The sequence below is a fragment of the Siphonobacter sp. SORGH_AS_1065 genome (genome assembly GCF_030818595.1).
Classification (GTDB): domain Bacteria; phylum Bacteroidota; class Bacteroidia; order Cytophagales; family Spirosomataceae; genus Siphonobacter.
The window spans coordinates 115,343-173,013 of the sequence record NZ_JAUTAM010000007.1 but is presented as its reverse complement, the minus strand read 5'-3'; the positions used below and the strand labels follow the sequence as shown (position 1 = coordinate 173,013).

Sequence of the window (57,671 nt, the reverse complement as noted above, 5' to 3'; positions counted from 1 at the left end):
CATAGATTCCAATCTTCTTTAACCAGGCAAATTCTTTAGCTCTGGATTCCGGCGTAGTCAGTCGATCTCTAGGACCGGAGGTAACCTCATTGTGAGCTCCCCCAGAATTATACCAAAGCAAAGGTTTGATCCCCTTCGATTTAGCATAATTTACGGCATCTTCGAGCGTTCCTCCGTTCGTCATTTCGTCCCATTCCCAGTCCATCAGGGTATAAGGCCAGCCCATTCGGGCCGCTAAGTCAATGTACTCACAAAGCTTTTTGTAGTCTTTCGTTCCGTGATTATAAGCCCAGTAGACCCAGGACGAAACTCCTGGCTTAATCCAGTCGGTCTTCGTGAGCTGGGAGGGCTTACTTACATCTTCAACCAAGGTAGATTCAACAAGGTCCGCTAGTTGTCCGATGATAGCTACCCTCCAGGGAGAACTCCAGGGTAACGTTAGCGTAGGGTTGACCTGCCCGGTATTAAATCCATCTGTCGCGGCTGGATATTCCAGGTGATAACTGGATTTGCTCAGCATATTACTGAGTTTAGTGGCACAGTAGTTACGATCTACATTTGCTTCGGTTAGTAAGGCCCAGCAGGGCTCTTGATTTCCCGTTTTGAACAAAGCCGGATAGCCCCATTCTCCAGTTAGGGTAGAGTCTTTTTGATCGGGGTAAAAACCTTCATAGCTGGTAACAAATTTCTGTAACCAACGTTCGGCCTTGTCTTCCACTTCAAAAGCCGTTGCTTCGCGTTTCATGACCAGTGGTCCCTGTCCTTTCTCGGGAAACTCGTATTTAAAAGCAATGCCGTTGTTATAGGCTCGGGCCACTACGTTCAACTTACTGCCTTTGGTATTCACGAAAGCAAAGGTGATTTCCTGAGCTTTATTCTCCCGTTTCGAGCTTTTCCCGTGAAGAGCGGTGTACTGTTCTTTGATAGGTACAGGCTTACTACTGCTCTTTAAAGAAAGGTTGTCGGTAAATGATTGATCTTCCCTTTCGAGTCTAAGCTTGATTTGAGAAAATACGGGGGTTTTAGCTTTCCCATGATAATAAACGGACAAGAACCAGCTGCCTGGTTTTTCTTTGGACTGAGATAAGCTCAGTTCTATTTTTTTATTAGGCGAATACAATTGCTGAGCGTTCACACGGACAGCTACCGCTAACAGGAAGAGAAGAAGAGAATGACGAATTCTATTCATACCTCATTTAAGTTTTGGGGTAGGTAGAATCAGGCTTCATTCTGATTCTACCTAGAAGGGACAGGTTAAGCAAGTAATACGTATATAAATACGCGTACTATAATTTTATCTTCTGAATGCTCTACTTTTCAATCGTGTAATGGAAATAGTCAATATCTACTGATCCTTTTTCGGCTTCGTTGTTAAACGAGTAGAGACCGATTCTATCCCCCCGATAGTAACCCCAGGCTAAAGTATAGGGCTCGCCCAAAGAGGTATACTTTTTACCATCCAGACTATACGAAAAAGTAGACTTTCCATCCAATCCCCAGACCGATCGCAGCCAGATTGAATACCCGGTAAGGGTATCGCCCTTCATGACTGTCCCATTCTTTCGATATTCAATCCAGCGGGTCGAGCCTTCCTGAGCAATGCCAATGGCAGCTTGTTGCTGGGAAAAGTGGCATAATCCGCTTCGCTGCCCGCTAGCCATGCGAGTGATATCCAGCTTCACGATGACTTCATTGCTACGCGTTCTAAAACAACGTTGCGTCAGGGTATTGCCCGCTGTTAATAATTCATTGTTTTTCAGGGGCTTGAAAGCTTCGAGTCGGAGCCAGCCCTTACGTTCACGGAGCGAATACTTTTCGTTTCTGGGCTGATAATTCCATTCCCATTGCTGGACTATTACGGGCGTATTAAACTCATCGCTTCGGGCCAGAGAATAGCCGCCAGCATTAGCGGAAGGAATTTTACCCTCCCAGGTCATGGTTCCAATCGAATCCCCGAGTACCGTGCCAATGATCGGCCAGTCATTGATCCAGGTAACGGGTAGTAAGCTTACGATTCTTCCTGACCAGTCGCCCGTGCCGTGGTGAGTCAGAAAGTACCATTTCCCATCCTTCCCTGGTATAATTCCTCCCTGATTGGGTTCCATGGCTTCCTGACTCGTCAGAGCGAGTTGCTTTTCTTCGGCATACGGGCCCGTGATCGTTCTGGATCGCTTGGCCATCACATACCGTCCTTTATCGGGCTTGTGTTCACTGAAGATGAGGTAATACCAATCCTTGACCTTGAGTAACTTACTGGCTTCTCTTCCTGACCCGGCATTTACTAGAATGGCCGATTGTCGGTCAATGGACTTGCCGTCGGCAGACATGTTGAAAAGATACGTTTTGTAGCCATCGGCAAAGTGAGTACCGATGAAATAGCCTTTGCCCTGTTCGTCCCAGATTACCGAACAATCATCCCAGCCGGGTTGCTTGAGTAGGGGCGTTAGCGGTTCCCAGGGGCCTTCCGCTTTGGCCGCTGAAGTCATGAAATACCCTTCGTCAGGCGTTCCGAAATACAGGTAAAAGCGATTATTATGATGTCTCAAAGATCCCGCCCAAATGCCTTTGCCGTACCGATTCATTTTCTGCCAGGATAATTCATCGGAGATCTGGGTAAGATCCGAAACGGCATGACCACAGATTTTCCAATTCACCAGGTCTTTTGACTCCAGGATAATCATACCGGGAGAGAACTGGAAGGTGGAAGAGATGGCGTAATAGGTTTCTCCTACCCGAATGCAATCAAGATCGCTGTAATCGCTGGGAATGATGGGATTCCGGTAGGTTCCATTTTTCTGGTCTCCCCAGTGCTCCCAGGCTCCCCATTGCGGTTGATTCTGGGCCATACCTGCGAAGGTAACCCACGTGAAGCTTGTGATCGTGAAAAAGAGTTTTCTAAGTACGTCGTTCACTGCATTAGCTATTTTAAATGAATCATTGCTTTAATAACCTTATTGTTCGGATCTAAGAAGTCTTCGAAGCAGTCTCGCACCTGATCAAAATCTACCCGATGAGTAATGTAAGTGGCCGGAGAGACTAAGCCTTTTCGCATGCAATCCATGACGTGCATAAAATCGGCTCTGGTGGCGTTTCTACTGCTCATCAATGTAGCTTCTCTTTTATGAAATTCGGGATGATTAAAAGTAATATTTTCCTTTTGTAAGCCTACTAATACATACCTGCCTCCATGAGCTAAGTACGTAAAGCCCGAGTTAATGGCATTCAGATTACCTGTTGCATCAATCACAACTGTAGGCATACCTCTATTCGTAATGAGTTCCAGTTTCTCCAGAGGGTTTTCTCGCCGTGGGTTTATGGTATAATCTACGCCTAGGGTTTTACTACAGAAGGTAAGCCTATCGTCGTTGATGTCCATTGCAATGACTTTTGCCCCTGCAATCCTGGCAAATTCCATGGCTCCTAATCCAATGGGACCCGCACCGATGATCAGGACAAATTCATCTTTAACGACGTTAGCCCGACGAATACCATGTGCCCCGATAGCCAGCGGCTCGACTAAAGCAAGCTCATCATAGCTAAGCCCTTCTGCTTTAATTAAAGCGTAAGAAGGAACCAGAAGTTGTTCCGTCATGCCCCCATCAATATGCACGCCACTGACCCGAATATGTTTACAGCAATTGGGTTTACCGCTTCGGCACGCAATACAAAGGCCACAATAAAAGTATGGAATAAAGGTTACTGCGTCACCGGGTTTAAAATCAGGGTTATCCGTCAGTACTACCTCGGCTGAAAGCTCGTGCCCCAGGGTACGAGGGTAGTTGAAAAAGGGCTGATTCCCTTGATAAGCATGCAAATCAGTACCACAAATTCCAATGCGTTTGATCGCAAGCAGGGAGAAGCCCGGTTTAATGGAAGGCGTTGTTGTGGATTGATATTCAAAGTGCCCCGGTGAAACACAAACGAGTGTTTTCATAGTGATTGATACTAGAAAGGATTAAAAAGCTATGATGAATAGCTAGAGGTAATGTATTGTTGGTGTTCAAGCGTAGTCCAAGATTTCACTGGAACTGCTTGGGTAACCATTTAAGTAAGAAGCCTAATCAAAAAGTGAGGGCTAGTGAGAAAAAGAAACGAGCGTTGGGCCCGTATCCTTTTTAGTAGGGGCCGATTTATACCCATACAACCCGTAAATGACTATAACTATAAAGCTTAGCAATGGTACAAAATATCCCACCTGGATACTGCCGGTTATATCGCTTAGGTAACCAAACAACCTGGGTAATAGAGCTCCTCCGACAATGGACATAATAATGAGACTACTACCATATTCTGTATCTGCTCCCAAATTCTTGATACCCAACGCAAAGATGGTTGGAAACATGATTGACATGAAGAAGCAAATCAGTACTATCGCGTATACGGTAATGAGGCCATGGGCCATGATGGCAATCAGACACAGGAAAACATTTATTCCCGCATAAAGGGTTAAAAGTCGATTCGGAGCTACAAATCGCATAAAGAAAGTACCCAGGAATCTGCCGATTAGCAAGGCAATTCCACAAACTCCCAAATAATCGGCTGCTTGAATTTCGGGAAGTGAAGCTACTTGCGTAGCGTATAGAATAAACAAACTGAATATACAAACTTGAGCACCTACATAGAAAAACTGAGCAACAACAGCCCATGTTAAATGACGGTGTTTGAACGCATGGAAAATAGACTGACTTTTCTGATGATGGGAAGTTTTGTAATTGATTTTAGGAAGTTTTATTAATTTAAAAATGATGGCAATAATCAATAAAATCATTCCTAAAATCAGGTAGGGAAGCTTCACTGAGGAAGCTTCCGAGGCTAAGGCTTGCATTCGTAATGATTCAGACATGGCCGAAAGTTCGGTGTCTGAATAGCTTCTCGTTAAGATAACCCTGGCTCCGATGACAGGAGCCAGAGCCGTAGCTAAACCATTGAATGACTGAGCTAAATTGAGTCGTTGCGTACTAGTTTCCGGAGTTCCCAATGCACTAGCGTAGGGGTTAGCTGATGTTTCCAAAAAAGTTAATCCACAGGCAATGACAAATAGAGCGACTAGAAAGAAAGAATAGGATTGCAGATTTGCCGCAGGAATGAATAGGAAACAGCCTACTGAAAATAAAAGTAAACCCAGGATGATGCAATTTTGGTAGCCCCATTTTTTGATAGCTAATCCTGCTGGAAGGGCCATCAGAAAGTAAGCGATAAAAACAGAAGAATCAACCAATGTCGATTGAGTCGTAGTTAGGGCAAAGGATCGCTTTAAATGGGGGATCAGAATGGGGTCTAAATTGTGAGCAAAACCCCATAAGAAAAAAAGAAAGGCAATAAGAAAGAAGGCAAAGCCTGTTTTTTGATGATTGGTAGATGAACTCATGCGTTGTTAAGTTGAGAGAAATATATCATGCACCATACTCGAAAGCATTGGCTGGTGAGAAGTTGACTTATTGAAAACATGAGCCTATGCTTTTCGTACTATTTACCTCTTCTATTGCGAACTGACATCAAAACATAATAAAGCTAATACTTTAGTATTCAGTCCTGTATAATACATAGTATGCAAGGAATAGCTTGAGAAATTATCCTGAATTTTGGAGGCTTCGCCTTCGGAGGAGATCATTAAGCATGAGGATTTAGAAAATAGGTCGTGCCCTATTTTAGTAACGTTTATAGATATACGTTACTAAAAATAGAACGATTGTATACATTGGTGACCGAGAGGTTAAGCAGGATTTAAGGTAAAGATGCGATCCATTTGTACCCATTTTTCATCTGTAGCCGACCAACTCAGGGCAAGCTGAAATTGTGATATGAGGGCTTCCCATTCCATGACTTTGGCATTGTTGCGATCCATTTGCTCTTTCACACGAAAGTCAAAATCATCCTTTGTTTCCATAATCATGAAGAGCCGATTGCTGGTGCGATAGATCTCCATGGCGGTCACGCCACTATCGAGCATGCTTTGGGTGACTTCAGGCCAGGCATTTTCGGATTTATGATAGATTTCATACTGGCGGATGAGCTCGGGATCGTCCTTCAAATCCAGAGCAAGGCAGAACTTTTTCATACGCGGGACTCGTGCAAAACATAACTAATGGAGACTTTCGACGCTACAAATGTATTGTATAACAAAATATCTAAATTGTATAAAAGGGCTTTTGATTTTAACAAATCGGGTTTTATAAATACGTATGAAATAATTTAATAAGAATATTTTCTTAGGGATCATCTCTATAAAACGGCTATTTATAGGTAAAACAGCCTGAATCGCTACTTTTTCGTTACTATACACAAATCTTACACGGTTGAACAAAACGTATAATTGTAAAAAGGGGATGAGTTATTTATCTTTTCAACGAGGGGTCAGGCCAAAGAGCTCACCTGAATATACCCCCAAACCCTTATCTGTTAAAAGCTGTCTAAAATTCATAATCGAAGACATTAGGGCGAATCAGGGGTTCTGAACGCTTGAGTGATGACGGCAGGTGGAACCTGCCTTAGGGTAGGAACGAGAAGGTATCTCGCACCAGTGGAGGTTCTTCGGTTAGTTCTGGAAGACAGATGGGGTTCCTTCGCAGTCGCTCGGCTAGAGCCGAGTGACGCTGTAGTCTGATAGGCCTCTGGCCGATGGTGGCAAGCCTGTTTTGGTCTGGGAAAAGTTGTTCCCTAACCCGCTAGGGGTTCTCATTCTACCGGCCAGAGCCGAGCGACGGGGGAGCCAATTTTTCCTGCCTGTCATCTCGAACGAAGAGAGAGACCTTCTCAGAAATGGGGCGGGGCTGGTTCAATCAAGTTACCGCATGACCCAATAAGCTTGAAAAAGGCCAGAAGATTCTTCGCTTCGCTCTGAATGACAGATGCTGATGATCAATATCCTTAAGGTATGAAATGACTTTACATACCAACCGTACCCTTGCGTTGTCCCCGCAGTGTGCCGGATGAAATCCGGGTCCATCCAGACCGGGGAAGCTCCAATGGTGCTCTCGAACAGAAAACGGTTCTTACAGGCTATTCCATAATCAATTTGAAACCTACACCCCTGATGCTTTCGATGTGAATGGACGGGTCTTCCGATAGGTATTTCCTCAGTCTGCTAATGAATACATCCATACTTCTGCCATTAAAAAAATCGGCATTTTGCCAGAGCTGATCAAGAATATCGTTTCGTTTGACCAGTCGATTGGGATGGGTAGCCAGATAGTGAAGTAACTGAGCCTCCTTCTCCGTAAGTATGCGGTGACTCTGCGAAGAGGCAAGCGAAAGATTACTTATGTCAAAATGGTATTGTCCAATCTGCAAAACCTGATTTGCGGGCTCTTCCTTACCCTTGGTTCGCTTTAAAATATTCCGAATTCGCTGGATCAGTTCATCCGCATCAAAAGGTTTAACGATGTAGTCATCCGCTCCCAGGCGTAAGCCTTTCAAGACATCTTCTTTGGCTTTCCGGGCCGTCACAAAAAGAAAGGGGAGATGAGGATGAAGCGATCTTAATTTCTCTGCGAGGGTAAATCCGTCCTCTTCCGGCATCATTACATCTATAATCAGAATATCGTAAGCCGTAGTCAGGAGTTCTTGCCTGGCTTCTATGCCATTGAATACCCGCAATGCCGTAAATCCATTCAACTCCAGATACTGCCTCAACAGATTACCCAGATCAATGTCGTCCTCTACGATTAGTACCCGGATGCTCATAACGCTACTAGTAATTCGAATGTGGAACCGCCAGGCCCCGTGTTTTTCAAAGTTAAGACGGCCCCAATGCTTGCGGCTGACTGCCTGGCCAAGTATAAACCAAGGCCTAAACCTCTGACGGTAGGACGATTTGCTTCTGGAACCCGGTAAAATTTATCAAATATATGCTCACAAAAAGCGGGTGCAATGCCCTCACCCTGGTCCGTTACCTGGATGCAGTAATGTTGGTTCGTAGCAAACCCCTTTAGGCTGATGGGCTTACTGGCTGCACTGTACTTAGCTGCATTGTCGATCAGAACGTTCAAGATACTGAGGATAACAGCCGTATTGGTTTTTACGTTTTGATAGAGGGGAGCAATGGCTACTTCCAGTCGGTGGTTCGCTACCTGCAAGTCCTGGCCATATTCCCTCAGGTAACCCGCAATGTCAACGTCCGAAAGTTTAATTTCCTCCTCGGTCTGGATGGTACTTTCCAATACATGGTCTACTAACTGCTGAATTTTTTGGTATTGCCGGTCCAGCGTTCCTAACAGCTCGTTCATGATGGCCGGATTAGCCTGTACGTCTGCCCGCAGCACACTTTTCATGATCAGGTTCACTGAGCTCAGCGGTGTTTGTAATTCATGGGTAATGTTATTCGCAAAATCTGTTTTCATTTCTGCTATCTTCTTCTGCCTGATCAAGGCCCGAAATACCATATAAAACAGGATAATCACGGCGAGAATCAAGCCTGATGCCATCAAGAATATACCGGCCATACGCCTGATCACCTCTGTTTCCCACCCTGAAATATCAATATAGCTGGATTGTTTGATGAGCAGACGGAAGTTCAGGCGGTTTGTGGATTTTCCGTTTCGATCCGATTTATCATTGGTTCGTGTCACCGTAATGTCCCGATTGAGCAAAACGGCATCGGCAGCAGGAATCACTTTCCCGATGATAGTTATGGGCTGATCGGACACCCGTAACAGTGTATCCGCTTTACCATTGTTTTCAAGGATGATCTCATCATATTGCAGTTGGTAGCTGATCTTGCCCAATGCAGGCTTCCTTCTTAATTGTACCGCCAAATAGTCTCCCGCCTGTTTGTTGATGCCCTGCTCAACCTGACTGATGGCCTTAAAGAGGTTTTGCTTGCTTATTTGTCCGTTTGTATACGAGACGGCTAACTGTGAAAGTTGCTGACGAATGCTGTCTTGCAAGTCCTGCATGTCCCGCTGGCTCATAATACCGGACATGGCCTGCTTTACTTCTGCATAGTAACGGTCTTTGGTGAGTCGGTACGTATTACCAACCAAATGATATTGAATAAAGCACAACGTGGTTACGGTTAATATACAGGCAGCAAGCAGTGCCCCGGTTTTGTAGTTTCTTTCCATGCTTGATCAAATATACGACCTGCCGTTAAGCCGGGTGTTACGCTTCGTTACCATTAACTCTCTATTAACTGTTCGTTAACCGTTGTTCTTTTTAAACCGCCTCACCTTTGTATCGAACAAAATTCCAAAAAGATGAAGAGAACAATCTTATCGGCGGTGCTCATTTTCTTTTCCGCTATCAGTTTTGCCCAACATACCAGATCGAGCCAAACTTCTACCGTAAGTACGTCGGTTAGTGTCAGCAACAGCGATCACAAGTATACGCTGCGGGCAGATTTTGACAACGGTGCTGAAGAACCCATCAGGAAGTTGATCAGGGATCGGTTAGGCAATCCCAGCCCGCTTTCAGCCACGGGTAGAAGTACCTGGAAGCTGGAAGAGGTCTATATCATTACCTTGCAAGACAACCGAATTTCCATGGAACTAGATAAGGGAAAGGCCACAGGGTCTTTAACTCAATCTTTTGTAAAACTCGGCAAAGACATACAGCAGGCAATCAGTCAGGCGGGGCAATAAAAAAGCAATATCGATACAATTTAACACGCTAAACGCCTAACATGAAACCCAAAATCGCTGTCTCGTTGATGGCCTGGCTCGTGGTGTCCTTATTCGTTACCGCCCGTGCACAAGATCAACTTTCATTGAAGGGGCAAGTACTCAACCCCGAGCAAAAGCCACTGGCAGGGGCTACGGTACGCCTGCGTTTGACAACAGATTCTGTATTTAATCACGTTATGAGTACTGATACCGCCGGGAAATTTCATTTTGAACCCCTGAAAAAGGGGCTCTATCAAACTCAGGTAACGATGATCGGCTATCAAATGTACCAGGCGACCCTGACACCGGATGACAAGGGCCAGCAGACTTTTTTACTTTTACAACCCGCTGAAGTAACCTTGAATGAGGTAAAGGTCACTACCCGGAAGCCACTAATTGAGCAAAGGATCGACCGGGTTATTGTTAACGTTGATGCTATGGCAAGCAACGCCGGAGGAACAGTTTTAGAAGCTCTGGAAAAAGCACCGGGTGTTGTATTGGATCAAAACGGCAGCGTCAGCCTGAAAGGGAAGTATGCCACCATATTTATCGATGACAAGCCGACGTATCTTGCCGGCGTAGAACTGGAAAATTATCTTCGCTCGCTCCCATCCTCCGCAATTGACCAAATAGAGCTGATGACTAACCCGCCAGCCAGATACGATGCTGCGGGTAATGGCGGCATTATTAATATCCGTACCAAAAAGAATAAAGTCATCGGGATCAACGGCGGCCTGAATCTGAGTTATATTCAAGGCAGGTACACCCGAACCAATAACAGTGCGAACATTAATTACCGTAGAAACAAGCTCAACGTTTTTGCCAATGCCACTTTCAGTGTCGCCAATAGTTATACCGATATGGATTTTTACCGGCATTTCATGAACACCAGTGGAGAACCCGTATCTGATTTCTTTCAGAATTCTTACACCCGTCGCACGGGTCAAAGCTACGGTACTCAACTAGGTGCTGACTACTATGTATCCGACCGGACTACGCTGGGTGTGAATTTTACCGGATTGTACAGACCCTCGGGTCAGCAGGTTCCGGTAGTCAGTCGATTCACTAATCCGCAGGGACGCCTCGATTCTACCGTGCTGGCCAATAATAATCAGAAGGCTCTTTTTAAAAATGCAGGAATTAATCTCAATTACAGGCATACGTACGGGCAAGAAGGGAGACAGTGGACCGTGGATCTGGATTATATCCGGTATACCAGCACGACCGACCAGTCGTTCGATAACTATACTTACAACCCTGATGGAGCCCTGATCAATACCTATTTGCTGAATGGCAGCTTACCTTCAGCTATCCATATTTATTCTGCCAAGACGGATTATACGCATCCCTTAAGCAATGGGCTGGAACTGTCAGCGGGTTTAAAAAGCAGTTACACCTATACTGACAACGTTGCTGATTATTTTTATACGTCCAATCAGGTTACTGCCCCTGATTACGATAAAATCAATCACTTTCGGTACCATGAGAACATTAATGCAGGGTATGTCAACGCTAGTAGGGAGTTCAAAAGATTCTCTTTCCAGACGGGCCTGCGTTTAGAGAATACATTTTCCAACGGTCATCAGTTAGGGAATGTGCAACGGCCAGATTCAACATTTAAGCGTAATTATACCAGCCTTTTTCCTACCCTGTACGTCCAGTATAAGTTGGATAGTTCCGAGATCCATCAAATAGGATTAAATTATGGAAGAAGAATTGAGCGGCCTTATTATCAGGACCTGAACCCTTTTCTCTCCCCGTTAGACAAGTTCACCTATTATACGGGCAATCCCTTTTTGAGACCAGCTTTTACGAATACGGTTGAATTGTCCCATACCTTTAAAAATCGGATTACCACGACTTTGTCCTATACCCTCAACCGTAACCAGATCAATGAAACGATAGAAATCAATAACGGAACGTACTTCAGTCGGCCCGGCAATGTGGGTCGCTCAACCGTTAAATCTATTTCTGTGGATGGTAATTTTGATCCATTCTCCTGGTTGAATCTGCATCTGTATGGCGAGGTGACGAACATCCATACCGTTAGTGACTTCTATACCGGACCGTTAAATACGAAAGGGACTTTTTATTATCTGAAACCCATCCTTACTTTCAAGATGGGTAAAGACTGGAGCCTGCAGGCCGATGGGTACTACCAGAGCCGTATCACGAACGTACAGTTTATAGCGGGCGTTCAAAAGCGGGTCAATCTATCGGTAGTCAAAAAGCTGTCACCCAGTGCGACGATTAAATTAGTCATCAATGATGCTCTGCATTCGTACGTAAACAGCGGCATTATCAATAATTTGGCGTTGACCCGAGCCTATTACCGTAATGTAGCGGACACACGCACCGCCGTATTGAGCTTCAGTTATCGGTTTGGAAAGGCAATCTCCGGTCAGCGAAAACATGAGACGAACGGTGCGGAAAGTGAACAAAACCGGGTGAAAAATTAGAAGTAAGGTTGAGCGAGTTAATTACAATCAATATCTTATTATCAGGGTTTTACTGGTTGATTGCCAGTGGTTTACGAAATTTAATCAATAAATTCAAGAGATTTGAACAGATATTCATAGCCTCGTCTAACTTAGCTTGAATTTTCATTCTTGATCGGTGAACAAGAATAAAATATCGTTTTATTCCACTAATAGCATTCTCGATTTTCACACGTTTAGACGAAATATGTTTATTAATATCTTTCTGCTCTTGTGTTAAAGGTTTATTTTTAGTTCCTTTAATTGGAATGATCATTTGTTTAGCTAAAATATGTTTATTTATTCCAATAAAACTTAGATCAACCCATACATTAATTTTCGAGAAATCATACGAGGCAAGTTCTTGTTTAAATATTGTAAAATCATGAACTTTACCAAGATGAATTTCTCCTACAAACAGAATATTTTTATATACATCCGAAATAAGTATCCATTTACTGCTATGCCTTTTTTTTACCACTATAGTTATTCTTCTGACTATCATTATTTTGCGGTCCCGATGTCTCAATTTCTGTCACATCAATAATCACATCAGAAACTGAAGGAAAAGTCTCTGTAAAGGATTTATCATCCTTAAAATGTCGAGGAATATTAATACCTAATTTCTGGTAACTTGCCTGTAATACTGGTTTAAGTAAATCAATTAAATTACTAGCTGTTTTTTCAGAACACCCAAAATAAAGGCCCCTATTCACAAGCGTTGGATATGCTTTCAGGTAATGTAAAATAAAAAAAAGAGCCTGTCGTTTGTCGGTCAAAAAGGGTCCTTTCCCTTCTTTATATGGATTTTCTTTGCGAGGAATATATAAATCTTTAAAAGCAACATAAAGTTGATCAAATTCATCTTTATTTAATCCCGTGGAAGCCCTATATTGCTTATCACTTAATAAATTAGTGTAAATGCTCATGTTTTTTATTGCAAAAAAAAATAATTAATTCGTTCAATATCAAGTAGTAAAAACTCTAATGGTGAATGGCTACAGATAGTAGGAGCTATACATACTCATCCAACAGATGGATCTCCAGGGCCTACTTCAGCCGATGCAGAATTTGTAAACTATTGCGGAGTTCCCTTATATGGTATAACTAAATCTGCTCTTTGGTCTATAGATAAAAGAAATGGAAGAAGAGATTTTGCCAATTATAATCCAGGTGTCAATTGCTGGGGAGCTATTGATCCTTATTCTAATTTATAATTATAAATGCAAAAAAATATGAAAGCATTCATTACTTTACTTTTAATAGTAATATCATCTTCCTCATCTTTCACTCAAATAACACTAGAAAGTAATTTGAAGAAACACATTGATGACTATATTGGGACGTTAGGTAATAATGATGTACTTATTTTAACTGTTGAACATTGTTCAAATAAAGAGGCTAAATTTTATTTGAGTTCGATAATAAAGATGAGTGACTTTGTTAATAATGTCCCTTCAATTTCATTTGAGTACAACAATAGAATTATACTCTATTATACAGGAGTAGAAAAATACATCAAGCCTAAAGTTGATACAGTTTTATATAAAAGATTGGCTACTATTCTCGAGAATAATTTAGATGAGAAAGGTAAAGATGCTAGGACAGATATTCCCCCCACTCTCTATGATGTTCCGGTAATAGAATTAACGGTTATGCTCGATGGTAAAATCAATAAGAAAATTAGTGAAAGAGAATTTCCTAACTGGTCTAGCTGGAGTAATCGGCATCCTGTAAAAAGATAAAATGGTATAGTGCATATCTGAATGTTATTGAAAAGACTATTCACTGGATGGTCTTTTTTCTTGATTTTTATGCTCTTTCTATGATTATAGTAATGTTACCAAATTTGCCAGTGTAAGATGCTTAAGATCTTGCTTGGGGAGGCTTACAAAGTACTATATTTATCATGTAATCTCTAATGATTATAAAGCATAATTAAGAAAAATATGGAAAAGTATAAAAGTACTTCAGCATCTTTAGGCCATTCTTGTAACTAAAACTAGTATGAACATTAGACTGATAGTATTGGCTCAATGTGTAACTCTATTGACGAGTATTGAAGCTTTCGCTCAAAAGAGTGATATCTATCCAGATTTTGAGATTAAATTGACAGAAAGCTTATCTCAAAGTAAATTAAGAAAACCAGTGTCTGCTTTTTTAGGAAAGCATGTATCTGTAACGGAAGAGATAGCCCCTAACTGTGAGACTCAATATGGCGAATTTAAATTTAGAGTGAATGAAAAAGGCACCGTAGATTCTCTTGTGGTAAGTGGAAACCTAAAACCACTCGTTGTGAAAGAGATAAGTGCAAATATTTGGGCCAGTTCCGGGAGGTGGAAATTTAATCATCTAAAAGAGGGTATAAAATCCTACTGGTTTACCTATCCGTTTTATCAGTTTATTGGCCTAGAATCTTCAGGATGCTTCATTCGGGGTAATGCTTCTCAAACTAATCTTAGGTTAAATTATGACGTATTATTGCGATTGCCTTACAATTCAAAGGGTCTCTTAAAAATGAAAGATGGCTATTTGATTGAGCCAGGATCTACAGAACCTTATGAGATAAAATAAATCTCTCTACTAAGTCTAATAAATAGATTATATTAATTATATATTACTTGATATAATTAGGTGAATTTTACGTAAATGATTACTCTATAAGCCGTTGATCATTACTCAACGGCTTTGTTTATATGCAATTACCTGATGATAGAAATTAATTGTTGATTTCTATAAACTTAGCCTTAGCGTCTAAATAAGATGTAGTCAGAAAGTTCTCGCTCCGTTGTATTATCTTAGTTAAACGATTATCAAGTGCTTTTACTGATTATTCCATCTTAATCTATTTAAAAGAGATTAGCCGAGTTAAACGCTTATTGTTATTTTTATAATACTCAGACCAACAACTTTAAGTAGAAACGTGGATTGCTTTTACGCTTTTCAAAGGTTCTCGTTTGTAAAAGCTTATAAGAATGTTATCGTTGTACTATGAAATGTATGACCACTGGAGCTCATGACTGTTCATTATTCAGATCACCAACCAAGCGAGCCGCTTCAACCTTTTGTTTTTACCTTTTGGAAGACGCAAAATACTAGTGGTACGGACAGCCATTATACCATCATTCCTGATGCAGGAATCGAGTTGATTTTTTCTATTTTTCCTGAACAACCCCAGCAAATAAAGTTGTTTGGCTTATCAACCCATCTGTTAGAGATAACCATTCCTGACCAAACGGTCTTATTCGGGGTTCGGTTTAAACTACTAGCGGCGGAATACCTGCTTCGCACCAGGCTATCTACAAATTCCAGCCATAAATTGCCCATGGATTTGGGACAATTGGAGCTACACGCTCATACACCACTGGCTAGTTTTGTTGAGTCCGTAAGTGCCTTGCTTTATCAACAACTCCATTCCCAAAGCATTGACCCAAGAAAACGAAAGCTTTTGGAGTTAGTGTATCAATTCAAGGGAGCTGTCTCGGTTCATGAGCTAGCCTTGGAAACGGGCTGGGCCGCTCGACAGATGAATCGATATTTCAAAGCCTGGTTTGGCCTTCCGCTCAAGGAATACTTGGAACAACTAGCCTTTTTCTCTTCCTTACCTGAGATTGGGCAAGGCCTTTTTTACCCACAAAGCTACTACTACGACCAATCTCATTTCATCAGGCAAACGAAGAAGCGTACGGGAAAAACGCCTAAACAACTTTATCAGCAACGAGAGGCCCGATTCGTCCAATTGGACAGTTCCGGTGACGAATCATTGCACTTAAAAAAGTAGAAGCGTTCGTCGTACGAAGTCTTTAATTAAAAGGGTGATTAGGAATTGAAAGGGTGATTAGGCAAAACTCACCTATGGGACTATTTTACTTGCTTGAGAGTAGGTGGTACGTGAGACAGTGACTAGGTGAGAGCCTAACCGTTCCAGGTTCGAACCTGGAACGGTTAGGCTAAGCTATTTCACTAAGGTGATTTGCTTGCAACTCCTGCAAATAGGCTGGTTAATCAAACGAGGTAGGAATAACACTGATTTCGATCATCAAACGGTCAAAATGAAAATAAAAACCAAACGTATTTCTTAGTTTCCTCGGCTCACTTTCAAAAGTCACTTCCTGGCCCTGAAGCTTCTCATAGACAGCCATAACTGATTCGCGGTCAGGTTGATAAAAACCGACATGAAAATTCTCTGGGTATTGGACTGCTTGCTCTTTATTTAGTTTTGAGGACCATAAGACTAAAGCAAATGCATCGGTATTGGTTAAGACCGCAATCAGGTCTTTTCGATTATCAATGCATTTGAATCCTAGATGATCTACAAACAAGCTGATTGCTTTGGGAATATCCGTGACGACGAGATTAATGTGATTGAGTTTCATGTGCGATCTATTTATAAAGGAGTAGCAAATTGGCCTCTTGCTGGTTTTATAAATTGGATAAATCGGACATTTTATCAATGGGCTTAATCACTTGCCCTTGTAAATCTTTCGGAAGGTCAGAAAGGGAGTCCCGATGTTCCAACCACTGGAATAAAAGTTAATAGAATGAGTTGATTTCGCCGCTGCATCTTCGCCTCGCATAGCAGGTGAGTGGCTTATAGGCTGCTTGTTTGGCAATCCTACCAATGGGGTAATCGATACGATCAATGCTTTAGGGTTGAGCGAATAGGCATTAACCTCAAATTATATGGATAGAAGCCTAACAACTATCTTACGGCATTTTACAAAGAAACATTTTAAAAAAGTTACTTTGGATGATATGCTCAAAATAAGGTGATGAGCAATGATGTGATAACCGATTAAAAAAGATGAGTATAAAGTGCTTCGGGGCAGGAAGGAATAGGTGACATTCAAGGCCTTCAAACGGATTGTCCCCAAAGTAGAATGCCGTATCAGCTAGTAATACTTTTTTGCAAAGCGTATCAGTCAGCCGCAAAAAGGGAACCGTATTTAAGAATAGACCGATTTCTTCCAGTTGTTTTCTAATAGTCCATACAGACAAAAAATGATTGTTCGTATAATCCTCACAGTGAGTGTTTTATCAGCAACCTGAATGCTATTTAAACCGCCATGTCATTAAAATAATATTCCATTCTTCAAAAACGAAAAATGTTAAGCCGTCTTCATTTAGGGTAGAGCTATTGATTTTTGTGAGTGAATTTTGTAAACTCGCAGTGCCAAATGGTCTTGCATTACTTGAGCTGAACTGCTCATTTATCCTTCGGTTTTCCATTCATTAGCTATGCGTTTTTGCTGCATAATTCGCTAGGCTACTAACCTGTAGTTCACCATTTTTACTAAAGACTTTTGCATAAGTAAAAATAATAAACCTATTTAAAGTAATGAAGAAAAGCTTCTTGTTTATACTGTTTACATTAACTTCTATTTTTTCACAAGCCCAATATAAAGTCGATTTTACAGAAAAGTTTAAAAAAGAAAATCAGGGAAAATATAAAATCGAAATCAATGAAGTAAAGGAACTGGTCCATATAATGATCGCAATTACCAAATCAGGTATAGAAAATGACGATATGGTGGAACAGAAAGGAAAATATTATCAAGATGTCATCACTCATTTTAAGCCTTATGAAAATGAACAGATCATCAAAATAGTTGATTCCCTTCTAGTTGCTTCTATTTATAATTATATTTTCCTTACAGGTAACGGAATTTCCTATGATTTTAAAGGAAACAAACTGATTAAAAATAAAATATTCGATTTTCCGGCGACCACTATTTCAAAGAATACAATCAAAGAAAATCCGATCACTACTTACAAAATAGCAATTGAAGACTTCGCCAATAAATCGAAGTTCAGAGAATTTTATAACAACCACAAACCCTATTATGCAGAGATTATTTCAAGCTATGAAAAAAATGCAAATCTTGGTAAACAATGGAAGTGGTTGGAGAAAAATTTTAAGACAACCCAGAACAGTTATGCCATTTTTTGCTCGCCGCTAATCAAGAGTTTGAATTATACGGGAGATTTTAAAAACAACAATTTCAAACTTATCTATATGGTTTTGCCGCCGCTTGATAAGATGGAAAAACTTTCGGAACGTGAAAATGAATTATTTAATACCAGGGTAATGTTTACCGAAATTGACCACAATTATGTTAAGGAGCCAACGCTTGCAAACCAGGAAACGATCAATCAGTATTTTAAAGGCAGAAAAGAGTGGACGAATGAAGATATAGAAGGTGTTTCGGCTTATCCGAATCCTGTAAAGGTCTTTGATGAATATATGACCTTTGGTGTTTTTGTATTGTATTGCAAAGAAAGTTATGATAATAAAGATTTCCTTTCAGCCAAAGAAAGTGTTATTAGTTTAATGAAGGAAAGAGGTTTTCCTAAAATGCAGGAGTTTACCGACAAATTGCTGAAAGTCCGTTCTGAAAATCCGGGTACAAAAATTGATGATATTTATCCTGAATTTTTAAAACAGTTTCAAAAGTAAAGAGTGGCTTTTCATCAGGTGAGCTGCCTGAATTGATAAACACCAAGATTTAGCCGATACCGCAGGCTTTGTAGTAAGCTCATCAAAGCCCCTCGATTAGTAAATGCCGGAAATTTTTTCCTATGGGTAGAGCTTTCCCATTGCTTAGATGGATCATGTTAGCCTCCAGATAATGGATAAATTTTTTGTTGATAATGAATGACTTATGAATGCGAATGAATGAGTCCTTTGGCAATTGTTCTTCAAAACTGATGAGGGTGCGGGGGGTAAGTAAAAATTTCTGAGGTCCCCAGACCTTTACATAATTCCCCAAACTTTCAAAATAAAGGATTTCATCCAAAACCACTTTCACTCGCTTCTTATCAGATTTAACGTAGATAAAGGAAGACTCTAGGGAGGGCATACCCTCATTTTTGGTCTCGCTTACGGCCATTTGCCGACGGAAGTCTAACTGCGTTTGTGCTCGATTTACCGCTTTAAGGAAACGATCAAATCGAAATGGTTTGAGTAAGTAATCACATACTTCCAGATTGAAGCTTTCCAGAGCATAGGCTTCGTGGGCAGAAGTTATAATGATCAGTGGCGGTTGTTGTAATGTTCTAATAAATTCCAGCCCATTAAGTTTGGGCATATGAATATCCAGAAAAACCAGGTCAACGGCCTGCGTATGGAGGAAAGTTAACGCTTCGGTAGCTAGGTAACATTGTCCAACGTTTTTGAGAAAGGGAATATCAGCTATGTACCTAAGAAGTACTTCATGGGCCAGGGGTTCATCGTCAACGATTAGGCAGTTTGTAGTCAGCATTTTCTAGTTCTAGCTCAGCTTTAAAAATCGTATTTTGAATTTGGAACTCAAGATGGTGAGCGTCAGGATACAACAAATTCAGTCGCTTTCGCAGATTAATTAATCCGATGCCTGTCCCAGATTTCACTTCCGAGGAAAACGAATTTTCAGAAGTAAAATATAGTTTGCCCGAATCTATTCGCAAGGTCATATGCAATAAGCCCCTCCCGCTGGCTGGTTCAATACCGTGTTTAAAGGCATTCTCGATCAATACAATGAGTAGCAGGGGTGCAATTTTAAATGCTGGATTATCGATTACAACATTAAACTGAAGATCAAATTTGTCTTTTAGCCGAATAGCCTGTAGTTGCAGGTAATCGTGTAAATATTGCACTTCATCACCAATCTCAACGTAGGGTTCTCTGGCTTTATAGATCACATACCGCATTAAGTCGGACAGTTGTAACACTACCTCAGGAGTATGCTGTGACTGCTGTAGACTTAAAGCATATAGGTTATTCAGGGTATTAAAAAAGAAATGGGGATTGAGTTGTTGCTTCAATAAGTCGAGTTCTGCCCGGGTTTTTTCTTTTTCTAGTAACACCAGCGTTGCATTTTGTTTTGACCACTGTACAGCTAATAACACGGGCAGGCTTAGCAGTAAAATCGTGATCGCCCCAAAGGCATTCTCCCATACAAATGCATTTCCGGAAAATATACCACCCAGCCGTTTACTAAAAGGCAGCATATATAACAATTGACCCATAATCGGATAAGTAATACCCACTAGGGCTAACGCACTAAGTATATACATCAACACGCCTCTTTCTTTTAAAATCTTACCCACTAAAAGTCGACTGTTGACCAGGAAAAAGAAGTAACCGCATAGGTACATCAACATCAGTTGACCGGCGTAACTGAGAAAGGTAGGGAATCGCAAAGCCACCTTCACTAGATTGAATTCAAATCCGATTAAGAGTTGTTGTTTAGTATCATACTGCGGAAGGCCCAGACTAGATACGGCCATGGCAGAAAGCATTAACGCAATGAAGGTAATAGAAATGAATACCGATTTTTCCAGACTTAACTTCTGACCCCATACCGTAGAAAGTACCCACTTGGTCATGTAATCGTTAACGAGCAGCAGAAGGTGTAGACACAAGCTGCAAACGGCTCCGGTAAACACAATTTCCCACAACTCGTTATGGGTCTCTAACAGGAGTAGACTACCGAACGCCAGTAAGAGTAGATATAGGCCAAAATATATAATTTGATTGTGACGATGTGCCTGCTGTTTTCTTTTCCAGGGAGCTATTCTCCAGGTAACTAGCAGGATAGGGAGATGCGAAATAAAGAGGATAAAGGCACTCCTAGAATAGGTCACCCAGCTGCCGCCCTCATCAAGGGCTCTGATGATTGCAATCCATTGCAACAGACCGAGATACAGGCAAAAGTCTAGTTTACTAGGATAGCCTTTGATTTTTTGAATGCTCATAGAGCTTCAAAAAAAGGCTGATTTTCCAGTGTACCAAATTAGAATGATGAAAGTGTTTTTTTTAATGACGTACGTCAACAAATGCGTTTATCCTCATTCTATGGAACTTTAAATGGAAAAGTGACGCCCTGATCATCTGTTTTTGCCGGATCATTTCCATAGGCCCATCTTGAATCGAAAATCAAACGCTAATGCAATGGAAAGGCTTGAAATCGCAGGAGTAACCAAAACGTATCCGAATGGAGTGACCGCCTTGGACAACATTTCTCTAAGCATCGGTAATGGGATGTTTGGCTTGCTGGGACCTAATGGTGCCGGAAAATCTTCGCTCATGAAGATAGTAGCCACTTTACTTGAACCTGACAGTGGAAAAGTAATCTTCGATGGAACAGATATTGGCAAAAACTCACTTTTTCTCCGCAGCCAGCTTGGCTATTTGCCTCAGAATTTTGGGGTGTATCCCACCATTTCCGCCGTCTCACTGCTGGATCACCTGGCAGTGCTCAAAGGGATTTCTCATAAAAATGACCGGAAGCAACAAATCGACGCGTTATTGCAACAAACTAACTTATACAAAAATCGACATCAGGCGGTAAGCACCTTTTCAGGGGGTATGCGACAAAGGTTTGGTATTGCACAGGCGTTGCTGGGAAACCCGCAACTACTGATTGTTGATGAACCTACGGCTGGACTTGATCCGCTGGAACGTAACCGGTTTCATGACATGCTTAGCGAGATTGGAGAGCGAATCGTCGTGATATTATCCACGCACATTGTTGAGGACGTGCATGATTTGTGTCCCGAAATGGCCGTACTCGTCGGCGGTAAATTGATTCTAAAAGGTAAACCCTCTACTTTAGTCGAAAAGCTGAAGGGTAGGGTTTGGCAGAAAAACGTTAGCAAAGAGGAACTACCTAGCCTGCAAGCGTGCCATCAGGTAATTTCCACGCGGTTTGTCAGTGGTCATACGCAAATACACATTCTTTCCGACACGAAGCCAGCTATTGATTTTAAGCCCGTTGAACCCGGCTTGGAAGACGTATATTTTTCTACGTTATTCAGCTTTCAGGGGCTGGGAAAGGTAGTGCCAGCATGAAGGGGTCTTTACTTCTTTTCGAACTAAGCTATTATTTCAAGCAAAGAGTTTTTCAGGCTTCAGCAATCCTGTTTTTCGGTCTGGGATTTTTGATGACTTACGGTCGATTTGGTGGGCCAGAGGTGTACAAAAACGGACCGTATGTGATTAACTTCATTGTTTGTCTGTTATCCATTTTTTTGATTTTTGTCAGTGCCTTGCTTTGTTCTAATGCGGTGTTAAGGGATAAGTCTCATCAAATGGAGGCACTGATTTATTCAACAGGTATCAGCAAGCCTATGTATTTGGGTATCAAGCTTACGGGTTTATTACTTTCCGTTTGCCTGATCATCCTTCTCACGGTAGTGGGTATTATGATTGGTCCTGTAGGGCAGTCGTCAGCTCCCCAAGGCAGCTTTCAAATGATCTATTATGTACAATCATTGGTATTCTTTGGCTTGCCTAATGCCTTCTATTGTAGTTGCTTCCTGTTTGCAGCGGCGATTTGGAAGCAGAAGGCCAGCATTGTTTATGTGACTGGAGGGGGGCTTTTCATCTTTTATTTTGCAGCCTCCATTGTAGGGAATTCTCCGTTAATGGCTACATCGGCCCTTAAAACCGGTGGTGCAGGGTTATTTTCTACGTTAGCTGACCCTTTTGGCGTAGTTCCCTTTTTTGGTGAAACTAAGGTTTGGTCCGTATGGCGTCGCAATCACGAGCTATACCCATTAACAATAACCTTTTGTGCGAATCGCTTACTATGGACAGTGATAGCCGTTGCTCTATTGGGTTTTTTGTATAATCGTCATGAATTTCAAATCCATGACGATACACCAACCCACCAACCTAACCTACGTACCGAGAGGTATAAGAAAGTAGCTTACAGGAATGTAGCCACGCAACCCTTGGGGGTTTATTATTTTTTTGCAGCCTTATGCTCCCAAATACGGCTTGAGCTGAGCTTTCTATTCCGGAAACAGCAGTTTCTGGTTCTGGCCGCCTTGTGGATCTTTGTGTATAGCGTAGAATTAAAGGAAAATCTATTCCACGGGCCGTATAATACTCGTTTCTATGTCACTACGGCTTTAGTACTAGAACAGCTGTTACCGGTACGTCTAGCACTTTTACTATTAATTTTTTATGCGTCAGAACTCATATACCGGGAGCAGGACACGAGAATGCAGGCCATCGTTATGTCCACGCCTGCCCCTAAATCACTATTTTTTCTGTCAAAAATCGCTGCTTTGGCCACCGTCATTGCCATAGTCATTAGCTTGAATATTTTAATTGGTGCAGGGTGGCAATGGTTTACAGGGGGCGAATCCATTACTTGGATATCTTATCTATCCCTGTATTATTACAGCGGCTATCAACTGTTACTTTTTGCTTTTTTAATCCTGTGTATCCAGACCTTTATTTCAAACAAATACCTGGGAATGCTCTTAAGCGTGGTGGTCGTAGGAGGCAGTGTCTTTGGTAAGACGTTAGGGATCGATTCATATCTACTTCGGTTCGGTTCGGCACCCGAGTTAACGTACTCCGCCATTAATGGCTACGGGCATTATACTAAAGCCTATCATCTGTACATGCTATTTTGGACGCTTGCTGCGGGTTTGCTGGGTCTGTTTACCATAAGTTGGTGGCCTACCGGGAGGCAAGATACCTGGTGGAAAAGAATAAAAGAGGGAGTAAGGCAATGGGGTGCTGGGTTACGAGTAGTAGCTTGTTTGGGTTTGTTACTCATGATTAGCACGGGGCTGTACATCGTTCAAAAAAGCACCGGAATTGCTTTGGGTGCGGGTCGTACAAAAGATATGCTCTGGCAAAAGCAGTACGAACAAAAATACAAACCAGAGGCCGGGGGGCAACAACCCGTCCTTACAGCCATCAAGATTAAAACAGACCTGTATCCAGACCAGCAGCGGTATATTGTATCGGGTACTTATATAGTAAGGAATGAATCCGATTCTTCCCTATCAAGTCTCTGGTTTGGCGTTGATCCCTCGGTAACGAACCTAAAACTTTGGGTTGCGGGAGCCATACAAACCAAGGCTGACAAAGATTTTGGTCAGTTTTTTTATCAATTGAAGCAACCTTTGCGGCCAAACCAGCAATGGGCGATCGGATTTTCGATGGAAGTAAACCGCTCTGGATACCATTTGTTTGATAGTGAAAATGCAGTAGTAAGCAACGGGAGCTACATCGAACTGGAAAAGTTTCTGCCGTTTTTAGGTTATAACGATAGACTAGAACTAAAGAATTCGCAGGACAGAAAACGCAATGGATTGTTGCCTAGAACGGTAAACTCTAAAAATGATAAGTGCTATCATTTAATTCAGTTGGACCATACCGTTTCAACAAATGCAGACCAACAGGTAGTAACGGTCGGAACCCTGCAAAAATCCTGGCAAAAAGGACAGCGGCGGTATTTCCATTATAAAACCGAGCAACCGATACAGCCCATGTTTGCCCTCAGCAGCATGAAATATGACGTATGGACGCAGACGCAGAACGGAATTACCTTTCGGATTTATTACCACCCTGGACAGACCCAGAACCTGCGGGCTATGATGCAAGCCATGCAAGAGGCCATGAAATACGGAGGTAAGCAATTCAGCAAGTATCCGCTCAAACAGATCACGTTGGCTGAGATTCCGGTCTACCGCGGTGCCGCTACTGCTTACCCAAGTGTTGTTTTTAGCCAAGAAAAGTACAACTTCCTCGTTGATGCCAGAGACACCTCTCGCCTGAATATTTCTTATGCAACTACTGCTCACGAAACAGCACATCAATGGTGGGGCTATACCATTCGGCCGCAAGCTGGTGCTGGGGATGCCTTTTTAACCGAATCGCTTGCAAAATATACAGAGGCAGTGGTGGTGGAAAAAAGCGTGGGCAAATGGAAATTAAGCCAATACCTTCACTCTGATAATGAGCTGTATTTTAGTTTGAGAAACGGGTCGGGCGAACCAGAGCTACCCTTGGATCGAAGCTGGGAGCAGTTCTATGTCCATTACCAGAAAGGTGGATTGGCCATGTATTCGCTTCGGGAAAGGTTAAGTGAAAGGTGGGTAAATAGTGCCCTGAGAAGGCTTATTGCTAAACATACGCCTCCGAATGTTAAACCCTTACCTGAGGACTTGATCAGTGAGTTAAAATGGAAAGCTACTCCTTCGCAGCGAACGCTAATTGAGGAGCAGCTTGAAAAAGTGGTGATTTACGATAATCGCATTCAGATCCACTCCTTGACCCCCTTAACTGGAGGCAGGTTCAGGGTACGTTTGCTGGTTACTGTTTATAAAACAGACGAATCTCAATCCATACCCAAGCCCCTTCCCGCTAATGATTGGGTGGATATAGCCATCTTTGGAAGGCAACAGGGTGAATGGGATTCGAATGCTAAACCTATCTATTTCCAAAAGCTCCGCGTGGTTAAACCTCAAACGGTAGTTGAAATAACGTTAAATCAAGAGCCTAAAGCAGTAACATTGGACCCATTGGGCTACCTATTGGACACTAATCAAGAAAATAATACCGCTGTTTTTAGCAGTAGTGATTACAAATGATTGATAAGAAAGCATTCCTATTAACCGCCGCTGGGGTTGTCGGCCCTATTGTAACAACAACCCCAGCGGCGGTTAATAGGGGTAGCCCCGGTCTGGATGGACCCGGTCTGGATAGATCCTTATGCAGTCGCTCGGCTCTGCCGAGTGACTACCTAGCTGTAGGCCTCTGGCCGGTAGGACGCGAGGTGGTAGATGATCCGAGCATACCCTTCCCGACAAAAAAGGCTTACTAAACTCGGACAGACCCAAGCGACGCGAGGCTCTCGACAAAGTTAGTCCCATTTCTACAGAAGCTCTCTCCCTTCGTTCGAGATGACAGATGAGGAGTTTAAATAGCCTAACAAGGATAAAAAATAAAGGATCAGGCTAAAACGAGGGTAATATTCGTGTGTTCGGCAATGATTGTAACTAGTAAGTCAAAGTAAGTCTGGCCATGACCGCCTTCCAGATCTTGTAACTTTTCCTGGAATAACGCTTTATTATAACTAGAGCCAGGTTGCAATTTTTGTTCGTAATACGCTTTAGTTATGGCATAGCCGAGGCCCAGCCGACTTTTCTCAGCATTTTTCCAGATCAACTCTACTTTTTTAGCTTCTTTGGCAATACCATACCCGCCGTAAAGTAAGTCATCGAAAGCGTCCAGACTGGCTCCTAATTTCCAGTCTTCTTCAGCCATGAATACCCGATTAATTTCTTCGTAAAACGATTCAATGTCGTGGATATGCTCACCATCGATAGTAACCTGTATAGTCATTGGGGAAAGGTATAAGAGTAATCGACCGAATCTGATTTGGATTTTGTAGCCTAAATAACTTCATTTATCCATTTAGTTGAATAGTATCGTCGTAAAACCCTAACTATGTTCTGAGCTTTCGCGGAATCGGTATTACTTGTGGCTCGTTCCGTGAAAAGATACAGATTTGAATAATTACATTAACGCTAAATGCGGGCTGGCAACATGACTAAGCGATTAACATTCCTATCGATGATGGGGTGGGCATTATTGATGGTGTACACAGTAGTAGGGCAGAAGGCTCCTTCAAAAACCCCAAACATCGTTCTTTTTTTCATTGATGATTTAGGATATGGTGATTTATCCGTCACCGGAGCTTTGGGGTACAAAACACCAAACCTGGATCAAATGGCGGCAGAAGGTACTCGCTTTACCAACTTTATGGCAGCACAGGCGGTATGTAGTGCGTCGAGAGCCGCTTTACTGACGGGTTGTTATCCGAATCGGGTAGGGATTCCAGGGGCCTTAGGGCCAGAGTCGCTCATAGGTTTGAATCCCAAAGAAGAGACTATTGCCGAATTACTGAAAGCGAAAGGCTATGCCACTGGGATTTTTGGTAAATGGCATTTGGGTAGCAGACCGGAGTTTTTGCCCTTGCAGCAGGGCTTCGATGACTATTATGGCGTGCCTTATTCGCACGATATGTGGCCCCTGCATCCCTGGCAGAAACAGGCGAATTACCCGGCCCTGCACTGGATCCAGAATAATACGCCCGGTAAGGAAATAAAAACGCTGGAAGAAGTAAGTGAACTCACGCCAACCATCACGGAAAAAGCCATTGGGTTTATCAAGAAAAACAAGAATAAACCCTTCTTCCTGTATGTGCCTCATCCCTTACCTCACGTGCCGTTGGCCGCTTCCAAACGATTCAGAGGCAAAAGTGAAAAAGGTATTTTTGGCGATGTGTTAATGGAACTGGATTGGTCAGTAGGGGAGATACTGGGGGAGCTAAAAAGGCAGGGGCTGGATAAGAATACCCTGGTCATTTTCACGAGTGATAACGGCCCCTGGTTAAATTACGGCGATCACGCGGGTTCGTCGGGAGGATTTAGAGAGGGGAAGGGTACTTCTTTTGAAGGCGGTCAACGCGAGCCGACCATTATGCGTTGGCCGGGCGTTATTCCTGCGGGTCGCGTTTCAAATCAATTGCTTTCGACCATTGATATTTTACCCACACTGGTGAAATTGACCGGAGCCCGACTTCCTGCGGAAAAAATTGATGGCATTGAATTCGTTGACTTATTAAAGGGGGATGATGCCCAAAACCCACGCCAAGAATTTCTCTATTATTACCGGAAAAACAGTTTAGAGGCTGTTCGCAAGGGTAACTGGAAGTTAATCTTCGCCCATCCTGGTCGGAGTTATGAAGCTTTCTTACCCGGTAAGGACGGTCAACCGGGACCCACTTCTGAAACTCATGAATTCCCTAAAGCTCTCTATAACCTCAGTCGCGATCCTGGCGAGCGATACAATGTGCTGGAACAAAACCCGGATATAGTGGCAGAACTAGAGAAAATCGCGGAGAAAGCCAGAGAAGATTTAGGGGACGATTTACAGAAAAAAGAAGGAAAAAACAGACGAGCACCCGGCGTAGTGGAACGGAAATAAATGGTTTCTTATCAACTTGAACCTAGAAGAGAAAGCTTGGTTTAAAAATGAAGTGGGAAGCCGCTTTACTTAAAATTAAAGCGATAGTTCATATAGAGCTCGTTCAAATACATGAATTATATACTAACCCGTTGTGGGGATTAAATTGTACTTCTGGAGTTGTTCGGTAAGTATGATATGCGTTCCTGTGGACTTAGGTGAATAGTAGGGAGGCGGGTTAAAACTCAATGGTGTGTAAATGAACACTGCTCTAAATGTTCTTTAGAGCAGTGTCGAGCGAGGACTATATTACTTACTCATTTTTTAATTTAATCGGATAATTCAATACCCAGCGATACAAAGGATAAATTGTTAACGCAATAATTAATAATAATGTCAACCTTTGACCTATTTGCTCTTGTCCGAAAAAACTTACTACGGTAGATTGAGGCAAAAAAATCATATCTATTACTACTAAAAGCCCTACATACACTAAAAAGCTCTTGAGTTTGTCTTGCCAAAGTGGATAGTGATCTAAAACACGACAAAAGGCAAATGGATGAATAGGACATAAGACCAAAGTTCATATGCTAGCAATAGAATCCATATTAATTAAAGCCATAGCTATGGGGATGGTCGCCTACATCGTATACGGGTAAGGGTTTATTGATAGACCATATTCGTTTGATTATATACCAGCCATAATTTACGTATAAACTGGCTACTAAAGGATAGATGATTACAGCATACCTAACAACAGTAGATTGCGTCCTGCTTTAGTGATTGGTTGCTTTTTAATAATCATTGGATAGCGTGCTGAATATGGCTAGTTAACTGTATACTTAAATTAGGGGTATAGAAGATGCATTACGCTGAATCAACCTTACAGATTTATGGATAATTTAAGTGGATTCTGCAATTTTGTTATTTTTCTTTTGGTTTAGGTTGATTGTAATATCTGATCGCTTGACTGACTAATAATGTTTTATAATTTTGTTTATGTTAAATAAAAAAACATCTTCAACCCTATTCCACTTTATAAATACCCACTGAAAGCTAGAATTAAGACTTCGTTTTTCGTAGAAAGAGAATAATTAATAGAATACATTCGATCCCATACACAAAAAGCAGGGCCCGAATGTAAGGCATATTGTCTGGGTTGGAATAATAATATAAGCCCACCGTTACCATAAAACAGGCGAAGACCGTGAGCGGAGCTTTCCAGCTAGGACGGTTGGGCGATTGAAGTATGTTAATCGCGTAAACGAAGAGTAAAGACTGTACTAGAATGAAAATAAAAAGGCTTATGACGGAGCCTAACTGGTATAAAAAATTCATGTAGGGAAGTCTTGCTACTTTAGGTAAAGTTAATAAAACAACCTATTGTTTCAGGGTTTCGGTTCCGTCAGGGGCATCATCTTTCAGTGCTACGCCAGTCAATTGCAGACGAAAAGCCTGTTGAGTCAGGTACATAAGCTTGTCTACGGCAAGGTTAATACCTAATCCCTGCGGACGAATGTTGGAGATACAATTGCGGCGTTCGTCGGTCAAACCGGGCTCTGGTGCGTACGTTACATACGCTCCCATGCTGTCTGAGGAACTCAAGCCGGGCCGTTCTCCAATCAGTTGGACGACCATTTTGACCTGAAGTAAAGTGCCAATTTCGTCAGAAATAGCTACGCGAGCCTGTTGGACTAAAACCAATGGACTGAAGGTGAAACCCTGGGCCAAGGCTTGTGCCCGAAAAGCCCTAGTCAAAGGCCAGGCGTGGGTATTTACCGCTGAGGCCGATAGTCCGTCAGCAATGACGATGGCAATATCGGCTGGTTGTAAATTAGTTGCTGCTAAATTTTCCCGGGATTCTTCCTGTAGCTGACGTCCTAAATCGGGTCTTTGCAGGTATTCGTCGCGGTGAGCGGCTTTGCTTTTCAGGAGAAAGAACGGTAAGTCATATTCCGTAAATTTTTCCATGAAAAAATGGGTATCCAGGGAAGAATACACCGCGTCTTTGGCATGAGCATGAGCAAGTTTGAAGGCCAGCGATTCCCGCAGAGGAATGGAAACACCCGTACGACCCAGGGCGATGCGGGCCTGCGTGAATGTTTTCAGACTTTCCCATCCGTCGGGCGAAACCGGACTTTTTTGTAGTTCATTCATGACTCAAAAAATTGTCGATATAACGTTTGTGAAGCTCCCGATTCAAGCCTTTTCTGATCCGCTCCCATGATTCCCTGCTGCAACAGCCAGGCCTCAAATTCGGGTGCGGGACGAAGTCCTAATGCCCGCCGTAAGTATAAGGCATCGTGAAAGGAAGTAGACTGGTAATTCAGCATAATGTCGTCGGCTCCGGGAACGCCCATAATGAAATTGATGCCTGCTACTCCCAAGAGCGTTAACAGCGTATCCATATCATCCTGATCGGCCTGGGCATGGTTGGTGTAACAGATGTCCATACCCATCGGCAGACCCAGTAATTTCCCGCAGAAGTGATCTTCCAGTCCTGCCCGGATGATTTGCTTTCCATCGAAAAGGTATTCCGGCCCAATGAAACCAACGACGGAGTTGATCATAAATGGCTTAAAATGACGAGCAACGGCATATGCTCGTACTTCGCAAGTTTGCTGATCGACGCCGTGATGAGCGTTGGATGACAAGGCACTCCCCTGCCCCGTTTCAAAATACATGACATTCGAGCCAACCGTTCCCCGATTCAGGGCTAAACCGGCCTCGTAAGCTTCCTGTAATAAAGCGAGGGTAATCCCAAAACTGGTATTGGCCTGTTGAGTTCCGGCAATCGATTGGAAAATCAGATCCACTGGAACCTGTTGTTCCATAAGCGGGATCGTAGTAGTGATATGACTCAACACGCAGCTTTGTGTGGGCATATCAAAGCGTTGCCGAACGTCGTCGAGCATACGCAATAATCGGGTAACGGCAGCGGGACTATCAGTGGCTGGGTTAATACCAATCACGGCATCACCACTGCCGTATAATAAACCGTCGATAATACTGGCGGCAATTCCTTTGGCATCGTCTGTCGGGTGATTCGGCTGGAGACGAACGGACAAGCGACCTTTCAAACCCAGCGTATTACGAAAGCGGGTAACGACTTCGCATTTTTGAGCAACCAGAATTAAATCCTGATTTCGCATCAGCTTTGACACCGCTGCGACGATTTCGGGGGTTAACCCAGAGCTAATCGTTTGTAAAAGCTCTGGCGTGGCGTCGTCACTTAATAACCAGTCCCGCAAATCTCCGACGGTAAAATGACTCATGGCCGCAAAGGTGTGTGTATCGTGCGTGTCGATGATGAGTCGGGTTACTTCGTCGTTTTCGTAAGGAATAACCGTTTCAGATAAAAAGACTGGTAACGGAACGTCCGCCAGAGCCATTTGAGCCGCAATTCGTTCTTCATACGTCTGAGCCCCAATGCCCGCCAATCCGTCTCCCGACCGAAGCGGACTAGCTTTAGCCAGTAACTCCTTCAGGTCGGCAAAGCGATAGGTAAATCCCCGAATGGTACATTGATAACTCATAAGGAGGATTGAGTCGGTTTTTTCTGGAAACGATAGATTAGTAAAATCAGAAGTAATCCGCCGAAAAAGAGCAGGGTTAACAGGCTGTAGAAATACACCATTGCTAGTAAAGCCAGTAACGCAAGGGCAAAAGCGATAGCCGGGAAATACGGATAGAAGGGGGCTTTAAAGGGCCGATTCATACCGGGTTCGGTTTTCCGCAGACGAAACAGCGTTAACATGCTTACGACGTAAACCACCACCGCTCCAATCGTGGAAAGAATAACTAACTTACTGGTGTCCAGCAATAAAAGTGCCAGGATGCCTAATCCCGCCCCGACCAACAAAGCCACGTAAGGTACCTGTCGTTTCGAACTGACTTTCGCTAAAGACGCCGGTAAATATCCCTGTCGGGCCAGTGCGAACATCTGCCGGGAGTAGCTGATAATAATGCCGTGAAAAGAAGCGATGAGTCCGAATAGGCCTACGCTGGCAAACAGCTTGGTTAAGGGATTATTCTGTCCGAGTATCAAACCGATGGATTCGGGTAAGGGGTAATCAATGGTGGAAAGTTGCTCCCAGGAAGTAATACCGCCCACAGTAATCATTACGGCCAGAGCGAGTAAGGCCAGCGTTAACAGAGCAGAAATATATCCTTTGGCCAGAGCCCATTTTTCGTCTTTAACCTCTTCCGCCACCATCGCAATTCCTTCCAGACAAACGAATAACCAGATGGCAAAAGGTAAGGCGGCAAACACACCCGCCCAACCAAAGGGGAAGGGATTATGCAGGAAGTTACTCATCTGAAAATGAGGGGCCGCCACACCAATGAATAGCAGCAGTTCGGCAATGGCCAGAACCGTCATGATGAGCGAAAACCAGGCTGCTTCCTGAATGCCCAGCAGATTAATTAGCGTGAAAATGATATAGCCCGTGATGGCCGCCGGAATGACGTCAATGCTGGGATAAAGAAAGTGCATGTAACTGCCCAGAGCCAGGGCAATGGCTGGGGTAGCAAAGAGAAATTCGATGAGTGTGGCGTAACCAGCAATGATGGCTCCCCAGCTCCCAAAGGCTTTCAGGGCGTAGGCAAATGGGCCACCCGCATTGGGGATGGCGGTAGTTAATTCCGTAAAACTGAAAATGAAGGTAAAGTAAAGGACGGTGATAATCAGCGTGGCGATTAACAGACCTAGGGTTCCGGCCACTCCCCAGCCCAGATTCCAGCCGAAGTATTCGCCCGAGATGACCAGCCCAACGCCAATGGCCCACACGTGAACGGGACTTAATGCTTTCTTTAATTCTGACATAGTTTCAAATGGTTAAGGGAAGGTATAAAATAAAGGAGAAGTATTTATCTATCTTGCCTAATAAAACTTAGGTAAAATTAATAAATACTTCTCCTTTGTTTTAGGGATAAAGTAATAAACTTAACTCATAGCCGGATCACTGAAGCTGGATTTCCCGGTTTCGATATGACCTGCGTAGCGGTAAGAAACACCCTGAATTGCTACGCTGAAGTCATACCAGTGATGGCTTTTCTGCTGATTCAAGGTTAGTTTCTGGGGCTTGTTACTGAGCTTTTTAGTCTGCGAGGCCTGCCCGTAGGAGTGGTCGGTAATGGTTGCGATCTGACCGTCTTTTCCTGAGAATGTTACGAGTAGATTACCCGTAAATTCTTTCTTCGCTGACTGCTCATATGCACAGTGGACCTGGAGATTCGCAACCCCAGCCGCACCTTTAAATTCTCGATAAAAACCGTTCGGTCCATAGACCCGGAAGTAATAATTTCCAGAAATCGGCCAGTGATCGGTTAACGCATCACCCGCCGCAACGGTATAATGACGGATGTTGAAATCGTTTTCGAGGATTTCGTAAACCGTGAAAGGAGAACCCGCTGGGCCCAGGGATTTCAGCGTTAATACAAAATCATTGCCATTTACTTGGGCATCCGCATAGAGTTCGTAAGGTAGGGCATTGGCCGGACGTGTGCCCTTTTCCTGACGCGGGTAATAAACGGAAGACTTCGGATCTTTCAGCAGTTGCTGAATTTCAGTCTCTGAAAACGCGTGAAAATTGGAAGGTAATCCTTTGAACTGAGCCGAGTGAATTTGCTCAATAAATGCGTTTTTATTGACCGGTTGTGGTAAATCCATTTTCTCTCCGTGAAAAGGACGGAAAACCGAAGTTAAGTCGCCGCAAATCGTCCTTCGCCAATCGCTGATGTTTGTTTCCCGAATGGACTTACCTTTTTTATGACTCAAAAAGTTTTCCAGGAATTGAAGAACGGAGGTATGGTCAAATACCTCGGAACATACAAACCCACCCCGACTCCAGGGCGAAGCAATGACAAGCGGAACGCGGTAGCCCAGACCAATGGGGCCGGAACGGGGATTTTTTTCCTTTGCCTCCTGTTCTAGACTAACAAATTCCAGGGTTGTGTCAATCCCTTTACTGGTCTTACCCGTTTCTGGACGAGTCGGATGAGCCGGAACAAAAGGCGGCAAGTGATCGAAATACCCGTCATTTTCGTCGTAAGCCAGGATGAAAATGGTCTTCTTCCAGACGTCAGGATTTTTCGTTAGAATATCCATTGCTTCTGAAATATACCACGCCCCATACCAGGGAGCCGTCGGGTGATCGGAGAAGTTTTCGGGAGCCACCAGCCATGAAACCGTGGGTAAGGTCTTGTTCTCTACATCCGAACGGAACTGGTGCAAAATATCGCCTTTCGGCAGCATCGTTTCGCGTTGAGTGCCTTTGTCGTCGTAGGTAAGCTTGGTTACTTTACGGTAGTCAGGATCGTTTACGTTGGTGGTAAAGGCTTTCCAGTGAAGATTTTTTTCTCGTTCTGAAAGCTTGTCAAAGGCTTCAGGCGTCCACTTGGCATGATCCTGTTTGGCGATCTTGAGCCATTCGTTCAGGCGGGTTAACTCCTGTTTGGTTCTTTTGTGAGCTTCAGAACCAGCCGTTTCCTGCTGAAGTTTTTTCTCTAAATCCGTTATTTTTTGCGGAGCTTCCTCAATAAATTTTGTGAGATACGCATGATAAGCCGGGTGAAAACGTACCTGAAACTGACTGAACCATTCAATGGGGTTATCGGTGAAGTTTGCTAACCAGCTTTCGGCTTCACCTTCCAGGCCGCTTGGTAGGCTGATTTCATTCTGATAAATCTTCCAGGAAATCTGTTCATCCTCTAATCGCTCAGGGAAGGTTTTCCAACTGGCTTCTTTTCCATAATCGACGTTACTATTCCAGACGTTAGCCCGGCTTTCGGGATGACGTGGATCGCGGATGGTTCCGGTCCACAGGAATAAACGGTTGGGCGTAGTACCCGTTTGGGACGAACAAAAATTATGGTCACAAACGGTAAAGGCATCCGCCAGGGCGTAATAGAAGGGCAAATCCTCACGCGTGTAATACCCCAGTGTGAGGGGCATAGAAGCAAAAGCTTGATTACCTGATTTTTTAGCCTGAAGCCATTTATTGTATTTCCCGCCGTTAAAAGCCTCTACCTGATCGCCCCAGGAGTGCGGCAGGGAGTTCATCCAGGTGGCTTTGGTGTCCTTCAGATTCAAACGGAAAGGAGCATACGTTTCACCTTTGTCATTGGTTTGCAGCCAGACGGGACGTTTATTGGGTAAATCAATGGCTCGAGGATCATTGAAACCGCGAACGCCCCGCAGGCTTCCCAGGGCATGATCGAACGAACGATTTTCCTGCATTAAAATGACGATGTGTTCGGCATCAAGGTAGCTAGTTCCGGCTTCTGGATCAATGGCAAGGGCCTTTTGAATGGAAGCAGGAATAAGCCCGGCGGCAGCTAATAAGGAAGCTTTTTTTAGAAAATCTCGTCTGGAATCCATCATTTGAAACGACTGACTAAGTTAAAAGCTCTTACCAGGTTGGTAATCTAAAGAATTGGTAAGAAATTCGTAATATAAATTAGGTAATTAGGAGTTTTGCATATAATCAATGTAGTTAGCTGGCCTATTCATCCTTATATAAAATAAATAGATTAGATGATTCAAATACCCGTTTTTGTTGTAGTTGATAATAACACGGATTACCAGAGTATTTTAAAAATGGCTTTTCATAGAAGCCAGACCGACGGACAGTTACACTTTAGTGAAGACGCCAACCAGTTATTTGACTTACTTGAAAATCTTGATTCAAAGCCCGATCTCTTTATCCTGGATTATGAATTGTCCTCATCCAATGGCATAGAGGTAGCTAAACGCATTATAAAATCAGAAAAATGGAAAACGGTTCCAATTATTATCTTTTCTTTTCTGGATAGTGCAAAAGTGAAAAAACAAGCTCTTGAACTCGGCATCAAAGCCTTTATTGCCAAGCCAGAAAGTTACAATGGTACAATTGAATTCTGGAATGCAATCCGTACTTATTTATAAGTGAGGATTGTATTAGGTGCATGCAAAAGTAATAGCTGGTAAGAAAAGAAGGGTGTTAATAAATGAGATAGTTGTTATGGTAAATACTTACAATAATGTAAAAAGCCAGTAACATACAAGTAATATATGGTAGAGAATTTTGCAGCTTAACAGCAATTGATCACATGCAACGAGCTTTATCTGCAACGATTCTTTTAGGGGCTGCTTTATGGGCGTGTACGGATCACACCGACCCTGATAATAGCGGCGTAGTACTTCAAAATCATTCGGTAACCCCAGTGTTACTGAAGAAAAAAACGGGCTTCGAGAACCTGGAACTTTTCTCGCTCATTGGGTCTGACGACGTGCTTCCTCAGTCACCCGGTTTCGTTTTCGGAGGTTCTGCGGATGGCTCAGGTTTATTGAAAAACGCAGATGGCACCTTCTCGATGCTCATCAACCACGAGGATAACTTCTCCGTTTCACGGATTACCCTGGATAAAACCTTCAAACCCGTGAAAGGAGAATACATCCTTAATTCGGATGGAGGCCAGTATCGTTTGTGTTCGGCTACGATGGCAACGCCAAAGGAACACGGCTTTGGTCCCGTTTATCTGACTTGTGGTGAATCCAGCGAGGAGTCTCAGATTCATGCCCTGGATCCCTACTCTATGCCCGGAGCGGCCAGCACCTCCCGCACGAAATCTTCGTTGGGTCGTCAGAATGCAGAACAGGCCTTGCCCTTACCTAAAACGGCCTATACGGGTAAAACGGTTATCATTGTAGGGGATGACGACAGCGGAACCAATGGCGGTCAGGTGTTTATGTACATGGCGGATCAGGTGGGTGATCTGGATAATGGGTCGTATTACACGATGCGTCGCAAGGACTTGAACCAGCGGGAAATGGACATGAAAGAAGGGCAGAAATACGCCGTTGAATTTGTTAAAATTGAAGATCAGAAAACGCTGACGGGCCACCAGATGAACCAGAAGGTTGATACTGAACTGAAATCCATCAAATTTGGTCGGGTTGAAGACGTGGATTACCGCAAAGATGGCATCGGTCGCGAGCTGTATTTCAATGTAACCGGACAAAATAATACGGGAGTTAATGCTGATTATTCCCGTACCAAATACGGACGTACCTACCGTCTGGTATTGGATGCTAACAACCCGTTAAATGGGCAACTGGAAGTGATTCTGGACGGTGATGACCGCAGTGGTAAAGCTAAAACGTTCCAGGATGTGGATAACATTTGCGTGACGAAAAACTACGTTTACGTGCAGGAAGATCCCAACGGTTACGGAGATGAAAAGCACGACAGCTACATTTATCAGTATAACATTGCTACGGGTGAACTGAAAGTAGTGCTGGAGATAGATCACCACCGTACGGCGGCTGATAAAGAAAAGTATAACCAGAACGAGTCAGCCACGCAATACGTGGAGTCACGCCTGGGTAGCTGGGAATACGGCTCAATGGTAGACATTTCGGAAGCCACCGGACAGGATGCTACCTTTATGTTGATGGTTCAGCCTCACAGTTGGCGTTCGTCCAAATACGCAGGCGTGGATGGCGGAAGCATTCGTAAAAACGAAAATCAGGCGAGTCAGGTAGTAATTATCCGTGGCTTACCTCGCTAGTTATCAATAAAGTAACACCTAATTCCTGCCGGGTAACTGGCAGGAATTTCTGCTTTTTATTCATGAAAAAAAGCTTGATTTTTTGTTTGAGTTTAGGAATTCTGGCGGGGGTAATCTGGTGGGGATGCCAGCCTGGGCGGAGTCGTGCGGCACTCGTTCAGGAACAATTTCGAAAAGATATTATTCAACTGGATTCATCGGTTAGTTTATTACTAAAAAGCGTTGAAAACAAAGCAAAGCCCGCTGAGATTCAGAGCCACTTCTGCCAAGCCCGCCTCGCCTACAAACGGGTGGAGTGGCTGACGGATTATTATTTTCCGGAAACGGCAAAAAACCTGAACGGCCCGCCACTGGACGAATTTGAAGAGGCTGATCAAGTGGTCATTCCGCCCGAGGGTTTCCAGGTCATTGAAGAATACCTGTTTCCGCACGTAGACACCACCCAGAATGCTGCTTTATTGCAACATCTGAAGGTATTAAAGGCGAATCTGACCCGCCTGACCTTTATGGATGGTTCGAACCAGCTAACCGATCAGCATATTTTCGATGCGGCCCGGCTGGAGCTTTTCCGCATTTTTACACTCGGCATTTCCGGCTTTGATTCTCCCGCCGCTTTGCATTCTTTACCCGAAGCCAGAGCAGCTCTTAGGGCTATAGAAGATAACATTAACGTATATAGAGAAGAGTTACAGGAAGAAGACCCGGTTTTGGCTCAACAATTACAGCGGCAATTTGAATTATGCCATCAGCCTTTACAGGGGTCGTTTGAAGCGTTCAATCGTCTGGACTACCTGACTGAACACCTGAATCCCTTGAGTAAAAAGTTATATGAAGCCCAGTTAGCCCTTCATATAGAACCCTTTGGAGAATCGAGAGCCTTGTCGGCTTCGGCTATGACGATGCATGATTCGGCTGCTTTTAACCCCGAACATTACCTATCCGTTGCCAGCCAGGGAACCACTCCGCAAAAAGTGGAACTGGGTAAACGTCTGTTTTATGATCCGATTCTTTCCGGTAATCATCAACGCAGTTGTGCTTCGTGTCACCAGCCGGACAAGGCCTTTACCGATGGTATAACGCGGAGTGCTTCATTGTCGGGCGGGACGATTCAACGCAATACGCCGAGTTTATTAAATGCTGCCTTGCAAGCTCGTCTTTTTAGCGACTCACGCGTGGTTTATCTGGAAGATCAGGCTCAGGATGTGATTGCCAATATTGACGAAATGCATGGCTCTTTAGAGAAGGCCGTGGATGAGCTTCAGCATCATGCAGCCTATAAGAAAGCTTTTCAAAAGGCTTATCCGACAGAAGCCATTAGTCCTCAAACGATTCGTAACGCCATTGCCGCTTACGAGCGAACGCTGCTGTCCCTGAATAGTCGCTTTGATCAGTACGTTCGGGGTAACTATAAAGCCCTGAATGCCAGTGAGAAAAGAGGGTTTAATCTCTTTGCGGGGAAGGCCAAATGTGCGACCTGCCATTTTCTGCCTCTGATGAATGGAACGGTACCGCCTTTCTATGAAAAAGCAGAAAGTGAAGTGTTGGGCGTACCGGCACAGGCTGGTTGGAAAAACCTTAGCCTGGATTCGGACTTGGGAAAATACAACTTAACCAAAGCAGATCTGCATCGACATGCCTTCAAAACACCTACCGTGCGGAACGTCGAGTTAACAGCCCCTTACATGCACAATGGTGTTTATAAAACCCTCGAAGAAGTCGTCGAGTTTTATGATCGCGGTGGTGGGCAGGGATTAGGCTTGATAGTACCCAATCAAACCCTAGCCGCTGATCCGCTTCACTTAACAATCGAAGAAAAAGCAGATCTGGTTAACTTTATGAAAGCATTAACAGATGTATCTGCTATTCAGTAATTTATAGGAGTGGTAACTTAATCAGAAGAGCGTATGAATGGCTAATGTTCATACGCTCTTCTGATTTATCTGGCCGACTTAGATATTTTAAGAACCTATTTTCTGGTTTTTAATTGGCTAGTTACTGGTTTTGCCGAATTGGATCCTTCATAATAAGCTAGTTGAGTAGTTGATTTAACTTATCTAAGGTTGTATAACATTTTACAAACGCACGTTTATAAAATGTTATACAACCCTTCATGAAGAGTTTATTATACTCAGAAATGGATAAAAATATATAATAGTTGTTGAAAAGGCTTGAAAAGTTACTTCGCGAGAATGGCGTAGATGAAAAAAATAAGACAGAGACCGGCTCTGTCTTATTCTTACGAAAATGAGATTAGTTGCAACTATCCCCTATAAAATCATTACTTTTTTCGTATAAACACCCGAATGGTCCTGGATGCGAAGCAAATACGTTCCAGTCTGTAATCGATGGGAAGGAGTTACTTGAAGAGTTCTACTTTCGATCTGATGGGTGGAAACGGAAATTTCAATGCCTTGGGTACTTATCATTTTTACTTGAGTATCAGCATCCTGCACGCGAATGGCGAAGCTTTCGCCGTGATTAGGGTTGGGGTATACCGCGTGTAAACGATTTTCAGGAGAATCGATAATTATTGAAACCATCCGCAGGTTATGAATGGTGCCGTCAGTATCCATTTGTTTCAGCCGATAATAGTTTACGCCAAAACTGGGGTTAGTATCCAGGAATGAGTAATTTTTCGTTGCTGTAGACTTCCCTTGGGCAGCTACAGTCTTGATGGTTTCAAAAGACTTACCGTCCTGACTTCGTTCAATGGCAAAATAGGAGCTGTTCGATTCCTGGGCTGTAGACCAGGTTAATTTCGTTTGCTGCTGATCCGTAGCCTGAGCTTTGAAAGTAGCTAACTCTACTGGAAGGCTTTTATTATTCGTCTGACATCCGCTTACGTCCGCACTAAATACCTGATAGTGATTTTCTCCACCCGATTGATTATAACTCAAGGCCACTACCTGACCGTCGATGTTACTTGAAATGGTTTTTTCGAAATCAGCGTTTGGAGCGAGAATCGTACCCCTGATTGTATTATTGCGAGATTTCAACGTAAGTGTTGTGGTATTGGGGAAATTAAATAAAATGTATTGCCCCTGCTGATCTCCAATGCCGGAAATATCAATGGAATTCCAGTTAATGGTTGTTCCTTCGGTAATGTTAATAACAAAAGGAGTAGTACTATTAGGCTGAATATTATCTTTAAAAACCAGCGTACTAATCTTATTTAGTTGTTCGCCAGTTAAATCTAGAAAATTGACTTTATCCCGCGTTAATTTTACTTCTACACGTCCTGAACTAGGGATTTCATTAGCAGTAATTTTTCCCTTATTCGCATTTGATGCTTTGTCTGTATCATACAGATCTACAGAGGATTGACAGTTGGCAATCAGGGTAGAGTTATCCTGAAGCTGACTAAAAATGGATTCCATATCCAGCTTTTCACTCTTCTGGATCTGAACACTTTCAACGGGTTGAGTGGTAGATAATTCAATGCGTGGATTCTGGTTACGAATGGTATTAATATCCGTTACCAATGTTTTTTTAACGATTCTGGTAGTCTCTGTTCCCTGATTACCATTGTTTACGGTAGAGGTGCTTAAGTCACCAATTTTAACGTAACGACTGTTGTCCACTTTTACAGTATTTCCAGCGTTATAGTCTACTTTACCACCCACGTACAAGCCTATAAGTTTTCCTTCCACACCCGTGTAAGTACCTACGGAATGAATATTTACCTGATAGTTACCCTTTATAGTAAGGTTTCCACCAACGGCCATTGGCCCATCGGTTTCATTACTACTAATGGTCAAATTATTCTTAACCATGACATTAAATCCTTTTGCGGGTGTAAGCGGATTTTGAGCCATTAAAGCAATACCTGATAAAAGAAATCCAATGGAGAAGGTAATAGTTTTTTTCATGTTGATTAGTTGACGGATGATCCTGGTTGTTAGATATAAGCATAAGAGACCCAGGCTCTGTTGATTGGTCAGAGCTGAAAATAGATCAATACGCGACTTACCAGAACTTTATAAAAGTCTGGGTTAGATAGCATTATATGCTTGCGTTACATGATTGACGTATTGACGATTATGTATATACGTACACAAAAATCAATTAAATAAATTCTACTTCCGGGTTGGATTTTCAAATGAACAGCAAACGGGATGAGTAACGATCAGTAGTTATGAGTAGTGGCGGTTGCCTGGCGGAGCTATGATTTACTCATAAAGACTCATAAAAGAAGATTCTGAGCGGGAATCAACGCAGAATACAAGTCTTCTGATCTTAGTTATTGGCGGATACTATAATCTCATCGTTCTTAACCACTAGAAACATATGGCAGTATGCCGCTTTTAAGAACTCCCCAAAATTAGGTACATATTGGTATTGTAGCAAATTAAATTTTGTCACTTTATGAAAATTAGACTAGTGATGTAATGATCAAAGGTCTGTTTGCTATAGGTATGTATCGGGATTGATATATTAAGTTAATAAACTCATTCATGCGTTGTATCCTTGAGTTTATTAGAAATTTTATTTTATAATACACTCATTATCAATGATTAAATAAATCAAAGTTACAATAACTTACTAACTAGTTAAGCTATTCGAGTCAGCTATTGATGTTAAGGCAATAAATATGTAGCAAATTTCATAAGCTATTTTTAACAGTTTATGATGAAATTCTACCAATGAGTAGTAATAGATTCAATAGTGTATCATTAGAATTATATCTCTACTTTAATAAAAATGAAAAAGAGAACTAACTCAGGCCAGCTAGTTCTCTTTTTCTTCTATTAATTATAAGTCAATAGACGATCGGCTATGGATTTCTTGCCCGCCTGAACGCTGCAACTCCTGAGCAATAACTTCATATTCAGCATCGCTTCTAGGCGTAACTCCTAACACAATTCCTCCTTCCTTCAGACTGTTTTCATAATACTCCGCTCGCTCCTGGGGAATTCCAGATCCTACCAGAGCACCAATAATGCCACCAGTCAGTCCACCGGCTCCTGCTCCGGTCAAGGCCGCCAGAAGCGGACCTGCTACCACCAGACCTAAGCCAGGTAATACAACGACTGTCCCCAGAGCTGCTATCGCTCCAACAATGGCTCCGGCAGCTCCGCCGATGGCTGAACCAACGCCAGCTTTTTCAAGAGCTTTGTTACCCAATTCGGACGTATTTTCCTGATCTTTGAAACGTTCACGCGTTTCGTCTGACATTAATACAGAAATGTCTTTGGATGAAAACCCGTGATTGATCAATGCGTTATAAGCATTTTCAGCGTCTTTCGTATTAGCGAACACCCCCGTTACAACAGCATCAGAAGGGTGAGTTGGATTTACTGCATTCATAGTTATGGATGGCTTAGTTGATAATATATGTATGCTTATATAATCATACCAGTGAAGGTTTTGGATGGTAAAGTGGGGCCATTATCGGCCTGGTTGGGGCATTTCTTTTCTAGTAAAATCAATTCCATAGATCAGATTTAACCGAAAGCCCTGATTAATCTCATAAATAGGTCGGTTGCTGGCAGGGTCAAGATCAGCCTGACGCGTGATTTGATGCAGATACCCCAGCTCCAGTTTCAAATCATCGTTAAATTGATAACCGACACCCCCCAGAATTCGATTCTGATTGTAGACATTATCATCTTTGCCCAGATTAATAAAAAGCTCGTCAAAAGCAGTCAGATAAAATTCCCGATCATCGATACTTGAGCCTTGTAAGGGATACTGAATTTCGAGTTGATAGCGAATCCGGTTGGCGTAATCCCAGGTATCAAGATGGTGAACTCCTTTGACGGTAGATTCGCCCATCCAACGCTGTTCTACTCGGATTCGTTGTTCCAGATTGAAACGGGCAAGGGTTTGCGACCATTGAATGTCTTCGTACAAACGGTGTTCCCGATTGGGTACCATTTGCCCGGCTATGGGATGCTCGCCATAAGGATAAGTAGTCAGATTGGTATAACCACCGGATACTTTTACTAGCTCATGCAATGAATAAACAGCTCCTATGCGAGCCAGCGATTGCTGCCAGGAACGAATAAATTGCGTTCGCCGCCATTGGTATTCGGTATGAATAGCCCATTTTTTGCTTACTTGATGATTGCCATTATAAGTAAACCAACCGATCGAGTTACGATCAACGATACGTTCGGATTGAGCCCGGGTAATGAAGGGTATTGAAAAAAGAAGAAGTAGAGATAAGATAGATTTCATGTTAGTAGAAGTGAGTATAGATAGATAAAAAACGTTTGCCACATTAGCACTGATTTTTTAATAAATTATAAAAACGTTACTTAAACGTTATAATTTCTATAAAAGTAAATTAATACAAACTAATGCGTAGTCCCCACTTATAAGCTGTCTAACACTACAATTTCAAAACCTACTACGAATGGAAATGATTACGGCTCCCTACCACTACTTGACTCTGGTGATTATTTACTGATTTACATCCTACCGGCCAGAGGCCTACAGCCAAGCAGTCACTCGGCTAGAGCCGAGCGACTGCGAGAGATGTGTTATTTGAGAAAGCATTTTCTAGTGATGATCCACTGGTTTACATCCTCTCGGCCAGAGGCCTATAGCCAAGTAGTCGCTCGGCTCTCACCGAGCGACTGCGAGAGTGGGGAGCCACTCTATGACCCCATAACTTCGCAATCCTTCGCTTCGCTCTGGATGACAGCGGTAAGAAGATGGTAACAGTAGTAATCCGCGACTGTGTCGCGGACGCCCGAGAAATGCGTATGTGACGCTAAATGTTACTGATGCAGACGAGCAATGGTCATGAGTAGATATAAGATAATCCCACAGCTCATATCGAATACTTTAATCAGCTCTAGCAACGGAGTATCAGAGCTTGCTTATGTAGAATTTCCGTATGCTTGATGGAGGTTAACTATTCAATCGGGACGATACTCCCCTCTCCTTCCAGGCCACAAGTAAAAGGCTTCCCGTGTTCGGACGTGAAAACGCCATCTTCTCCCAGATCTTCTTTCCGTCTTACTGAGAAATTAATGTTATAAAACTTCTTGTAAGTCCCCCCAATTGATCCATAGGAATAATGCGGTGCGTTCAGAAACAAGAAAACCTGGAAGTCAAAAACTTCCGGGTTACGAATGAAATTCTCTAAATCTATTTAGGTAAGGCTTCTAAAACGGTCTTCACCAGGCCATCTATTGCCTTTGTTTCAATCCAGCGAACTACCATGACCAGTTCGTGATCAGGATCTACATAAATTATATTTGTTCCGTTACCCACGTGAGTAAAAGCCGTTTCGGGAGCACTGGCTAAATACTTCTTATCCGTATTCAAAAACCAGTTCATGTATCCATACGTTGGCTGAGCAAGAGTTGGCGTGCGTGCCTGACTTACCCATTTTTCGGACAATAGTTGCTTGCCATTCCAATTACCTTTGTGCATGGTTAACAAACCAAAACGGCCCATGTCATACGCATTAATAAACATGCCCCCACCCCAGTGGCCGCCACCACTTACCGACTGAACGGGCTGCCCGTCGAGCACAATCCAGGCATTGCGGTAGCCCGTCCATCGCCAGGTATTAGAAGCTCCAATGGGGTCCATAATGTGCGTTTTCAGCACTTCGGGCAAAGGCTTCCGCCAAACACTGGTCGTGGCCAGAGCCAAGGCGTTTACCCGCACATCATTGTACTCATACGTGCTACCTGGTTTATTTCGGGGGCGTGTTCGCCACTCTGATGCATTCGCACTGGGACGGTCAGCCCATTCTGGTTTTCCCCACAACGTGCCTTCCCAATCGCTCGTTTGCCGCAGCAGATGATCCCAGGTAATGGTGCGGTTATGAGGTGTAGCGAAAGGTTGCAGTAATTCAGGCTCGCCCAATTGATCAGCCGCACGCATGAGTGGTTGTGCGAACACTTCGATGGGCGGCACATACGGAGCCACGGTATCGTTCACATTCCGAATCAATCCCTGATCTACGGCCAGTCCAACGACAGTAGACAAAAAGCTTTTTGTCACACTGTGCGTCATGTCGCATCGCATGGGTTCACCCCAACTAGCTACGACATACCCTTTGTAGATGATTAACCCCGTAGGTTCCCCACGTTCGGCAAAAGGGCCAATAGCAAAGCCGTAAGGTTCTTTCCCGAAACTCTGGTAGTGCGACATTTCCATGCTTCGGGGGTTTTTACTTTCATTACCCTTCGCATAGTTGATTGCTGATGCAATTTGAGTGGCATTCAAACCCAGGTCCTGCGGGCTTTTCTGCTCCCAGTTTTGAGCAGTGGGAAAGTACGGAGTTGGAGCGGCAGCCTTCTTTTTTTGAGCTATGCTTGTGGAAACACTCAAGAGAAGAAAAGTAATCGCTGTTGATGATCGACGAATAGACATCATAAGGATGGGCACGAGAAGACAGTTCAGTCAAAATTACTAGATCAACCGTAGCAAATCCATAATTAACTTCAATTTAGAAGAGTTTAACGTTTAGGGAAATCCGTTCAATCACTTCTATTCTTATTTAAGTCTGTGAAATTGCATTAATTAATGCTTGAAATATACGCAACTATCTAATTATCAGTATCTTACCCAGTATCAATTTGAATTATGTGGTGATTGTAGTTTAGGCATTCCTTGCATCATTGAATAATATATCTATTCACTAGAAAAAATATCATTGATTATCAGAGTATTACTTAATAAAATGGTACCTTAGAGCCAGTAGATAATACCTGCTTGTGTATCCTGTTCCTCGTGTTTACAATTCACCGAACGTATGAAACTTATCTTCTTAGTACTTGGCCTACTGGGGTATCCGCTATGGGGTATCTCTCAAACTGCTCAGAGGGATTCTGTGGTGTTTCTTAGAGCGAACACGATTGAATTAACGTCTAATTTTCCTGAAGACGATCTTTATCACATCTCCCAGGTTTACTTGATTGGTCAGGGTTATCAATTAGAGACCAATCCATCTACTCATAAATTAGTGGTGGGAGTTTTAGAAGATGAGGCCTTATCCAAAAAACATAAAGTACGCATACAAATTCGCAAAGATGGCTTGTTTCTTCAATGGGAACACCCTCTCAATCAAAGCATGGGATATGCCGCTATTTCGTACTTACCCAGCTCCCCTTACTGGCCTATTTTTGAAGCTTTGGCCGATGAATTGAAAGGGTATTTAAAGGGCTCTGACAAGTATTACCTAAATTTATAAATCGCCGAAAAAGGTGTTTAAACGATTCAATTAACTTATAATAGGTATGAAAATAAAAAGACCTGCTTGTCGTCACAAGCAGGTCAAATTTTTTACATCTATCAGTCGTCAAAGCCGCCACTAATCTGACTGACTTAGTGATTCAAATATAAACTTCCGATATACGCCCAAACCATCGTCTTCGATGAATGGTACTATTTTTTCGATGAAATGTATAAAATGGCGGTTAAATGGTTTTGTTTAAAATAATCTTATAAACAAAACATTTTTATTAAACGATGGCAATACCTCCTCTTTAAAAACCACTAACTTATGATAATAAAAAGCTTGAAATATAGGCAAACAGTCATTAATTGTTTACTAATCATTCTTGATTCCATTGTATTATTTAGTATCGCTTAAAACCGGAAGCTTAGGAATAGATGTTAGATTTTTAATACACCGGAAACTTCACTAATAATTAATTATTTTCTACCACTTTTATTTAAGTTAGGCTATGGACGTATACCAATGCATGTACGTTTACTGTGAATAAACTATTACCAATAATCAATTATCTTATCTTACTAGCTATTTATTTTAGTTGACATTATTTAGAGATAGATTTGAACCATTTTTTGCCAGGAGTCCGCTTCGTGAGCCCGACCTTCCCAGATATAGAATTCATTGGAAATGTTTTTCTGATCTAAAGCCGCACGTAATTGCAAGCTACTGCTAAGAAACGGATCGGTATTGCCAATCGTTAACACGAAATGCAACTTTTGTAATTCTTCCAGTAAATGCACGTCGTGGAGGTTGGGCAGGAAGTGATTAGGCGTATGGTAATAAATGGTATCGTCGTAATATTCGTCGAACAATCCGCGGAATTCGGATACCGGTGCGGAAAGATCATAACGTCCACTAAAAGCAACGACCTTTCGAAACCGTTGCGGGTGCCGTAAAGCAATATTAACCGCATGAAAAGCCCCAAAACTACAGCCATGAACGATCAGAAATGAATCAGGATTCAGTGTTTCACTGTAGGGAAGGACTTCGTCGAGAATGTAATGCTCATACTGAATGTGCCGCTTGATTCGTTCCGAAGGAGGAATACTCTGACTGTACAGGCTCTCCGCATCAATGGAATCCACGCAAAATAACTGGAGCCACCCCTGGTCAATTTTATCCTGAATAGCCTCAACCAAGCCTAGTCTTTCGTATTCATAAAAACGTCCGCGTCGAGTAGGAAACACCAGAACCCGGGCCCCGGCGTGTCCATAGACTTTCATTTCCATCTGCTTTTGCAGAGCCGTACTAAACCAGGCGTGAGCAGTACCCGACATTCCCATTATGGTAGTTAAAGTTCCGAAGGTCTATACTTTTTAAGTAGTTTTTACGCTTCGGAAGATCAAGAAATCGTTAAAAAATTCCTTTCTGCTTCTTCAGTATTTCTGTCCATAATCGGTAACCTGCCGGACTTAAATGCAGGCCATCCGATTCAAATAACTCCTTTCTTGGACGATTATCCGTTCCCAGCATCGCCGAGTGGGTATCGACATATGTAAAATCAGGCGTCTCGCTTATTTTTTGAGCGATAAGCGAGTTGGTATAACGGATTCGGTCAATCAGGTCCCAGCGGGCCAGACTTGGTTTAATGGAGATGAAGTATAAAGGGATACCGGGAAGCCGATGCTGCATCTTCTCAACCACGGTGCAGAAAAACAGGTATACTTCTTCAGGATTTCGCTGATCTCCGAGGTCATTATCACCCGCATAAAAAACTACTGATTTGGGTTTGCGGGGTAAAAGCAAATCATCAAAAAACCAGGAACACGCAGCTAAGGTCGAGCCGCCGAAACCAATATTAACCGTTGGCGTACCAGGAAAATCCTGAGCTAACGTGGACCATAAACGGATGGAGGAGCTTCCGTAGAATACTGTGCTTTGCAGGGGGGCATTCGCAACTCTTTGCTGAAGTTGCCGTACTTCGTCTTCGTACCAATTCATTCAAAAAACCATTAAAGCAAGCAAATTAACGATCCTGAGTCGAAAGCGGAAGGAATCTTTTGCTTTTACCGCCAGAATCTAAAAGATTATCTGAGTATTGCTAATTACTGCCTGTAGGAAACTATTTTCGCAGGAATACAGCTAGAGTTTCATGCACGATTTTGTTCTGATTCATACCACTATTCCAGCGTTATCCGAAAGTCAGTTGATCCGTTACAGTCTGGATTTTAACCATTCGGATCTGGTGGATATTTTGCCACAAACGCTGAAGGTAAATGAAGGTGTTTTCAATAAGACGTCCCGGGCGAATCCATTTCCCAGCGTACGGGTTAGTCAGACCGAAGATTCGGTGCAGGTTTCGTGTAGCTGTAACCGTTCGGCGGGCGGCCTCTGTGACCATGAAGTACAGGTGTTAATGGCCATTAAAAGTCGTAAGGAGCTACTTATTTTCTTTGACTCAACGCTACGTCAGAACGAAATGCGAAGAGTAGCCGAGGGATACGGACTCGAAAATGAAGAAAATCTGGAGGATTATTTTGAGCTGGAATACACTGCCCGGACATACGTCATTAAACCCCTTATGGCTGAGTTATTTCCAGTAACTCCTCAGTCAACGGATGAATTACGAGCGATTTTATTTCCTGACGAATCTTTTAGTAATGAGACGATTACCCGGCGAATCGTAGTCTTTTCAAAGCCCCGTTTTCAGGATCGGTTCGTCATTACTTTGCATGAAGCCGCGGTTACTAAACAGGGTAAGCTCAAAAATCCCATTTCGGTCATCAACCCGCTGGATGTCATTGAGGCCTCCATGAAGGAAGCCGAACTGAAAGCGTATACCAGTCTGGCGAAATTCCAGAATCCACATCGGCTCAAACGCGAAGCCGCGGACATTGACAGTCTTAAATTTTTGCTGGATTTAAACCTTGAAGTATATTATCACGATCCCCGGATTTCAGAGAACATTAATGCTCCCTCGCTTTTTCCTATTCAGTTGAAAAAATTGCCGCTGGATTTGACCTTATCCGTTCATAAACAGGACGTGATGTATCAGATCAAAGCCACGCTGGATATTAACCATCAATCCTTTTCGTTGGAGCATCTGAGACTTCGTTACGAATATTTTCTGGAGTTTCAGGGCAGTTTATTACTAATTGATCACGTCCAGTATTTACGGATTATCACGGTTTTCAAGCAGAAAAATCATGCCTTAGTAATTCATCAATCCAGGTTTGAAGATTTTCGTAATAATCTGTTAATCAGTCTTGAAAATCGGGTTAAAGTCAAGTATTCCTACCTCAAACCTGCCACTCCCCGGCAACGGGAAGAGAGTGGTTTTGACGAACCGCCTCAGCGACTGATTTACCTGACGGATTCCGATCAATACATTTCCCTAATGCCAGTGCTCAAATACGGCTCGCTCGAAGTGCCGATTCTTTCGCAGCGACAAATTTACGGGCTTGATCCACTCGGCAATCCGTTTACCCTGGAACGCGACGAAGAAGCTGAAATAGCTTTCACCAGTCTCATTCTGTCTCAGCATCCGAACTTCATGCAGCACCCGGAAGAGCCTTACTATCAGCTAACTAAGGGCGATTTTTTAGACGAACTTTGGATACTCGACGCATGGGAATACTGGCAGCAACAAGGGATCACCGTTTTAGGTTTTAATACCCTCAAAAACAATCGGTTAAATCCGAATAAAGCTAAAATTAGCGTACATGTCACCAGCGGTATTAGTTGGTTTGAAACGTCTATTGGTGTTTATTTTGGGAAACAACGGGTAAGCCTGAAGCACTTGCATCAGGCCGTAAAAAACCGAAACCGTTTCGTTAAACTGGATGACGGAACGCAGGGCTTATTACCACAAGAGTGGCTGGAGAAGTTTGCCCGCTATTTTCAGTCTGGAGAAGTAGTAAAAGAAACGCTGCACACACCGAAAGTTCATTACGCTGACATTCGGACGATGTACGAGGAAGAAGTACTAGATTCAGACGTTATGCGGGAAATCTCGCTGTATGAATCGAAATTTGCGAACCTTTCGAGTAGACCCGCTCCAGAAATTCCGGCAAGTCTCAACGCCTCTCTGCGGGATTACCAGAAACAGGGGGTACACTGGCTTCAGATTCTGGATGAACTAGGATTCGGTGGCTGCCTGGCGGATGACATGGGTTTGGGGAAAACGCTTCAAGTGATTACCTTTTTGCTACTTCAGAAAAACCAGAGACCAGACTCGACAAGCCTGATTGTGGTGCCGACATCTTTATTAGCAAACTGGCAAAATGAAGTAGCCCGCTTTGCTCCTTCCTTGGGATTGAAGATTCTGTACGGCCCTGATCGAATTGCCAATACGCAAGATTTTTTAACTTATGATATCATTCTGACCACCTATGGAACGCTGGTATCAGATGTGCATTACCTGAAAAATTTTGCGTTTAATTACCTCATTCTGGATGAATCTCAGGCCATCAAAAACCCGGATTCCCAACGGTACAAAGCGGCCCGATTATTACAGTCGCGGAACAAGCTGGTATTAACCGGCACCCCCATCGAAAACCATACCTTCGATTTATACGGCCAATTGTCTTTTGCCTGTCCGGGCCTTTTAGGGAGTTACACCTATTTCAAGGAACATTACTCCATGCCCATTGATCGCTACCAGGATCGGAAACGGGCCGATGAGCTTCATGAAAAAATCAATCCTTTCGTTCTTCGTCGAACCAAAGCTCAGGTAGCTAGTGAATTACCCGATAAAACGGAGATGGTGATTTTCTGCGAAATGGGTTCCGAGCAACGTCGGGTATATACGGCTTTCGAACAAGAATTCCGGCATTTTCTGCTAACTAAAAAAGAAGGCGATTTACCCCGTCGGAAACTGCGGGTGTTGCAAGGTTTAACAAAACTCCGGCAAATCTGTGACTCGCCGATACTGGTTAATGACGAGGAGTATTACGGGAATCATTCGGCGAAAATTGATACGTTAATTGAACAGATTGAAGAACGGGCTCCTGATCATAAAATCCTGGTTTTCTCGCAGTTTGTCAGCATGCTGGAGTTAATCAGAACCGAACTTGAGCAGAGAGGCATTGGCTACGAATACCTGACGGGGCAAACCCGAAACCGGGCGGAGCGGGTAAATCGTTTTCAGGAAAATGAAGATGTTCGGGTTTTTCTGATCAGTTTGAAAGCAGGTGGAACGGGCCTGAATCTAACGCGGGCCGATTATGTCTATCTGGTAGATCCGTGGTGGAATCCGGCGGTAGAAAATCAGGCCATCGACCGTTGTTACCGCATTGGTCAAAAAAAGAACGTCGTGGCGGTTCGTCTGATTTGCCCTGATACGATTGAAGAAAAAATCCTGCAATTGCAGCAAAACAAAACCTTTCTGGCTCAGGGGTTGATCAAAGCTCAGGATGTAGAAAGCTGGAACACAGATGATTTGCTGAAACTATTTCAATAAGCTTTTATATTCGTTTTAGTTATTTTTCTTCCAAATCTGTACGATATGATATGTCCACTTATAAGCGATCATCACCGCGAATGCAACAACTACCATCCCCAATCCCACAAAGAAATTACTAAAAGCAGTAATTACGCCTGCGGTGCTTAAGGCTATCATTAACATAGTTAATTGATCCTCAAAAATACCACTAACATATTCAGGATCAACAATATGAGTAATGGGAATAATAATAAATAAGCTGTAAGCACCCAGTAAAAGCCAGGCATACGAAGGCAAATAGTAATACAAAATAAAGGCTAACAGCCCAATGCTGTACATAAGGGCCATGCTGTAGGCAATGTATTTTTGCCTTTTCTCTAACACTAATTTCCCCCACTTGTCTGATTCTAAGATTAAATATCCCAAGGGTCGAATGATCCAGAATACATAGGAAATGATAAATATCAGCCCTCCAATAGTGGCGAAGAGAAGCAACCATTCCACATGGTCTTTTCTAAGAGCAGGCAATAATCCTGAAACTATGCTTCCGATCAATCCCTGCAAACCTAATTCTTCTCGTTCTGACCAAAAGGTATAATTTAAATAGGCACGATATATTGGATTTTTTGCCTTAACGGCTTCTTTCATCCCTTTCTGAGCATTTTGGTTAGCAGGATTAACACGAAGAGATTCTGCGAAATGTTTACGAGCTTCCGAAGGTTTGCCCCGTTCGAGTAAACTCCAGCCAGCTACCGTATGGCTATAAGTATTAAGAGGATCAATAGAGAGACTTTCTTTAATTCCACTTCGCATCTGCTCTATCCGACCCAGTTTGGTTAAAACCTGAACTTTAAGATTCAGGCAGTATGTATTTTCAGGGTCAATCGTCAGGCCTTGACTCGCTAAGTCTAGAGCCTTGTCCAGAATTTTAGATTCATAATATATAGTGCCGAGTAATCCGTAATAGCTAGCCTGCATGGGCTCTAATCGAATTGCCTCTCCAAGATCTACGGAAGCTTCTTGGTACCGGTTCAGATTATATAGAGAAAGAGCTCGATAATAATAGGCCGTAGAAAAAGCTGGAGCAACTGATAATACCTTTTCAGAAAAAGTCAGAGAGTTCTGGTACTGATGATCTTGCATATAGGCATACGTCAACCAAAGCAAAATCTCTTCATTTTCAGGCTCTTTTACTAAAATTTGATTTAGAATCTGAATCGCGTCTTTAATACGACGCAAGTCTATTAATTTTTGAGCTCTTTCCAGTTCAACTTTGATTATATCCAAGGTAGATAGACTTTTGTTTGGTATGATATTCCACCAAGGTTGGTGTCTTCACCAACCATTAGGCTTTTAATAAGGGCTGGTGAGGACACCAGCCAGGGGACGGGAGTAACAAAAACCGCCTCTACCCAGACGCGATAAAGTCGCGTCTCTACATTCTAACAGAATAAACCCCACTGGTTCTCAGCGGGGTTTATTCTGTTAGAATTCCATCATTTCTTCCTAAAGGCAACAAAGTTATAAACCCAACCGTACAGCACAACCCCTAGCAAAGCCCAGGTGCCGAACATATAACCCAATCCGATGTAGAAGAATCCAGCAATAACGGCCAGGGTGCCTAAGCCAATAATGCCCCAACTGACTACTTTAAACCAGGTAGGTAACTCTTCTGCATCAGTAATGACTCGGGACAATGGGATGATTACCAGCAAACTATACAAACCAAGAATGAACAAAAGTTCGTAATAATGGGAATACTGCCCCAGGTAATACGCCGCTGGCGACGAAGAATCTACAGGTATAAAAAACGGTATCAGGTAATAAACCCCAAGTGTTAGGGTTCCTATTAACAGAGCCACACCCGTAATAATCCCCACCCATTTCTGCCGTTTCTCCAGAGCCAACCTTCCGTAGGAATCCAGTTGCAAAATGAGGTACCCGATGGGCATCATTACCCAGGTTAAGTACATAAACAGGATCATGAGTACTAAAGCTACGTTCAGAATCGGATAACGCTCGGCATACTGACGAATCATGTTTTGACCAATCATAAATCCGATAATGATCGTCCACTGCACACTGGACTGGTGACGGTTCATCCAGAACAAGTACCCCAGATACGCCCGATAAATAGGGTTTTTAGCCTTTACCGCCTCCTTCATCCCTCCCTGAGCATATTCATACGTGGGGTTAATCCGTAACGACTCCGCAAAATGCTGACGAGCTTCGTGCACATTACCTCGTTCCAGTTTACTCCAACCCACGTTAGCCTGCGTGTAAGCGTTATGCGGATCAGCAGCGAGGGTATCTTCAATGGTGCTTTGCAGTTCTTCAAGTCTGCCGAGTTTGGTTAACGCTTCCGTTCGGGTATTCAGGCAACGCACGTGTTCGGGATCAACGGCCAAACCCTGATCTGCGTAGAACAAACCCTTTTCCCAATTCTTTTGCAGGTTATGCAAAGCCCCCAGCATGCTGAAATAGTCGGCATCCCAGGGATCCATTTCAATGGCCTGCAACAAGGATTCTTCGGCTTCCTTGTAGCGTTTATTCAGCATTAAGGTAACCCCATAGAAGTAATGCGACAGCGAATAATCGGGAATCATTCCCAGCATATCTTCCGCAGTTTCGAGAGCCGCCTTGTGCTGATCGGTTGAGATATAGGCCTGAATCAGTAAGGACAAAGCTTCAATATCTTCGGGGTATAAAACAAGCCATTGCTTTAACTCCTGAATCGCCTCCGATGCTCGGTTGAGATTCATTAAAAGTCGGGCTTTGTTGAGTTGAGAAGATTCCAAGTGAGGTTAGGTTTTAGTCTTAGATGACAAAATAGCCAATGAGCAATAAACAGAATACCAAAGCCAGATAAGCTTTCCTTTTTTCCGCTGTTTCCAGACACAATCTTCCATAAGGAGATATCAGTAAAAAAGAATCAGATAGAGGCTTCAAAAATATCTTCAGGATAAAAAGCGTAATAAAGGCCATAGGAAATGCAAGAATAAAGGAAAATACTCTACTGAGAAACATCAGCCATTTCCATTTTTCAGGCATATACTTGGAAATCAGAACTATGAGTACCGCCCCGCAAATGACTGTCCAGGCCATAGTTATTCCTTGCGTTACCTCCTCCTCTACTTCTCCATCTCTTATGTTCATTAAAAACTCATAGAGCCGATTACTGGCTTTGATGGATTCCAGTAACCCATCTCTAGCCTCTTTTGATTCAGGATTAATCTGAAGTGATTTTTGGTAGTGTTCACGTGCCTTGTCAATTTGACCTTTGTACAAATAAGAGGTTCCCAAAACGGTATGTACCTCCGCATCTTCAGGACACAAGGCCAACAACTGAATGGCTTCTTCCGAAAAATCATACTCCAGGTAGCGTAACGCCGAAATCTGAGCTTTCAGACACGAAATATTTTCCGCGTCCATAGCCAGGCCCTGCCGGGCCACATCCCAGCTTCTTTTATAGGCTTTTTCTGTGATGAGTAATTCAGCGTATAAAGCATAATACTCCGCTTGATTCACTTCCAGGTCAATGGCTTTTTTTACGCAATCTTTCGCTTTCCAGTATTCTTCCTTTCTGGTATGAAGGATGCTTCTTAGGAAGAAGACACGACTGTCCTGGGGGAACTCCTGTTCCCACCGTAATGAAACTTTCCAGGCATTCCTGAACTCGTCTGCCATAAAATAGGCATTCATGGATCCTTCGAAAATTTCAGGAAGATGTGTTTCCTGTTGAGCAAGCTGATGGTAAATAACCAAAGCCTCCCGCCAGAATTTTCTATCCAGCAGGATTTCAGCTCGGTATAATTGCTTTGAAATTTCATCCGAAGCGTCCTTCAGCATATTACTTCAGCTTCAGATATTTCAAAATGTCATCATACAATCCACTTTCGTTCGAATAAAGGGCGTAATTCTTCGCCGTCGCAAACCATTCCTTCGTCGTGGGGCGGTGCTTTTTCAGGGCTTCCTTGAAATCGGAAGTCGTCAGGGGTAATACTTTCCCTAACCGTAGCGATTCAGGTAACTTTTGTTCTACGGCGATGTCTACCAAAGCCCGCAAATCTGCTCCCGAATACCCATCGGATTGTTTGGCAATATGGGTATAATCAATGCCCTCCGTGGGTTTGTCTTCCATCAGAATTTTGAGGATATCCATCCGGGCTTCGGCATCGGGCGGAGTAACAAACACAATCCGGTCAAATCGCCCGGGACGACGGAAAGCCGTATCCAGATACCAAGGCGTGTTTGTAGCCCCAAGAATCAAAATGCCTTCATTGCTATATTTCACGCCATCCAGTTCATCCAGAAACTGGTTAATCAGGGTACGTCCTGCCGCTTTTCGTAAATCCGTCCGGCTGGCACCGAGAGCGTCTACTTCGTCAAAAAATAACACGCAGGGAGTATTCATCCGGGCCTGCTGAAACAGATCGTGGAGGTTCTTTTCAGAATTTCCCATCCACATATCCAGCACATCGTTAATTCCCACTGAAATAAAATTGGCTTTAATTTCCCCAGCCGTCGCCCGAGCCAGTAAGGTTTTTCCGCAACCCGGAGGGCCGTACAACAGGATTCCACCGCCAATCTTTTTACCAAAGGCTTTATAAATTTCTGGATTGTTAATTGGATGAATTACTTTCAATGCAATCTCTTCCTTTACCGCAGACAATCCGCCTACTTCGGCAAAGGTTACCCGGGGTTTTTCCACCAAACCAGATCCTTCCGCTTCGATACGATCAATTTCCTCCTGAAAAGCACTCGTCTGAGCCTGCCCGGACTCTCGAATAGCCTGATTGAGTTGACTTTCAAACTCGGCCTGGGTTAAGGTATGATCCTGAGCGGTGGCTTTTTTGTAATAACTATTAGCCGACTGTAAATCATTAGAAGCTAGAGAAATACGAGCTAATAAAAAGAGAATTTGGGGCGACGGATTGGTTTCCAGCAATTCCTCAGCGATGACGTGAGCCGTTGGATAATTGGATAATTGCAGGTAACACTCCGCCAGTTTAATTTTCAGATCGGGGTCGGCACTGAGTTGTAAAGCGGATTTATATTCATCCAGGGCTTCTTCGTAGCGAGCCAGTTGAAAATAAGCATCGGCCAGCATTCGCCGAAGCGGAAGGTTTTGAGGCGAAAACTGAAGGGCTTCGCGTAAGGCATCTAACTGAGACTGATTCATACCCAAAGGTAGGTCTTCCGCTCAATTCTTCCATTGTTCTATTCTAGATTCAGAAATGAAAATGGCATAAAAAAACCTCCCAAGCTGATTACACAGCTTGGGAGGTTTTGGTTCGAATCGTTAAATCGTGGGACGACCGCCAGTTACCTGGATGGTAGATCCGTTCATGTAACTGGAATCTTCCGAAGCCAGTAACACGTAGGCCGAAGCCAACTCTGCGGGCTGGGCTGCCCGACCAATCGGCGTATCTTCGCCAAAGGTTTTCACTTTTTCAGGCGGCATGGTTGACGGAATCAGAGGCGTCCAGACTGGTCCCGGAGCCACGCAATTCACGCGGATGCCCTGCTTGGCAAAGGTTTGAGCGAGGTTACTCGTAAAATTTTGAATCGCTCCTTTCGTGGTCGTGTACGCTAGTAGGTTTGGTGAAGGCGAATAGGCATTTACGGAGGTAGTATTAACCACCGTACTACCGGGTCTCATGTGAGGCTCGGCAGCTTTGCAGAGGTAAAACATGGCATA

At 43.1% G+C, this 57,671-nt stretch carries 44 protein-coding genes (2 of these 44 running past the window's edge); 15 read left to right on the top strand and 29 right to left on the bottom strand.

Annotation, left to right across the window (positions count from 1 at the left end):
• The 7 genes from QE390_RS22405 to QE390_RS22375 form a co-directional block, all read right to left on the bottom strand.
• Positions 1-1,189 carry the 5' portion of a glycoside hydrolase family 97 protein gene (locus QE390_RS22405; RefSeq protein ID WP_307143965.1) on the bottom strand. Its footprint begins 734 nt before the window's first position, so only the first 1,189 of its 1,923 coding nucleotides appear in the window; its start codon is at positions 1,187-1,189; its stop codon lies off the left edge, out of view.
• Positions 1,190-1,310: 121 nt separating this feature from the next.
• Positions 1,311-2,912: a glycoside hydrolase 43 family protein gene (locus QE390_RS22400; protein WP_307143964.1), complete on the bottom strand. Its 1,602-nt coding sequence runs from the start codon at positions 2,910-2,912 to the stop codon at positions 1,311-1,313.
• An 8-nt stretch (positions 2,913-2,920) separates the two neighbouring features.
• The gene (locus QE390_RS22395) at positions 2,921-3,934 is read right to left on the bottom strand and encodes a zinc-binding alcohol dehydrogenase family protein (RefSeq protein ID WP_307143963.1); all 1,014 of its coding nucleotides are present in this window, start codon (positions 3,932-3,934) and stop codon (positions 2,921-2,923) included.
• 141 nt (positions 3,935-4,075) lie between these two features.
• Positions 4,076-5,368 (bottom strand): L-fucose:H+ symporter permease, encoded by a 1,293-nt coding sequence (gene fucP, locus QE390_RS22390; RefSeq protein ID WP_307143962.1) that lies wholly within the window; start codon positions 5,366-5,368, stop codon positions 4,076-4,078.
• Between the two features lie 345 nt (positions 5,369-5,713).
• Positions 5,714-6,058, bottom strand: a complete 345-nt coding sequence (locus QE390_RS22385; protein ID WP_307143961.1) for an L-rhamnose mutarotase — start codon at positions 6,056-6,058, stop codon at positions 5,714-5,716.
• 941 nt (positions 6,059-6,999) lie between these two features.
• The gene (locus QE390_RS22380) at positions 7,000-7,683 is read right to left on the bottom strand and encodes a response regulator transcription factor (RefSeq protein WP_307143960.1); all 684 of its coding nucleotides are present in this window, start codon (positions 7,681-7,683) and stop codon (positions 7,000-7,002) included.
• On the bottom strand, positions 7,680-9,062 hold the full coding sequence (locus QE390_RS22375; protein ID WP_307143959.1) for a sensor histidine kinase KdpD: 1,383 nt from the start codon (positions 9,060-9,062) through the stop codon (positions 7,680-7,682). The genes QE390_RS22380 and QE390_RS22375 overlap by 4 nt, the downstream gene beginning before the upstream one ends.
• Before the next feature lie 132 nt (positions 9,063-9,194).
• On the opposite strand from QE390_RS22375, the gene QE390_RS22370 reads away from it, so the two are divergent.
• Both QE390_RS22370 and QE390_RS22365 read left to right on the top strand, forming a co-directional pair.
• Positions 9,195-9,578: a hypothetical protein gene (locus QE390_RS22370; protein ID WP_307143958.1), complete on the top strand. Its 384-nt coding sequence runs from the start codon at positions 9,195-9,197 to the stop codon at positions 9,576-9,578.
• 41 nt (positions 9,579-9,619) lie between these two features.
• Positions 9,620-12,058 carry an outer membrane beta-barrel family protein gene (locus QE390_RS22365; protein WP_307143957.1) on the top strand — a complete coding sequence of 813 codons (2,439 nt, stop codon included), beginning with the start codon at positions 9,620-9,622 and terminating at the stop codon, positions 12,056-12,058.
• 49 nt (positions 12,059-12,107) lie between these two features.
• Here QE390_RS22365 and QE390_RS22360 read toward each other — a convergent pair whose 3' ends face one another.
• Together QE390_RS22360 and QE390_RS22355 are read right to left on the bottom strand one after the other, a co-directional pair.
• Positions 12,108-12,581: a transposase family protein gene (locus tag QE390_RS22360; protein WP_307143956.1), complete on the bottom strand. Its 474-nt coding sequence runs from the start codon at positions 12,579-12,581 to the stop codon at positions 12,108-12,110.
• A complete protein-coding gene (locus tag QE390_RS22355; protein ID WP_307143955.1) occupies positions 12,538-13,005 on the bottom strand; it encodes a transposase family protein in 468 nt (155 codons plus the stop codon). Before QE390_RS22355 ends, QE390_RS22360 begins: the two co-directional genes overlap by 44 nt.
• 306 nt (positions 13,006-13,311) lie before the next feature.
• Here QE390_RS22355 and QE390_RS22350 point away from each other — a divergent pair, with 306 nt between their 5' ends.
• The 3 genes from QE390_RS22350 to QE390_RS22340 all read left to right on the top strand — a co-directional run bounded on the left by QE390_RS22350 (position 13,312) and on the right by QE390_RS22340 (position 15,857).
• Positions 13,312-13,821, top strand: a complete 510-nt coding sequence (locus QE390_RS22350; protein WP_307143954.1) for a hypothetical protein — start codon at positions 13,312-13,314, stop codon at positions 13,819-13,821.
• Between the two features lie 262 nt (positions 13,822-14,083).
• Positions 14,084-14,650: a hypothetical protein gene (locus QE390_RS22345; protein WP_307143953.1), complete on the top strand. Its 567-nt coding sequence runs from the start codon at positions 14,084-14,086 to the stop codon at positions 14,648-14,650.
• A gap of 442 nt (positions 14,651-15,092) precedes the next feature.
• Complete coding sequence (locus QE390_RS22340) at positions 15,093-15,857, top strand: helix-turn-helix domain-containing protein (RefSeq protein ID WP_307143952.1); 765 nt, start codon at positions 15,093-15,095, stop codon at positions 15,855-15,857.
• A 220-nt stretch (positions 15,858-16,077) separates the two neighbouring features.
• On the opposite strand, the gene QE390_RS22335 is transcribed toward QE390_RS22340, so the two are convergent.
• A complete protein-coding gene (locus tag QE390_RS22335) occupies positions 16,078-16,452 on the bottom strand; it encodes a VOC family protein (RefSeq protein ID WP_307143951.1) in 375 nt (124 codons plus the stop codon).
• A 962-nt stretch (positions 16,453-17,414) separates the two neighbouring features.
• Between QE390_RS22335 and QE390_RS22330 the strand changes: the two genes are divergently transcribed.
• Positions 17,415-18,533, top strand: coding sequence for a DUF4932 domain-containing protein (locus tag QE390_RS22330; RefSeq protein ID WP_307143950.1), 1,119 nt, complete (start codon positions 17,415-17,417; stop codon positions 18,531-18,533).
• 82 nt (positions 18,534-18,615) lie between these two features.
• Here QE390_RS22330 and QE390_RS22325 read toward each other — a convergent pair whose 3' ends face one another.
• Positions 18,616-19,338, bottom strand: a complete 723-nt coding sequence (locus QE390_RS22325; protein WP_307143949.1) for a LytTR family DNA-binding domain-containing protein — start codon at positions 19,336-19,338, stop codon at positions 18,616-18,618.
• Positions 19,310-20,812 carry a sensor histidine kinase gene (locus QE390_RS22320; protein ID WP_307143948.1) on the bottom strand — a complete coding sequence of 501 codons (1,503 nt, stop codon included), beginning with the start codon at positions 20,810-20,812 and terminating at the stop codon, positions 19,310-19,312. The genes QE390_RS22325 and QE390_RS22320 overlap by 29 nt, the downstream gene beginning before the upstream one ends.
• Before the next feature lie 196 nt (positions 20,813-21,008).
• Here QE390_RS22320 and QE390_RS22315 point away from each other — a divergent pair, with 196 nt between their 5' ends.
• The 3 genes from QE390_RS22315 (at position 21,009) to QE390_RS22305 (ending at position 25,686) form a co-directional block, all read left to right on the top strand.
• Positions 21,009-21,908 carry an ABC transporter ATP-binding protein gene (locus tag QE390_RS22315; protein WP_307143947.1) on the top strand — a complete coding sequence of 300 codons (900 nt, stop codon included), beginning with the start codon at positions 21,009-21,011 and terminating at the stop codon, positions 21,906-21,908.
• Between the two features lie 353 nt (positions 21,909-22,261).
• On the top strand, positions 22,262-25,453 hold the full coding sequence (locus tag QE390_RS22310; RefSeq protein WP_307144010.1) for a M1 family aminopeptidase: 3,192 nt from the start codon (positions 22,262-22,264) through the stop codon (positions 25,451-25,453).
• On the top strand, positions 25,450-25,686 hold the full coding sequence (locus QE390_RS22305) for a hypothetical protein (RefSeq protein ID WP_307143946.1): 237 nt from the start codon (positions 25,450-25,452) through the stop codon (positions 25,684-25,686). The genes QE390_RS22310 and QE390_RS22305 overlap by 4 nt, the downstream gene beginning before the upstream one ends.
• Positions 25,687-25,814: 128 nt before the next feature.
• On the opposite strand, the gene QE390_RS22300 is transcribed toward QE390_RS22305, so the two are convergent.
• Positions 25,815-26,207, bottom strand: coding sequence for a barstar family protein (locus QE390_RS22300; protein ID WP_307143945.1), 393 nt, complete (start codon positions 26,205-26,207; stop codon positions 25,815-25,817).
• A gap of 234 nt (positions 26,208-26,441) precedes the next feature.
• Between QE390_RS22300 and QE390_RS22295 the strand changes: the two genes are divergently transcribed.
• The gene (locus QE390_RS22295; RefSeq protein ID WP_307144009.1) at positions 26,442-27,854 is read left to right on the top strand and encodes a sulfatase; all 1,413 of its coding nucleotides are present in this window, start codon (positions 26,442-26,444) and stop codon (positions 27,852-27,854) included.
• Positions 27,855-28,895: 1,041 nt separating this feature from the next.
• Here the strand turns inward: QE390_RS22295 and QE390_RS22290 are convergent.
• The 5 genes from QE390_RS22290 to QE390_RS22270 form a co-directional block, all read right to left on the bottom strand.
• Positions 28,896-29,171: a hypothetical protein gene (locus QE390_RS22290; RefSeq protein ID WP_307143944.1), complete on the bottom strand. Its 276-nt coding sequence runs from the start codon at positions 29,169-29,171 to the stop codon at positions 28,896-28,898.
• A gap of 42 nt (positions 29,172-29,213) precedes the next feature.
• Complete coding sequence (eutC, locus tag QE390_RS22285) at positions 29,214-29,990, bottom strand: ethanolamine ammonia-lyase subunit EutC (RefSeq protein ID WP_307143943.1); 777 nt, start codon at positions 29,988-29,990, stop codon at positions 29,214-29,216.
• Entirely contained in the window at positions 29,987-31,369 is a 1,383-nt protein-coding gene (locus QE390_RS22280; protein ID WP_307143942.1) for an ethanolamine ammonia-lyase subunit EutB, read from the bottom strand. Before QE390_RS22280 ends, eutC begins: the two co-directional genes overlap by 4 nt.
• The gene (eat, locus tag QE390_RS22275) at positions 31,366-32,658 is read right to left on the bottom strand and encodes an ethanolamine permease (RefSeq protein WP_307143941.1); all 1,293 of its coding nucleotides are present in this window, start codon (positions 32,656-32,658) and stop codon (positions 31,366-31,368) included. Before eat ends, QE390_RS22280 begins: the two co-directional genes overlap by 4 nt.
• Positions 32,659-32,778: 120 nt before the next feature.
• Positions 32,779-35,217: a phosphocholine-specific phospholipase C gene (locus QE390_RS22270; protein ID WP_307143940.1), complete on the bottom strand. Its 2,439-nt coding sequence runs from the start codon at positions 35,215-35,217 to the stop codon at positions 32,779-32,781.
• 153 nt (positions 35,218-35,370) lie between these two features.
• Between QE390_RS22270 and QE390_RS22265 the strand changes: the two genes are divergently transcribed.
• The 3 genes from QE390_RS22265 to QE390_RS22255 all read left to right on the top strand — a co-directional run bounded on the left by QE390_RS22265 (position 35,371) and on the right by QE390_RS22255 (position 39,256).
• Positions 35,371-35,760: a response regulator gene (locus QE390_RS22265; RefSeq protein WP_307143939.1), complete on the top strand. Its 390-nt coding sequence runs from the start codon at positions 35,371-35,373 to the stop codon at positions 35,758-35,760.
• Positions 35,761-35,924: 164 nt separating this feature from the next.
• On the top strand, positions 35,925-37,385 hold the full coding sequence (locus QE390_RS22260; RefSeq protein WP_307143938.1) for a hypothetical protein: 1,461 nt from the start codon (positions 35,925-35,927) through the stop codon (positions 37,383-37,385).
• Between the two features lie 62 nt (positions 37,386-37,447).
• On the top strand, positions 37,448-39,256 hold the full coding sequence (locus QE390_RS22255) for a cytochrome c peroxidase (RefSeq protein ID WP_307143937.1): 1,809 nt from the start codon (positions 37,448-37,450) through the stop codon (positions 39,254-39,256).
• A 396-nt stretch (positions 39,257-39,652) separates the two neighbouring features.
• On the opposite strand, the gene QE390_RS22250 is transcribed toward QE390_RS22255, so the two are convergent.
• From QE390_RS22250 to QE390_RS22235, 4 genes are all read right to left on the bottom strand, one after another.
• Positions 39,653-41,254: a collagen-binding domain-containing protein gene (locus QE390_RS22250; RefSeq protein ID WP_307143936.1), complete on the bottom strand. Its 1,602-nt coding sequence runs from the start codon at positions 41,252-41,254 to the stop codon at positions 39,653-39,655.
• An 883-nt stretch (positions 41,255-42,137) separates the two neighbouring features.
• Positions 42,138-42,692 (bottom strand): hypothetical protein, encoded by a 555-nt coding sequence (locus QE390_RS22245; protein ID WP_307143935.1) that lies wholly within the window; start codon positions 42,690-42,692, stop codon positions 42,138-42,140.
• A gap of 81 nt (positions 42,693-42,773) precedes the next feature.
• Positions 42,774-43,565 (bottom strand): DUF2490 domain-containing protein, encoded by a 792-nt coding sequence (locus QE390_RS22240; protein ID WP_307143934.1) that lies wholly within the window; start codon positions 43,563-43,565, stop codon positions 42,774-42,776.
• Between the two features lie 918 nt (positions 43,566-44,483).
• Positions 44,484-45,725: a serine hydrolase gene (locus tag QE390_RS22235; protein ID WP_307143933.1), complete on the bottom strand. Its 1,242-nt coding sequence runs from the start codon at positions 45,723-45,725 to the stop codon at positions 44,484-44,486.
• Positions 45,726-46,104: 379 nt separating this feature from the next.
• Here QE390_RS22235 and QE390_RS22230 point away from each other — a divergent pair, with 379 nt between their 5' ends.
• Positions 46,105-46,542, top strand: a complete 438-nt coding sequence (locus tag QE390_RS22230; protein ID WP_307143932.1) for a hypothetical protein — start codon at positions 46,105-46,107, stop codon at positions 46,540-46,542.
• Between the two features lie 593 nt (positions 46,543-47,135).
• Here the strand turns inward: QE390_RS22230 and QE390_RS22225 are convergent.
• Complete coding sequence (locus QE390_RS22225) at positions 47,136-47,864, bottom strand: esterase family protein (RefSeq protein ID WP_307143931.1); 729 nt, start codon at positions 47,862-47,864, stop codon at positions 47,136-47,138.
• Positions 47,865-47,940: 76 nt separating this feature from the next.
• Complete coding sequence (locus QE390_RS22220) at positions 47,941-48,528, bottom strand: SGNH/GDSL hydrolase family protein (RefSeq protein WP_307143930.1); 588 nt, start codon at positions 48,526-48,528, stop codon at positions 47,941-47,943.
• A 151-nt stretch (positions 48,529-48,679) separates the two neighbouring features.
• Here QE390_RS22220 and QE390_RS22215 point away from each other — a divergent pair, with 151 nt between their 5' ends.
• Positions 48,680-51,988, top strand: a complete 3,309-nt coding sequence (locus QE390_RS22215; protein WP_307143929.1) for a DEAD/DEAH box helicase — start codon at positions 48,680-48,682, stop codon at positions 51,986-51,988.
• A gap of 15 nt (positions 51,989-52,003) precedes the next feature.
• Here the strand turns inward: QE390_RS22215 and QE390_RS22210 are convergent, their stop codons facing one another.
• From QE390_RS22210 to QE390_RS22190, 5 genes are all read right to left on the bottom strand, one after another.
• Positions 52,004-53,257, bottom strand: coding sequence for a tetratricopeptide repeat protein (locus QE390_RS22210; RefSeq protein ID WP_307143928.1), 1,254 nt, complete (start codon positions 53,255-53,257; stop codon positions 52,004-52,006).
• 209 nt (positions 53,258-53,466) lie between these two features.
• Positions 53,467-54,768 (bottom strand): tetratricopeptide repeat protein, encoded by a 1,302-nt coding sequence (locus QE390_RS22205; RefSeq protein ID WP_307143927.1) that lies wholly within the window; start codon positions 54,766-54,768, stop codon positions 53,467-53,469.
• A gap of 19 nt (positions 54,769-54,787) precedes the next feature.
• Positions 54,788-55,819 carry a lipopolysaccharide assembly protein LapB gene (locus QE390_RS22200; protein ID WP_307143926.1) on the bottom strand — a complete coding sequence of 344 codons (1,032 nt, stop codon included), beginning with the start codon at positions 55,817-55,819 and terminating at the stop codon, positions 54,788-54,790.
• Between the two features lies 1 nt (position 55,820).
• On the bottom strand, positions 55,821-57,152 hold the full coding sequence (locus QE390_RS22195; protein ID WP_307143925.1) for an AAA family ATPase: 1,332 nt from the start codon (positions 57,150-57,152) through the stop codon (positions 55,821-55,823).
• Positions 57,153-57,272: 120 nt separating this feature from the next.
• Positions 57,273-57,671, bottom strand: the end of a protein-coding gene (locus tag QE390_RS22190; RefSeq protein ID WP_307143924.1) for an SDR family oxidoreductase. The gene runs 504 nt beyond the window's last position; 399 of the gene's 903 nt are visible here — the last part of the coding sequence; its start codon lies off the right edge, out of view — the gene reads right to left on this strand; it ends in the stop codon at positions 57,273-57,275.

Coding starts and splice junctions, on each gene's coding strand:
- QE390_RS22395 (WP_307143963.1), bottom strand. CDS start 3,934: ATGAAAACACTCGTTTGTGTTTCACCGGGGCACTTTGAATATCAATCC.
- fucP (WP_307143962.1), bottom strand. CDS start 5,368: ATGAGTTCATCTACCAATCATCAAAAAACAGGCTTTGCCTTCTTTCTT.
- QE390_RS22385 (WP_307143961.1), bottom strand. CDS start 6,058: ATGAAAAAGTTCTGCCTTGCTCTGGATTTGAAGGACGATCCCGAGCTC.
- QE390_RS22380 (WP_307143960.1), bottom strand. CDS start 7,683: ATGAGCATCCGGGTACTAATCGTAGAGGACGACATTGATCTGGGTAAT.
- QE390_RS22375 (WP_307143959.1), bottom strand. CDS start 9,062: ATGGAAAGAAACTACAAAACCGGGGCACTGCTTGCTGCCTGTATATTA.
- QE390_RS22370 (WP_307143958.1), top strand. CDS start 9,195: ATGAAGAGAACAATCTTATCGGCGGTGCTCATTTTCTTTTCCGCTATC.
- QE390_RS22365 (WP_307143957.1), top strand. CDS start 9,620: ATGAAACCCAAAATCGCTGTCTCGTTGATGGCCTGGCTCGTGGTGTCC.
- QE390_RS22360 (WP_307143956.1), bottom strand. CDS start 12,581: ATGATAGTCAGAAGAATAACTATAGTGGTAAAAAAAAGGCATAGCAGT.
- QE390_RS22355 (WP_307143955.1), bottom strand. CDS start 13,005: ATGAGCATTTACACTAATTTATTAAGTGATAAGCAATATAGGGCTTCC.
- QE390_RS22350 (WP_307143954.1), top strand. CDS start 13,312: ATGAAAGCATTCATTACTTTACTTTTAATAGTAATATCATCTTCCTCA.
- QE390_RS22345 (WP_307143953.1), top strand. CDS start 14,084: ATGAACATTAGACTGATAGTATTGGCTCAATGTGTAACTCTATTGACG.
- QE390_RS22340 (WP_307143952.1), top strand. CDS start 15,093: ATGACTGTTCATTATTCAGATCACCAACCAAGCGAGCCGCTTCAACCT.
- QE390_RS22335 (WP_307143951.1), bottom strand. CDS start 16,452: ATGAAACTCAATCACATTAATCTCGTCGTCACGGATATTCCCAAAGCA.
- QE390_RS22330 (WP_307143950.1), top strand. CDS start 17,415: ATGAAGAAAAGCTTCTTGTTTATACTGTTTACATTAACTTCTATTTTT.
- QE390_RS22325 (WP_307143949.1), bottom strand. CDS start 19,338: ATGCTGACTACAAACTGCCTAATCGTTGACGATGAACCCCTGGCCCAT.
- QE390_RS22320 (WP_307143948.1), bottom strand. CDS start 20,812: ATGAGCATTCAAAAAATCAAAGGCTATCCTAGTAAACTAGACTTTTGC.
- QE390_RS22315 (WP_307143947.1), top strand. CDS start 21,009: ATGGAAAGGCTTGAAATCGCAGGAGTAACCAAAACGTATCCGAATGGA.
- QE390_RS22310 (WP_307144010.1), top strand. CDS start 22,262: ATGATTGGTCCTGTAGGGCAGTCGTCAGCTCCCCAAGGCAGCTTTCAA.
- QE390_RS22305 (WP_307143946.1), top strand. CDS start 25,450: ATGATTGATAAGAAAGCATTCCTATTAACCGCCGCTGGGGTTGTCGGC.
- QE390_RS22300 (WP_307143945.1), bottom strand. CDS start 26,207: ATGACTATACAGGTTACTATCGATGGTGAGCATATCCACGACATTGAA.
- QE390_RS22295 (WP_307144009.1), top strand. CDS start 26,442: ATGGGGTGGGCATTATTGATGGTGTACACAGTAGTAGGGCAGAAGGCT.
- QE390_RS22290 (WP_307143944.1), bottom strand. CDS start 29,171: ATGAATTTTTTATACCAGTTAGGCTCCGTCATAAGCCTTTTTATTTTC.
- eutC (WP_307143943.1), bottom strand. CDS start 29,990: ATGAATGAACTACAAAAAAGTCCGGTTTCGCCCGACGGATGGGAAAGT.
- QE390_RS22280 (WP_307143942.1), bottom strand. CDS start 31,369: ATGAGTTATCAATGTACCATTCGGGGATTTACCTATCGCTTTGCCGAC.
- eat (WP_307143941.1), bottom strand. CDS start 32,658: ATGTCAGAATTAAAGAAAGCATTAAGTCCCGTTCACGTGTGGGCCATT.
- QE390_RS22270 (WP_307143940.1), bottom strand. CDS start 35,217: ATGATGGATTCCAGACGAGATTTTCTAAAAAAAGCTTCCTTATTAGCT.
- QE390_RS22265 (WP_307143939.1), top strand. CDS start 35,371: ATGATTCAAATACCCGTTTTTGTTGTAGTTGATAATAACACGGATTAC.
- QE390_RS22260 (WP_307143938.1), top strand. CDS start 35,925: ATGCAACGAGCTTTATCTGCAACGATTCTTTTAGGGGCTGCTTTATGG.
- QE390_RS22255 (WP_307143937.1), top strand. CDS start 37,448: ATGAAAAAAAGCTTGATTTTTTGTTTGAGTTTAGGAATTCTGGCGGGG.
- QE390_RS22250 (WP_307143936.1), bottom strand. CDS start 41,254: ATGAAAAAAACTATTACCTTCTCCATTGGATTTCTTTTATCAGGTATT.
- QE390_RS22245 (WP_307143935.1), bottom strand. CDS start 42,692: ATGAATGCAGTAAATCCAACTCACCCTTCTGATGCTGTTGTAACGGGG.
- QE390_RS22240 (WP_307143934.1), bottom strand. CDS start 43,565: ATGAAATCTATCTTATCTCTACTTCTTCTTTTTTCAATACCCTTCATT.
- QE390_RS22235 (WP_307143933.1), bottom strand. CDS start 45,725: ATGATGTCTATTCGTCGATCATCAACAGCGATTACTTTTCTTCTCTTG.
- QE390_RS22230 (WP_307143932.1), top strand. CDS start 46,105: ATGAAACTTATCTTCTTAGTACTTGGCCTACTGGGGTATCCGCTATGG.
- QE390_RS22225 (WP_307143931.1), bottom strand. CDS start 47,864: ATGTCGGGTACTGCTCACGCCTGGTTTAGTACGGCTCTGCAAAAGCAG.
- QE390_RS22220 (WP_307143930.1), bottom strand. CDS start 48,528: ATGAATTGGTACGAAGACGAAGTACGGCAACTTCAGCAAAGAGTTGCG.
- QE390_RS22215 (WP_307143929.1), top strand. CDS start 48,680: ATGCACGATTTTGTTCTGATTCATACCACTATTCCAGCGTTATCCGAA.
- QE390_RS22200 (WP_307143926.1), bottom strand. CDS start 55,819: ATGCTGAAGGACGCTTCGGATGAAATTTCAAAGCAATTATACCGAGCT.
- QE390_RS22195 (WP_307143925.1), bottom strand. CDS start 57,152: ATGAATCAGTCTCAGTTAGATGCCTTACGCGAAGCCCTTCAGTTTTCG.